56 protein-coding genes and 1 pseudogene (1 of these 57 cut by a window edge) are annotated in these 57,671 nt (G+C 37.3%); 7 read left to right on the top strand and 50 right to left on the bottom strand.

The features are described from left to right. Positions 1–49: 49 nt before the first annotated feature. The 4 genes from BKP57_RS17940 to ftsE all read right to left on the bottom strand — a co-directional run bounded on the left by BKP57_RS17940 (position 50) and on the right by ftsE (position 5,194). Entirely contained in the window at positions 50–1,501 is a 1,452-nt protein-coding gene (locus BKP57_RS17940; RefSeq protein ID WP_050352330.1) for a S41 family peptidase, read from the bottom strand. A 590-nt stretch (positions 1,502–2,091) separates the two neighbouring features. Next, positions 2,092–3,522 carry a murein hydrolase activator EnvC family protein gene (locus BKP57_RS17935; RefSeq protein ID WP_050352329.1) on the bottom strand — a complete coding sequence of 477 codons (1,431 nt, stop codon included), beginning with the start codon at positions 3,520–3,522 and terminating at the stop codon, positions 2,092–2,094. Positions 3,523–3,624: 102 nt separating this feature from the next. Then, positions 3,625–4,518, bottom strand: a complete 894-nt coding sequence (gene ftsX, locus BKP57_RS17930; protein WP_050352328.1) for a permease-like cell division protein FtsX — start codon at positions 4,516–4,518, stop codon at positions 3,625–3,627. Further along, a complete protein-coding gene (ftsE, locus tag BKP57_RS17925) occupies positions 4,508–5,194 on the bottom strand; it encodes a cell division ATP-binding protein FtsE (protein ID WP_050352327.1) in 687 nt (228 codons plus the stop codon). Before ftsE ends, ftsX begins: the two co-directional genes overlap by 11 nt. Before the next feature lie 493 nt (positions 5,195–5,687). Between ftsE and BKP57_RS22325 the strand changes: the two genes are divergently transcribed. Next, the gene (locus BKP57_RS22325; RefSeq protein ID WP_076361912.1) at positions 5,688–5,897 is read left to right on the top strand and encodes a hypothetical protein; all 210 of its coding nucleotides are present in this window, start codon (positions 5,688–5,690) and stop codon (positions 5,895–5,897) included. 190 nt (positions 5,898–6,087) lie between these two features. Here the strand turns inward: BKP57_RS22325 and cccB are convergent, their stop codons facing one another. The 19 genes from cccB to BKP57_RS17835 all read right to left on the bottom strand — a co-directional run bounded on the left by cccB (position 6,088) and on the right by BKP57_RS17835 (position 23,228). Next, the gene (gene cccB / locus BKP57_RS17920) at positions 6,088–6,444 is read right to left on the bottom strand and encodes a cytochrome c551 (protein WP_050353508.1); all 357 of its coding nucleotides are present in this window, start codon (positions 6,442–6,444) and stop codon (positions 6,088–6,090) included. 175 nt (positions 6,445–6,619) lie between these two features. Beyond that, a protein-coding gene (gene prfB, locus BKP57_RS17915; protein ID WP_128743556.1) for a peptide chain release factor 2 occupies positions 6,620–7,721 on the bottom strand; the annotation gives its coding sequence in 2 pieces (ribosomal slippage) (positions 6,620–7,648 and positions 7,650–7,721; 1,101 coding nt in all). A 74-nt stretch (positions 7,722–7,795) separates the two neighbouring features. Next, complete coding sequence (gene secA / locus BKP57_RS17910; RefSeq protein WP_050352326.1) at positions 7,796–10,306, bottom strand: preprotein translocase subunit SecA; 2,511 nt, start codon at positions 10,304–10,306, stop codon at positions 7,796–7,798. A 659-nt stretch (positions 10,307–10,965) separates the two neighbouring features. After that, the gene (locus tag BKP57_RS22320) at positions 10,966–11,115 is read right to left on the bottom strand and encodes a hypothetical protein (protein ID WP_156875375.1); all 150 of its coding nucleotides are present in this window, start codon (positions 11,113–11,115) and stop codon (positions 10,966–10,968) included. 655 nt (positions 11,116–11,770) lie between these two features. Further along, positions 11,771–12,328, bottom strand: a complete 558-nt coding sequence (gene hpf / locus BKP57_RS17905; protein ID WP_050352325.1) for a ribosome hibernation-promoting factor, HPF/YfiA family — start codon at positions 12,326–12,328, stop codon at positions 11,771–11,773. Between the two features lie 196 nt (positions 12,329–12,524). Continuing rightward, entirely contained in the window at positions 12,525–12,878 is a 354-nt protein-coding gene (locus BKP57_RS17900; RefSeq protein WP_050352324.1) for a flagellar protein FliT, read from the bottom strand. Continuing rightward, on the bottom strand, positions 12,878–13,279 hold the full coding sequence (gene fliS, locus BKP57_RS17895; RefSeq protein WP_050352323.1) for a flagellar export chaperone FliS: 402 nt from the start codon (positions 13,277–13,279) through the stop codon (positions 12,878–12,880). The genes BKP57_RS17900 and fliS overlap by 1 nt, the downstream gene beginning before the upstream one ends. Positions 13,280–13,299: 20 nt before the next feature. Further along, the gene (locus BKP57_RS17890) at positions 13,300–14,775 is read right to left on the bottom strand and encodes a flagellar hook-associated protein 2 (RefSeq protein ID WP_306423709.1); all 1,476 of its coding nucleotides are present in this window, start codon (positions 14,773–14,775) and stop codon (positions 13,300–13,302) included. 83 nt (positions 14,776–14,858) lie between these two features. Beyond that, positions 14,859–15,224, bottom strand: a complete 366-nt coding sequence (gene flaG / locus BKP57_RS17885; RefSeq protein WP_232231226.1) for a flagellar protein FlaG — start codon at positions 15,222–15,224, stop codon at positions 14,859–14,861. Positions 15,225–15,482: 258 nt separating this feature from the next. After that, entirely contained in the window at positions 15,483–15,701 is a 219-nt protein-coding gene (gene csrA / locus BKP57_RS17880; protein ID WP_050352322.1) for a carbon storage regulator CsrA, read from the bottom strand. A gap of 2 nt (positions 15,702–15,703) precedes the next feature. After that, positions 15,704–16,153 carry a flagellar assembly protein FliW gene (fliW, locus tag BKP57_RS17875; protein ID WP_072742095.1) on the bottom strand — a complete coding sequence of 150 codons (450 nt, stop codon included), beginning with the start codon at positions 16,151–16,153 and terminating at the stop codon, positions 15,704–15,706. A 109-nt stretch (positions 16,154–16,262) separates the two neighbouring features. Then, on the bottom strand, positions 16,263–16,820 hold the full coding sequence (locus tag BKP57_RS17870; protein ID WP_072742094.1) for a DUF6470 family protein: 558 nt from the start codon (positions 16,818–16,820) through the stop codon (positions 16,263–16,265). Positions 16,821–16,884: 64 nt separating this feature from the next. Continuing rightward, the gene (gene flgL / locus BKP57_RS17865; RefSeq protein WP_050352319.1) at positions 16,885–17,766 is read right to left on the bottom strand and encodes a flagellar hook-associated protein FlgL; all 882 of its coding nucleotides are present in this window, start codon (positions 17,764–17,766) and stop codon (positions 16,885–16,887) included. Between the two features lie 8 nt (positions 17,767–17,774). Next, the gene (gene flgK, locus BKP57_RS17860) at positions 17,775–19,301 is read right to left on the bottom strand and encodes a flagellar hook-associated protein FlgK (protein WP_050352318.1); all 1,527 of its coding nucleotides are present in this window, start codon (positions 19,299–19,301) and stop codon (positions 17,775–17,777) included. Positions 19,302–19,315: 14 nt separating this feature from the next. After that, on the bottom strand, positions 19,316–19,807 hold the full coding sequence (locus tag BKP57_RS17855) for a flagellar protein FlgN (RefSeq protein ID WP_050352317.1): 492 nt from the start codon (positions 19,805–19,807) through the stop codon (positions 19,316–19,318). A 26-nt stretch (positions 19,808–19,833) separates the two neighbouring features. Further along, positions 19,834–20,097, bottom strand: a complete 264-nt coding sequence (flgM, locus tag BKP57_RS17850) for a flagellar biosynthesis anti-sigma factor FlgM (RefSeq protein ID WP_050352316.1) — start codon at positions 20,095–20,097, stop codon at positions 19,834–19,836. Between the two features lie 562 nt (positions 20,098–20,659). Continuing rightward, complete coding sequence (locus BKP57_RS17845) at positions 20,660–21,064, bottom strand: TIGR03826 family flagellar region protein (protein WP_050352315.1); 405 nt, start codon at positions 21,062–21,064, stop codon at positions 20,660–20,662. A 75-nt stretch (positions 21,065–21,139) separates the two neighbouring features. Beyond that, on the bottom strand, positions 21,140–21,571 hold the full coding sequence (locus BKP57_RS22985; protein WP_232231223.1) for a ComF family protein: 432 nt from the start codon (positions 21,569–21,571) through the stop codon (positions 21,140–21,142). Between the two features lie 247 nt (positions 21,572–21,818). After that, positions 21,819–23,228 (bottom strand): ATP-dependent helicase ComFA, encoded by a 1,410-nt coding sequence (locus BKP57_RS17835; RefSeq protein WP_050352313.1) that lies wholly within the window; start codon positions 23,226–23,228, stop codon positions 21,819–21,821. Positions 23,229–23,437: 209 nt separating this feature from the next. Between BKP57_RS17835 and BKP57_RS17830 the strand changes: the two are divergent. Continuing rightward, positions 23,438–23,775 (top strand): annotated as a pseudogene (locus tag BKP57_RS17830) (SCP2 sterol-binding domain-containing protein). A 301-nt stretch (positions 23,776–24,076) separates the two neighbouring features. Here BKP57_RS17830 and BKP57_RS17825 read toward each other — a convergent pair. Continuing rightward, the gene (locus BKP57_RS17825) at positions 24,077–25,162 is read right to left on the bottom strand and encodes a response regulator transcription factor (protein WP_072742092.1); all 1,086 of its coding nucleotides are present in this window, start codon (positions 25,160–25,162) and stop codon (positions 24,077–24,079) included. Between the two features lie 122 nt (positions 25,163–25,284). Here BKP57_RS17825 and BKP57_RS22315 point away from each other — a divergent pair, with 122 nt between their 5' ends. Beyond that, complete coding sequence (locus tag BKP57_RS22315) at positions 25,285–25,560, top strand: ABC-2 transporter permease (protein WP_156875373.1); 276 nt, start codon at positions 25,285–25,287, stop codon at positions 25,558–25,560. Between the two features lie 163 nt (positions 25,561–25,723). Here the strand turns inward: BKP57_RS22315 and BKP57_RS17820 are convergent, their stop codons facing one another. The 3 genes from BKP57_RS17820 to BKP57_RS17810 all read right to left on the bottom strand — a co-directional run bounded on the left by BKP57_RS17820 (position 25,724) and on the right by BKP57_RS17810 (position 29,212). Continuing rightward, entirely contained in the window at positions 25,724–26,566 is an 843-nt protein-coding gene (locus tag BKP57_RS17820) for a DegV family protein (RefSeq protein ID WP_072742091.1), read from the bottom strand. 582 nt (positions 26,567–27,148) lie between these two features. Continuing rightward, positions 27,149–27,841 (bottom strand): response regulator, encoded by a 693-nt coding sequence (locus tag BKP57_RS17815; RefSeq protein WP_050352309.1) that lies wholly within the window; start codon positions 27,839–27,841, stop codon positions 27,149–27,151. 231 nt (positions 27,842–28,072) lie between these two features. Further along, positions 28,073–29,212, bottom strand: coding sequence for a sensor histidine kinase (locus tag BKP57_RS17810; RefSeq protein ID WP_050352308.1), 1,140 nt, complete (start codon positions 29,210–29,212; stop codon positions 28,073–28,075). Between the two features lie 471 nt (positions 29,213–29,683). Between BKP57_RS17810 and BKP57_RS17805 the strand changes: the two genes are divergently transcribed. After that, positions 29,684–30,316 carry a YigZ family protein gene (locus BKP57_RS17805; RefSeq protein ID WP_072742090.1) on the top strand — a complete coding sequence of 211 codons (633 nt, stop codon included), beginning with the start codon at positions 29,684–29,686 and terminating at the stop codon, positions 30,314–30,316. 218 nt (positions 30,317–30,534) lie between these two features. Here BKP57_RS17805 and nagB read toward each other — a convergent pair whose 3' ends face one another. The 10 genes from nagB to BKP57_RS17760 all read right to left on the bottom strand — a co-directional run bounded on the left by nagB (position 30,535) and on the right by BKP57_RS17760 (position 38,470). Continuing rightward, positions 30,535–31,260, bottom strand: a complete 726-nt coding sequence (gene nagB / locus BKP57_RS17800; protein ID WP_050352306.1) for a glucosamine-6-phosphate deaminase — start codon at positions 31,258–31,260, stop codon at positions 30,535–30,537. Next, entirely contained in the window at positions 31,247–32,443 is a 1,197-nt protein-coding gene (gene nagA, locus BKP57_RS17795) for an N-acetylglucosamine-6-phosphate deacetylase (RefSeq protein ID WP_050352305.1), read from the bottom strand. The genes nagB and nagA overlap by 14 nt, the downstream gene beginning before the upstream one ends. A 423-nt stretch (positions 32,444–32,866) precedes the next feature. Further along, positions 32,867–33,019 carry a hypothetical protein gene (locus BKP57_RS22560; RefSeq protein WP_166554445.1) on the bottom strand — a complete coding sequence of 51 codons (153 nt, stop codon included), beginning with the start codon at positions 33,017–33,019 and terminating at the stop codon, positions 32,867–32,869. 739 nt (positions 33,020–33,758) lie between these two features. After that, positions 33,759–34,085, bottom strand: a complete 327-nt coding sequence (locus BKP57_RS17790; RefSeq protein WP_050352304.1) for a helix-turn-helix domain-containing protein — start codon at positions 34,083–34,085, stop codon at positions 33,759–33,761. Between the two features lie 56 nt (positions 34,086–34,141). Next, positions 34,142–34,285: a DNA-binding anti-repressor SinI gene (sinI, locus tag BKP57_RS22310; protein WP_232231220.1), complete on the bottom strand. Its 144-nt coding sequence runs from the start codon at positions 34,283–34,285 to the stop codon at positions 34,142–34,144. Between the two features lie 550 nt (positions 34,286–34,835). Continuing rightward, entirely contained in the window at positions 34,836–35,498 is a 663-nt protein-coding gene (locus tag BKP57_RS17780; protein ID WP_050352303.1) for an LPXTG cell wall anchor domain-containing protein, read from the bottom strand. Positions 35,499–35,522: 24 nt separating this feature from the next. Beyond that, positions 35,523–36,104, bottom strand: coding sequence for a signal peptidase I SipW (gene sipW / locus BKP57_RS17775; protein WP_050352302.1), 582 nt, complete (start codon positions 36,102–36,104; stop codon positions 35,523–35,525). Then, the gene (gene tapA / locus BKP57_RS17770) at positions 36,097–36,912 is read right to left on the bottom strand and encodes an amyloid fiber anchoring/assembly protein TapA (protein ID WP_050352301.1); all 816 of its coding nucleotides are present in this window, start codon (positions 36,910–36,912) and stop codon (positions 36,097–36,099) included. The genes sipW and tapA overlap by 8 nt, the downstream gene beginning before the upstream one ends. 233 nt (positions 36,913–37,145) lie before the next feature. After that, positions 37,146–37,712, bottom strand: coding sequence for a TasA family protein (locus BKP57_RS17765; RefSeq protein WP_050352300.1), 567 nt, complete (start codon positions 37,710–37,712; stop codon positions 37,146–37,148). 182 nt (positions 37,713–37,894) lie between these two features. After that, the gene (locus BKP57_RS17760) at positions 37,895–38,470 is read right to left on the bottom strand and encodes a TasA family protein (RefSeq protein ID WP_050352299.1); all 576 of its coding nucleotides are present in this window, start codon (positions 38,468–38,470) and stop codon (positions 37,895–37,897) included. A gap of 1,103 nt (positions 38,471–39,573) precedes the next feature. Between BKP57_RS17760 and BKP57_RS17755 the strand changes: the two genes are divergently transcribed. Both BKP57_RS17755 and BKP57_RS17750 read left to right on the top strand, forming a co-directional pair. After that, entirely contained in the window at positions 39,574–40,500 is a 927-nt protein-coding gene (locus BKP57_RS17755) for an LCP family glycopolymer transferase (RefSeq protein WP_050353504.1), read from the top strand. Between the two features lie 75 nt (positions 40,501–40,575). After that, entirely contained in the window at positions 40,576–42,588 is a 2,013-nt protein-coding gene (locus BKP57_RS17750; protein WP_050352298.1) for a penicillin-binding transpeptidase domain-containing protein, read from the top strand. A gap of 344 nt (positions 42,589–42,932) precedes the next feature. Here BKP57_RS17750 and BKP57_RS17745 read toward each other — a convergent pair whose 3' ends face one another. The 6 genes from BKP57_RS17745 to BKP57_RS17720 all read right to left on the bottom strand — a co-directional run bounded on the left by BKP57_RS17745 (position 42,933) and on the right by BKP57_RS17720 (position 48,937). Next, entirely contained in the window at positions 42,933–43,289 is a 357-nt protein-coding gene (locus BKP57_RS17745; protein WP_072742089.1) for a DUF779 domain-containing protein, read from the bottom strand. A gap of 24 nt (positions 43,290–43,313) precedes the next feature. After that, a complete protein-coding gene (exaC, locus tag BKP57_RS17740) occupies positions 43,314–44,837 on the bottom strand; it encodes an acetaldehyde dehydrogenase ExaC (RefSeq protein WP_050352296.1) in 1,524 nt (507 codons plus the stop codon). A gap of 348 nt (positions 44,838–45,185) precedes the next feature. After that, positions 45,186–45,368, bottom strand: coding sequence for a cold-shock protein (locus BKP57_RS17735; protein WP_050352295.1), 183 nt, complete (start codon positions 45,366–45,368; stop codon positions 45,186–45,188). Between the two features lie 800 nt (positions 45,369–46,168). Then, the gene (locus BKP57_RS17730; RefSeq protein ID WP_050352294.1) at positions 46,169–46,909 is read right to left on the bottom strand and encodes a Cof-type HAD-IIB family hydrolase; all 741 of its coding nucleotides are present in this window, start codon (positions 46,907–46,909) and stop codon (positions 46,169–46,171) included. Between the two features lie 14 nt (positions 46,910–46,923). Beyond that, a complete protein-coding gene (locus BKP57_RS17725; RefSeq protein WP_050352293.1) occupies positions 46,924–48,105 on the bottom strand; it encodes an MDR family MFS transporter in 1,182 nt (393 codons plus the stop codon). A gap of 235 nt (positions 48,106–48,340) precedes the next feature. Then, positions 48,341–48,937 carry a pyroglutamyl-peptidase I gene (locus BKP57_RS17720; RefSeq protein ID WP_050352292.1) on the bottom strand — a complete coding sequence of 199 codons (597 nt, stop codon included), beginning with the start codon at positions 48,935–48,937 and terminating at the stop codon, positions 48,341–48,343. A gap of 232 nt (positions 48,938–49,169) precedes the next feature. On the opposite strand from BKP57_RS17720, the gene BKP57_RS17715 reads away from it, so the two are divergent. Next, positions 49,170–50,819: an SLC13 family permease gene (locus BKP57_RS17715; RefSeq protein ID WP_050352291.1), complete on the top strand. Its 1,650-nt coding sequence runs from the start codon at positions 49,170–49,172 to the stop codon at positions 50,817–50,819. A 249-nt stretch (positions 50,820–51,068) separates the two neighbouring features. On the opposite strand, the gene BKP57_RS17710 is transcribed toward BKP57_RS17715, so the two are convergent. The 7 genes from BKP57_RS17710 to BKP57_RS17685 all read right to left on the bottom strand — a co-directional run. Further along, the gene (locus tag BKP57_RS17710; RefSeq protein WP_072742088.1) at positions 51,069–52,247 is read right to left on the bottom strand and encodes an anhydro-N-acetylmuramic acid kinase; all 1,179 of its coding nucleotides are present in this window, start codon (positions 52,245–52,247) and stop codon (positions 51,069–51,071) included. Positions 52,248–52,433: 186 nt separating this feature from the next. After that, positions 52,434–52,598, bottom strand: a complete 165-nt coding sequence (locus BKP57_RS22305; RefSeq protein WP_156875372.1) for a hypothetical protein — start codon at positions 52,596–52,598, stop codon at positions 52,434–52,436. A gap of 5 nt (positions 52,599–52,603) precedes the next feature. Next, positions 52,604–53,872, bottom strand: coding sequence for an MFS transporter (locus tag BKP57_RS17705; protein ID WP_232231218.1), 1,269 nt, complete (start codon positions 53,870–53,872; stop codon positions 52,604–52,606). Continuing rightward, positions 53,859–55,058, bottom strand: coding sequence for a CynX/NimT family MFS transporter (locus tag BKP57_RS17700; protein ID WP_050352289.1), 1,200 nt, complete (start codon positions 55,056–55,058; stop codon positions 53,859–53,861). The genes BKP57_RS17705 and BKP57_RS17700 overlap by 14 nt, the downstream gene beginning before the upstream one ends. Positions 55,059–55,390: 332 nt before the next feature. Beyond that, entirely contained in the window at positions 55,391–55,585 is a 195-nt protein-coding gene (locus BKP57_RS17695; protein WP_050352288.1) for a hypothetical protein, read from the bottom strand. 519 nt (positions 55,586–56,104) lie between these two features. Then, positions 56,105–56,200 carry a putative holin-like toxin gene (locus BKP57_RS17690; RefSeq protein WP_072742087.1) on the bottom strand — a complete coding sequence of 32 codons (96 nt, stop codon included), beginning with the start codon at positions 56,198–56,200 and terminating at the stop codon, positions 56,105–56,107. A gap of 537 nt (positions 56,201–56,737) precedes the next feature. Beyond that, a protein-coding gene (locus tag BKP57_RS17685; protein ID WP_050352287.1) for a lipoteichoic acid synthase crosses the window boundary here: on the bottom strand, positions 56,738–57,671 show its final stretch. The gene runs 1,028 nt beyond the window's last position; 934 of the gene's 1,962 nt are visible here — the last part of the coding sequence; the start codon falls outside the window, past its right edge; its stop codon occupies positions 56,738–56,740.

The following is a 57,671-nucleotide window of genomic DNA, read 5'->3' as shown; positions in this document are numbered from 1 at the left end:
CTGGGAAAAATCCGCGAGGGGTACTCGCGGATTGATTATTGAACATAAATTACTGATACACTTCTTTCAATGCTGTTTCCAGCTGTTGATCATCTTTTCCTTCACGGATGTTATTAATCACTTTCGTTTCAATCAATTTGGCTGTTTTTTCGTCTATATTACCAGATGAGGATAAATCATTATCTTGCTGAAAAGCTTCTACTGCTTTTGCTGTTTTTGCACTAAAATAACCATCTGTACGTCCTGGATCATAACCTAACCCTTTTAGCATCACTTGTATATTTTTAATTTTATCCCCAGTTTGGTCTTGCGTCAATGGATCCTTAATTTGTACAGGGCTTGTATAATAATATGCGGGCTGTTTTTGTTTTACAGTTGGTTCAACACCTTTTTCATGAATCCAATTGCCTTTCGGTGACAACCATTTGGAGAAGGTGAGTTTAATTGTACTTTCATCTCCTAGCGGGACCGCCTGTTGAATGGTTCCTTTACCAAAGCTTGGTTGGCCCACTACATCATAGCCCATTTCTTTCATTGCCACAGCTAATATTTCAGAAGCAGAAGCACTTCCTTCATCAATAAGCACACTAATTGGGTATTCTTTCTTTTGTTTTAAATCAGAGTAATATGGTGTCTTTTTCCCATTTTGATCCTCTACTTGTAAATAAGGCATATCTTCTGGGACAAATTGCTTTAACATATCTTCAACGACATTTAACAGCCCACCAGGATTTCCTCGAACATCAATAACTAAACCTTCAATACCGTCATCTTCCATTTTCTTCAACTGTTCATTAAACTCTTGAGCTGTGCGCTCGGAAAAATTGGTTACTTCCAAAATGCCTGTTTTTTTGCCGTCTACTTTTGTTATCTTACTGTATACCGTTTCTTGTGGAATGGTATCTCTGACTATCGCTACTTTAAATGGGTCAGAAACACCTGATCTGCGAATGGTTAATTCCACCTCGGTTCCTTTTTCTCCCCGTATTTTCGCAACCGATTCGTTTTGGCTAAGCCCTTCTAGGCTTTCGCCATCTACTCTAAGCACTTGATCATTCGGTCTTAATCCTGCCTTTTCCGCCGGAGAATCCTTAACAGGTGCTACAATGGTTAAAACATCTCCCACCTTATTCACTTCTGCTCCAATTCCTTCAAAGGAAGACTCAATCTGTTCATTGAATTTCTTCATTGTTTCTGCATCAAGATAAGAACTGTATGGGTCCTCCAGCGTTGAAAGCATCCCTTGAATAGCACCTTCTGTCAACTGCTTGTCATCAACATCTTCCAAGTAGTTTTCTTTGATTAATTGAAAGGCTTGATCTATTTTTTCTATATTTTCAGGTACGGATTCATTGGATTCTGAATCGCCACTTAAATCAATGGACTGCTGAGCAGCCGGTACTGTCTTCTGGGCTAGTTTCACACCTGCAAAACCACCAACTAGACCAACAGCCAACGCTAGTATAAAAAGCAGTACAATATGTAACTTCCTTAATTTCATTCTTCCACCTCAACTCGTTTAACATTTGAAACTATCTTCCTGCAGCACACACAAATTTCAGCTAAGATTCATTGGCATACTTATAAATTTACCCCTCACTAGCTTAACATATGTTGTAAAAAAATAAGTAATATACCTGTATTCAAATAAAATAGTACATTATTTGCTGTTAGCATTCATTGTAAAAAGATGCATTTCCAATTTAACTCCTTATCCTTTAATACAACGCATAGTAAGCTGATTCAACAAGTGAATCTTTAGTTGCATGAAATAAATGAGATACTTTTCATTTCTACCCATGTTTATGATGTTATTATACATGTTATCAGAACAAAGGCGCAAGCGCCCGTTTAGCAACGAGCGAATGGAACGAATCAACTAAAGAAAAAGGAATCACGGTGAGGCGACGAACCGATGATGACTTATCGTAGGGCGCATTTCTAAAGTCGCATCGTTGCTGGGCTCATGCGCCGGACGTGACTAGTCGGTTATTTCGTTATCTCCAAGCACCTCATTTTATAGGCTATACAATCAAAAAAGACATCAATCGAATCGCATATTGATTGATGTCTTTTCCATATTCTACACAGTTAATTTAATACACTCATTGGGTCAATGGAATTGCTTTTAGCACCATTCCAGCCGCCACGGTGCACTTCAAAATGTAAGTGTGGACCAGTGGATTGTCCCGTGTTGCCACTAGCACCGATCACTTGACCAGCACTTACAGTTTGTCCTTGGCTCACTCCAATACTATTCAAGTGTGCATATAGAGTCGTATAAGATTGTCCATTAATATTGTGCGATACTAAGATAACATTTCCATACCCGGACATACCTGCTTGTGCTTCCGTATTTGTCATAATAACTACCCCAGATGCTGCAGAGCGAACTGGCGTACCTATTGGGGCTCCAAAATCCGTTCCGTGGTGCATTGTTCCCCACCTCGCACCATAATGGGAAGTAATCGGAGCCGAAATAGGATAATTCAACACTCCTCCGTTATTTTGTGGTGCTGGAGTTGAACCCGTATTTGATCCTGATCCTGATCCCGATTCGGATCCTGATTCTTGATTAGGACTTGGAGTATTATTAGCAGCTGGAGAATTACTTGGCTTGGAAGGAGAAGCTTTTTGTTCTGCTTGTTGCTTTTCTCTCTCTCTAGCTAACTGCTCTAGTTCACTTTTCTCTGACTGAGCAAGCTGTTTTGCTTTTTCAGCTGCTTCCGCTTGCCGCGCTAATATTTCCTGCTCTTCTTCCACACTTACTTTATATGCTTCCAATTCTTCATGTTCATCTTTCAAACTAGCCATTAATGTTTCTTTTTTCGATAGCTGATTATCCAACTGCCCTTTTAATGCAACTAAATCTTGTTTTTGATTTTGTAAAGACTGCTTCTTCTGTTCAACTTCAGTCTTTTTATTTTCTACATCGATTTTGTTTTTTTCCACCGCTACTTTATCAGCTTGGTGCTGTTCCATAATCGATTTATCTTGATCCATAATCGTATTTACAGCGGAAGAGCGACTAATAAAATCGCCGAAGCTTTTAGATCCTAAAATTACTTCTATGTATTTCATTCCGCCACCGTTTTGCTGGATGTTGCGAAGGCGATCCTTTAATAACGCTTCACGCTTTTTAATACGTTCTTTTAATAAAGCAATTTCCTTCTTTAATTGTTCAATTTGTGTTGTCAACTCTTCTACTTGTTGGTTCGTCTTGGTTATCTCCGTTTCCTTTGTACTGATTTGTTTTAAAGTTGCTTGCAAGTCAGTGTCAATAGAGTTGATTTCTTTTTCTACGGAATCTTGTTTATCTAGGTTTTTATTAATCTTTTTATCTGTTTGTTGAGAGTCACTCTGTAAATTATTTCGTTTTTGTTCAAGCTCTTTTTGTTGCTGTTGTAACTCATCAATTTTTTTATTTAAATCATCTGTCGATTGTGCGGAAATTGAAGTTGTTGATAATGTGATAGTTGAAGCTGCAACAATGGTTGACAATAGGACTGGAAACTTTCTCATTGTTTGTTCACCTTTCCCTCCGTAGTTTTGTATGTTACACACCGTAGAGATGTCAGAGACACCTCTACCAACTGTGTTCTCTATGCTGTTGATTGATTTAACTTACACTTTAAGGAACTTCCTTACGCTCATCACACTGCCCCATACACCTATGACTGCTCCAATAGCTAGTACAATTCCCGAAAGCTGAAAGGCGAATGGAGAGTATGGTAAAATCTTAATAAATTTATAGGTCGTTTGCTGGCTAACAATGTCTTGCAAGTAATAATACCCAGTTAGCACAATAACAATTGGAAGGATAGATCCTAATACACCTAGTAATAACCCTTCCACGAAAAATGGCCATCTAATAAACCCATTCGTTGCACCTACTAGTTTCATAATCCCAATTTCCTTGCTTCTAGCCATAATTGTAATTTTAATAGTATTTGAGATTAAGAAAATCGCAGTAAATACCAAGCCGATAATCAATACTAAGCCAATGGTTCTTGCGTACTTATTAAATTCAAATAATCTTTTGACAACGTCTTGTCCGTACACCACTTCCTGTACAGCGTCCATCTGTTCAATTTTTTCTGCCACAGCCGCTGTATCTTCAGGGTCTTTGGTTTTTACAATATATACATGATTCAATGGGTTGTCCTGTTCAAACATTTCCCATGCTTGTCCCTCTTCTCCCATGCTGTCAATCAATTTCTTCAGTTCATCATCTTTAGAAGAAAAGACAGCTGAATCAACACCGTCAATTTTTTTAATTGCTTCTCCTAAAGCTTGAATATCTTCTTGGTTTGCAGTTTGGGTAATCATGGCATCAATTTGCACATCTCTTTCAATGTTATCTGCCATTTGATTTAAATTAAGCATTAATGCCAAAAAGGCAGCAACTAAAATTAATGTCGTTGTCACTGCACCAATTGAAGCCATTGTCATCCAGCCATTACGACTAATATTTTTAAACCCTTCTCGTATATGTCGCATAAATGTTCTAAACTTCATAGCCGTATTCACCTCGATGTTCGTCTCTTACAATAACTCCATTTTCAATTGCAATAACACGATTTTTAAAGGTATTGACAATTTCCTTACTATGGGTCGCCATAATAACCGTTGTTCCTCTATCATTGATTTCCTGTAATACTTTCATAATTCCCCATGATGTATCAGGGTCTAAGTTACCTGTGGGTTCGTCAGCAATGACAATTTTAGGGTTGTTAACAATAGCACGTGCAATGGAAACGCGCTGCTGTTCACCGCCAGATAACTCTTGTGGTAGTGATCTAGCTTTATGTTTTAAACCAACTAAATCAAGTACTTCCATTACTCTTGTTCGAATAAGTGCTGGAGGTGATTCAATCACTTCCATTGCAAAAGCAACGTTTTCATAGACTGTTAGTTTGGAAAGCAATTTGAAATCCTGATAAACGACACCAATATCTCTCCGAAGTAGCGGCACTTTCTTTTCTTTTAATTCATTTACATTAACATCATTGACATAAATCGTTCCTTTGGTTGGTTTTACTTCACGGACTACAAGCCGAATAAATGTAGACTTTCCTGCGCCGCTAGGGCCAACTATGTAGACAAATTCTCCACGATCAATTTCTATATTTATTTCATTCAGGGCTGAAACTCCATTATCATATGTTTTACATACATCTTTCATTTTTATCATTAAAAAATCACCTTTATTTTTTATTGTAGCGTGCCAAGTTTATTCATCAAATAATCACTCCGTGAAAAGTAGTAAGGAGTGATTCCATATTATTATAACATCTTTCTGCACGATTTTTAGACATAAAATTATTACATTTATATTTCAAGGGTAGGAGTTTATGAAATATATTGTCATTTTATAGAAAATCAAGGGTACTTAGCACTATTCTTGCTGATGGATATATTTAACTATTGCTGGATAAGTGGTTTATTTATTAGAGGAGAGACATCGAATGTGGACAAAGAAAGTGGGAACCGTTCTTTCGTTACATTTCCAGATGAACAAAGACTCAAGCGCCCGTTTAGCAACGTAGCGAATGGAACGAATCAACTAAAGATTTAGGAATCATGCCAATAAAACTGGGGTATGCCGACGTCTGGGCGGCAAGCCCTTCTTTAGTCGGCCCTCCTCTTCGTAACGAACCGATGAGGCCTTATCGTAGGGCGGCTTCGTGAAGTCGCCTAGTTGGGCGATGGAGCCGGACGTGGCTATTCGGTTATTTCGTTATCCACAAGCACCTCATATTATAGGTTCCTATACAAGAACAAAGGCGCAAGCGCCCGTTCAGCAACGTAGCGAATGGAACGAATCAACTAAAGATTTAGGAATCATGCCACTAAAACTGGGGTATGCCGACGTCGGGCGGCAAGCCCGTTTTTAGTCGGCCTTCCTCTTAGCCCGATGATGACTTATCGAGGGCGATTTCGTGAAGTGGCCTAGTTGCTGGGCGCTAAAGCCGGACGTGGCTATTCAGTTATTCCCTTATCCCAAAGCAACAAACTTTATACTTTCTTATTATTTAAAAAAAGCTTACTTGGCATAAAACAAGTAAGCTTTGTTTCTTATATCTACTATTTCTTTTCAGCCAACCAATCAGCGAGCACTTGAACGTCATCGCCAGTTGCCATCCCTGCTGGCATGCTTCCTTTACCATTGTTAATAATGTCTGCAATTTCTTCAGCAGAGTAATCAGATCCCACTTTCGTTAAGTCAGGTCCGTTACCACCACTTAGATCTGCACCGTGACAACTTGCGCAATTGCTTTCATATATTTTTTCAGCGCCTGCGGTATCTACGGAGCCACCTTCTTCTGTTTGCGTTTCTCCCTTATCTGCTGACTTTTCGGATGCATTATCATCATCGTTGCCCCCACATGCACCTAGTACCAACACTGTGCCAAACAGCATTGCTAACAACCACTTTTTCATCATGCAAATCCCCCTAACAAAATATTGATTAATGATTCATTAACTCTATTATAACCAATTTTTGCTGTTTTAAAACACTTCCCAATGCCAAATATTGCTATCTGCAAATGTTAAAGGCTGCTATAGCAACACGTAAAGCCATTTATGACTAATTTATGAAAAATCAATTCAGACTTTAATTTACTTGTTGCCGAAGATATGCATCGATAAATGGATCAATTTCCCCATCCATTACAGCTTGTGTATTACCGATTTCCACGTTGGTGCGATGGTCTTTCACCATAGAATATGGATGAAAAACATAAGAACGAATTTGACTTCCCCAGCCAATCTCCATCTGCTCTCCACGAATTTCTGCTAACTCTTGTTGTTGTTTTTCAATCTCCAGCTGATATAATTTTGATTTGAGCATTTTCATGGCTGCTTCACGATTTTTTATTTGTGAACGTTCATTTTGACAAGTAACAATCGTATTCGTCGGTACGTGTGTAATACGGACAGCAGAATCTGTCGTATTTACGTGCTGCCCACCTGCACCACTAGCACGGTACGTATCAATTTTTAGATCTTCAGATTTGACTTCAATATCGACATCATCTGTCATTTCCGGAGTTACTTCACATGAAACAAATGAAGTGTGTCTGCGCCCTGACGAGTCAAATGGAGAAATTCGTACTAAGCGATGGACGCCTTTCTCTGCTTTTAAATAACCATAAGCATTATGCCCTTTAATAAGCAATGTTACACTTTTAATTCCGGCCTCATCACCTGCTAAGTAATTTAGTGTCTCCACTTGAAAATTCTTTTTTTCAGCCCAGCGTTGATACATCCGTAACAACATGCTGCCCCAGTCTTGTGATTCCGTACCACCTGCTCCAGGATGTAATTCTAAAATGGCATTATTTGCGTCATAAGGTTCACTTAATAAAATTTGTAACTCAAAGTCATTTAGCTGGTTACGTAAAGATTGGAGTTCTTCAATTAATTCCTCCAATAATTCCTGATCATTCTCTTCCTTAACAAGTTCATAAGAAACCTCTAAGTTATCATGTTGCTGTTCAAGGTTAGAAAAATTATTGACATACGTTTTTAGGTGGTTCATTTCACTTATTACATGTTGCGCTTTATCTTGTTCATCCCAAAATTCAGGCGCAGTCATCTGTAATTCTAAAGTCTGAATACGTCCTGTTTTTGCTTCTAGGTCAAAGAGACCCCCTAAAGTCATTGATTCGGTTACTCATTTTATCTAATTCATTTCTAATATCTGTAAGTTCCAATGCAATCACCTCTATCATTTGATTATTGTCTAAGCGGTAGGAAAGCACCCCGTATTCGGAGTGCTTTGACATACTTATTTTCCGTGACAATTTTTATATTTTTTGCCACTACCACAAGGGCAAGGATCGTTTCTTCCTACATTCTGCTGCTTCACAAATGGTTTACGTGTTTTTTTTCTCTCTTCTTGTCCTCCAGAAACAGCTTGTGTATTTTTCACTACTTCCTGACGCTGAAGGTTATCACGAATTTCTGCTTTCATAATATACTTGGCAACTTCTTCTTCGATACTTTCAATCATGGACTCGAACATCGCAAATCCTTCTAGTTGATACTCCCTTAGCGGATCATTTTGTCCATATGCACGTAAATGTATACCTTGGCGAAGCTGATCCATTTGATCAATATGATCCATCCATTTCGTATCAACTGTACGGAGCAGGATCACTTTTTCAAACTCACGCATTTGCTCCTCGGTCAACTCTTGTTCTTTTTCATCGTAACGTACTTTTACTTTTTCCATAATCCATTCCGTTATTTCTTCTTGATCTTTCCCTTTGAGATCGTCTTCCGTTATTTGCTCAGGATCAAGTAGGTTTCCTGTAACATAATCAACAATCGCTTTGTAATCCCAATTATCTTCATCATCATCTTGGGTATGTGTTGCGACAACACGTTCTAATGCGGATGCGATCATATTTTCAATAATCTCGCGAAGATTACTTTCGGCATCAATAACTTCAAAGCGTTGTTTATAAATTATTTCACGTTGCTCTCGCAATACATCGTCATAAGATAAGACCGTTTTACGAGCGTCGAAGTTATTTCCTTCCACTCGTTTTTGCGCTGACTCCACAGCACGGGAAACCATTTTACTTTCAATTGGCTGGGAGTCTTCCATTCCTAATCGATCCATCATCGAACGTAAGTTATCGGAGCCAAATCGACGCATAAGTTCATCTTCCATAGACAGATAGAACTGAGAAACACCAGGGTCTCCTTGCCGGCCAGAACGTCCGCGTAGCTGGTTATCAATACGCCTTGATTCGTGACGTTCCGTTCCGATAACAGCAAGCCCACCTAATTCAACAACGCCTTCGCCTAATTTAATATCTGTACCACGCCCGGCCATATTAGTAGCAATTGTAACCGACCCGCGTTGACCCGCATTTTCAATAATTTCAGCTTCACGAAAATGATTCTTGGCATTTAATACTTCATGTTTAATGCCAGCCTTTTTCAGCATTTTTGAGATAAGCTCGGAGGTTTCAACAGCAACGGTACCTACAAGAATCGGCTGGCCTTTTTTATGGCGTTCTTTGATTTCTTCAATTACCGCACGAAACTTCCCTTCCATCGTCTTATAAATTAAATCTGGTTTATCGTCACGGATAATTGGTTTATTTGTTGGAATGGCGATAACATCCATATTATAAATATTCCTAAATTCTTCTTCTTCCGTCTTTGCTGTACCCGTCATACCAGCAAGTTTATTGTACATGCGGAAAAAGTTTTGAAACGTAATAGAAGCTAACGTCATGCTTTCATTTTGAATTTGCAGACCTTCTTTTGCTTCAATCGCCTGATGAAGTCCATCACTATAGCGACGTCCTTTCATGAGACGCCCAGTAAATTGGTCGACGATAACCACTTCGCCTTCCTCCACCACATAATCATCATCACGATGCATCGAAACATGTGCTTTCAAAGCTTGATTAATGTGGTGCGTTAAAGAAACGTGATTTAAGTCGAACAAATTCTCGATAGAAAAATAGCGTTCTGCTTTATTAATTCCTTCTTCTGTAAGCTGAACACCTTTTGTTTTCTCATCGTAAGAATAATCATCTTTCGTCAATGTGTTAACAAAAGCATTTGCCTGCTGATATAAGCTTGCCGATTTTTTCGCAGATCCCGAAATAATTAATGGTGTTCTCGCTTCATCAATTAAAATAGAGTCAACCTCGTCAATAATTGCATAATTCAATGGGCGTTGGACCATCTGTTCTTTGTACAAGACCATATTATCACGTAAATAGTCAAATCCATATTCATTGTTTGTACCATAAGTAATATCCTGATAATAAGCTTCCCGTTTTTGTTCTTTTGTAAGACCATTGCCATTTAATCCAACTGTTAAACCGAGGAATTCGTAAAGTACGCCCATTTCCTTTGCATCACGACTTGCCAAATAATCGTTTACCGTAATAATATGCACGCCTTTACCAGCTATTGCATTTAAATACGCAGGCATCGTCGAAGCTAATGTTTTCCCTTCCCCTGTTTTCATTTCAGCAATGTTGCCTTCATGTAAAGCGATAGCTCCCATTAACTGTGTTTGGAACGGACGCATACCTAATACACGTCTTGCCGCCTCTCGAACAACAGCATATGCTTCCACAAGCATATCGTCGAGGGACTCACCATTTTGATATCTAGTTTTAAATTCTTTCGTTTTCTGTTGTAATTGGTTATCGGAAAACTTTTCCATTTCCGGTTCTAACGCCTCAATTTGGTCGACAATTTTCTGTAGTCGTTTTAATTGTCGTTGCGTTCCATCACCAAAAATTTTCTGTAATATTCCAGCCATTTATGCAGCACCTCAATATTTATCAAAAATAAGGAATTTCAATTCATTTAGATACCATATTGCCTATACATTTTTTATTTAAAATCAAATGGACAGAGCATATATGGATATTGCTAGTTTAAATATTTTCATCCAACATTTATCATAACACTTTCTAAAGATAGATGACAACTTGGAACACAAAAACAAGTCAGTCATGTATTTTCTTGCTTTTATACAATTTAATGAATTTTCTTGAAAAATGATTACTCCTAAAGCCGAAGTGTATCGCCTTCACTTTTCGCAGCGAGAGCCTCCACTTCCTAAGAAGCAAAGAACAGCTTCCTAAGGAAGTTTCGACTGCTAGATTTCCATAGAACAAGGAAAGCTACGGCAGCGCAACAGTCCATATTCTAGCATTAGAATAACTTGGCGGTCGCCTAGTTGCTGGGCGATGGAGCCGAACGTGGCTATCCGGTTATTTCGTTATCCACAAGCACCTCATTTTATAGTTTCCTGGTGTATGAAATAATGTAATTACCAAAAAACATAAAAAACCCCCAGCGACTTCCTACAAATATAAAAGAGTGGTCCGGGGATGAACCACTCTTTTTAGAGAGGATAACAGAGGATATATGGAGGTTCTTGCTTTAGTACGGGGAGATGTGACAGGGAGACTTTTATCGCTCTAGTTTTATTGTTCCCTCCTTTAGTACTGCTATTTGTCGATTTAACACAGCTATAATCTCCACAAGTTGGCTGATTGTTCTCTCATGCTGTTCCACTTTTTGATAAAGTTGCTGTAAGCGAATAGTTTCACCTTGTTCCAATTACCCACCTCCTGCTCTTATATAATTTATATCACATACGAACTTGATTAAGCTAATCGTCGATTTTTAATTTTAGGTATAAAGTCGACATTATTCTTCAATAGACAGGATAAAACACCTAGCCAAAAGGTCCTTTTTGGTTTTTTTGTCCATTATTATGAAAGCGTTTTTTGAATTTAGTATTTTCGACACCAATTTTCGACATTTTTTACTGAGATTAGTAATCTCTGATTGATTCAATTCCTAATTTGATTTCTTATTGCATAGTTCTAATCGGTCGTACTCTCTTATTTCACTAACTTCAACTTTCTAAAAGAAACATAGAATGATGATTAACTTTTTAGTATTAGACATCAGTCTATATGTTAATTCCTCTCCTTGTCTATTTTACTTAGTAATCACTTTTTTGGAATACCAAAAACCAGCTGTAAAAACAGCTGGTCTTCTTCTTTTTTGAATTTCACCCCGCATATAAGGTGCTGTAAGACTCCCACTTGAAGGGGTGGATAAACAAGTCTAAGTGGGAGATAGCAGCACCTAAATGCCCTATTTCGTACGAGGGTCATGCCTTTGGACTACTAACAATTAGTGGGGGATGAATGAAAATCCCCCATTAATTGAAGATTCACTTTATTTTCAAACCTATTTTTATCATTTAAGCGTTCGGTTCAATCAATCCGTATTTTCCGTCTTTTCGGCGATAAACAACGTTAGTATCACCGTTCACAGCGTTTTCAAAAACATAAAACGAATGACCCAACATATCCATTTGTAGCACCGCTTCTTCTGAATCCATTGGTTTTAAGTCAAACCGTTTGGTTCTAACAATTTCTATTTCAGAAGATTCCTCTTCCTGCTCCCCATTCAAAGCATCTTTTTCCAATTCTGCAAAAACATGCTTTGGAGATCCTTTTTGTCTGAATTTTCTATTCACTTTAGTTTTATGTTTTCTTATTTGTCTTTCCAGTTTATCGACAACTAAATCAATAGCTGCGTAGAGGTCGACATGCTGTACCTCGCCGCGTAGTAGCAAATTAGTCATCGGGATCGTAACTTCAATCCTTTGCTCATCATTGTAGACACTTAAATTCACATGTACTTCGGAAGTTGGTGGAGTATCAAAATACCTTTCTAGTTTGCCTATTTTTTTCTCCACATAATCACGTATAGCTTCCGTAACCTCAAGATTTTCACCACGTATGTTAAAGTTCATATCAGTGTCCTCCTTTCTCCTGATACTCTCATTATACAACGTTTTCCATCAAATTTCCTGTTAAAACTATTAAAATGTTAATGAACCGTTAATTTAAATCGTAAAACCCTTGCTACATACATATCTAACCTATTTACAGTAGGTTTACAAATGGATTATGTGTGACCTTTAGACGTTTTAGTTCATTGCAATGGTTTTATTTTTTTCGATCTAAAAACATTCCATCTCGAGCTTGTATCGTTTCATAAGGATTAGCATACTTACGATTCGACTGTTTTTGTTTTTTCATCTGTTTCATTTCTAGTTTTAATGCATCAAATAACGAAAGCATGCATTGTTCAATCAATTGGTTTAATCGAATCACTTCTTGAGCTGTTGCTTTTTCTGCTTCTGAATACGGGGGTGACAGTAAATCCATTTGCTCGCCTCGCTCCTCCATTAAATTATTCACTTTCGCAATTAGGGCTTCTCGTTCCTTAGAATCCGTTTCTTGTTGCAGGAGGTCATATAATTCTTCGGTTATGTTGTATAGGGATATTAAACGGTTCATTATACATGAGCACCTTTAGTATATTGATTTTTTCTTGTTTGCAAGATAACTTGCTTCCATGTGTCGCGAAACTCGATAGCAAATTCCAGCACTTCTTCCAAAGCGGTTTTATCATTGTGCATATTCGCTTCCGTTAATCGGTGGAACATATATTCATAAAGTGACATAAACTGGTGTGAAATATCCACTTCCACATCTAAAGTAATCATCAACTCACGAATAATATTTTGCGCCTTTTGGATATTGGTATTTTTAGCTTCGAACTGATTGCCTTCTATATCTCTCATTGCCTGTTTGATAAACTTAATACAACCGTTGTACAGCATTAAGGTTAATTCTGAACTCGATGCTGTATTAACCGCGTTGTTTTGGTAAGCTTGATGTTGTTTATTGAAGGACATACTGTTCACTCCCATCTTAATTACATGCCACCACCGAATTGGGACAATAGCTGTGCTGACTGTTGGTTCATACGAGATATTGCTTTTTCCATCGCAGTAAATTGTTTCCAGTAGCGGGTTTCCACTTGTGTAAGCCGAGTTTCAAAAGCCTCTATGCGTTCATCTAGCTCCTTCATTTGTTTCCCTAACGTATAGCTTTCCAATGAAGGTGTTAGCACACTGCCAGCTTTTTTACCAATTTGTTTCTTTGTAACTTCTAAGGCATCATCTAAACGTTGAATGAGTCCACGTGATTCTCCTTCATCGCTATTAGTAAATAGCTTTTGAACGTCTGCAGGATTCTCACGAAGCGCTGATTTTAACTTTCCTTCATTAACGATTAGCTTCCCACCATCTAAGTAGTCTTTAGATGTTTGAATCCCAACCTGAGTTAATGAAGTATACTCACCACCAGTTTCCACCTTAGCATACCAACTGGAACGCAAGTTAGACAATCCACCAGATATTGTAGTATCACCACGTAACAGTCCACTTTTAGCCCGTTCTTCCCACAGCTCAATTTCACTCTCAGACATATCTTTCTTCTGTTCTTCGGTTAATGGTAGAAAATCGCGATAGCGTTCCTCAAGCTGCGAACTATTTAACGCTTCAACAACTTCGTTATATTTATCAACAAACTTCATGATCTTTTCGTACGAAGCTTCTACATCATTTGTAACCGTAAGGCTTGCATTTTTACCATCTGTCGTTTGCTTAAATTCAAATGTCAATTTATCGCCTAACTTATAGGAATTTGTTTTGGACTCCATCTCTAACCCGCTATTATTGTACTCAAATTTCGCGTTCGTTCCGCCTTTTTCCTTACTCATATCCATTTGAAGAACTTCAGCTAAAAATGAATCTTCGGCAAATTGAATTTCAGCGCCATCTCGATAATTACCCGTTCTTGTTGTTTCCATCATTACTTTATTACTAGATTCATCATAAAACATGCGAACATTATTATCGTCACGCGATATTTTCTTTAACACATCTGATAATGTATCACCTGCTTTAATTTCATATGTATACTCTTGCGTCTCCCCCTTTTCATTCACTGTATTAAATGTAACTTTTTCTCCTGCTGTTAGTTTATCTGTCGGTTTGATAGTCAATTCGTTTTTACTCACATTAATAGCCGTACTTGCTAATTGATTGACCTTAATTTGATATGTACCATTAGCAGTATCTGCGTTCGCTGTTGCAGTTACGGCATCTTGCAGTGAGGAACTAACACTCTTTGCGTTATATGCTATGCTTTTTTTCATTTCAATCATTAAATTATCTAGCTCAGTTAGTTTACTATTAATTTCTCGAAATGCATCCCTTTTCCACTCGAGTTTCGTACGGTCCTGCTCCAATTTATTTAATGGGATTCGTTCCGCATTCATTAACTTATCTACGATTGCTTCAATATCCATTCCACTTGCCAAGCCACCAACACGCATAACCATCATACTTCTCCACCTTTTACGCATTAATTATGTTAGGTTGTTCAAAACCCGCTCTAAACGTTACTTGTACACATGTTAAACATGTCCTAAATTTTTTCGTCAATTAATATTCCCATAAACTCTGCCATATCCGCATACATATCTAACATTTTTTTAGGCGGAATTTCTTTAATAATTTCGTCTGTCAACGGATTAACGACTGCCACGTAATATTCGTTCAGCTTTTCATGATATTTGAATCGTAAATCTGTCCGTAACGGTTCAATAAATTTGTTCAATCTTTCTACAGCTGTTTTTAACTTATCTTTCGTTACAACAATAGAGGGTCCTTGGTCACCGTTACTCTGCTTGTCACTGATTTTCATTGCTTCTTTCATAACCACTAGCCGGTCGTTCTGACTTTGTAACTTAGGATGTGATCCGGCAACAACGCGTTCTAATCGCATATCCATCTGCTTCACAACCTTTTTATTTTTATATCGGAACAGCAGGGAACTTATTAAAGCGATTATTTAACAGAGTTACTGAAAAATTGCTGTAAAATGGAACTTTGATCTAATTTGCTTCCTTTTTTATCTGTCTGTCATGACTTAGAAACTACCGAAATGATGAACATTGGAAAGCAACGTCACACCGGTTTTTTTAAAAGCTTCAGCTTAATTTAACTCGGCTCTATTTACCGTTTATCCAACATGCCACATGAACAAGTTCTATGTTTTCTTTAATAAATTTACTAATTCATTTGGTATGTTTGCAGCTTGATTGTTTTCATGCATAATATCCAAATAAATCTCCTTCCGATAAATATCTACAGATGAAGGAGCACTTATTCCTATCTTCACTTGATCCCCTTCAATCCCAAGCACTTTCACTTCAATGTCTTCACCAATTTGAATGGCTTCACTACGTTTACGAGTTAATACAAGCATGCTTATTCTCCTTTCGCCATTAAAGGATCGCTAATGGTAATGGGCGCTCTTGTCATATATTCATTCGTATTAATTACAAACTGTTTCCCAGATAATTTGCTTGCATTAATAATAATGGGCGCTTGTAAATTCATCGTGCTATCCTTAAAAGGCTCCTTCAGAGTTACAATCGATAGAACCATAATGTCGGATTCATCAATCAATTGTAATGCTTGTACAGTGCTTTCATCCAGTTTAAATGTATAATCTGGATACATATGATATGGATTTATTACAATAAAGGCAGTTTCTTTGGATTTCGTAGATTGTAATATTTGAAATATAGATGGATTAGGAAAATCAAGTAAAACAAATTCTGTTTCCTGCTGAAAACCTAATACACCTGTAGGGAAATGAATAATGCTCGTAGATAAAATGTCCACTTCCCCAAAATATTTTGTATCCATACGCATGTCGTGTCTCCCCTTTCCATCTGTTTCGTTGAATCGCATACTTTAGTACAGAAATGAAAACCCCGTCATTTTTCAGTCGTCCCGCTTTTTCATCCAGTTAAAAATAACTTTAATTGTTTACCACTTCTATTTTTAAATCCTGATATTGCTTCATCTTTGTGGTCACATCGCCCGGCTCATAATCATGTTGTGCAGCGTTTGGTTTTATATTTATAACCGGTGATTTAGTATGTACTTCTATCTTAAGCTGGGACGGTTGATAGCTCGTTTTTACAGAAAAAACAGATGGTATGAAAGTGATCCCTAATCTTTTCATAGGTGGCTGTGCATTTGCCTTTGCCTGCGAAATAAGCGGATTCCCTTTCTGTTCAATCTTCATAAGCTCTGATCCTTGCCGTGCGCGTCTCTCTATTCCTTCTAGTACAGCCTGCTTTCCATCGCTTGCAAATTGGTAATTGCGTTGAAAAATAGACATCAGATTCATATCAGCAAATGCCTTTGTTTGATCAATTGTCAATTTAGCAGGCGTTGTGCGCATCTTTATTTCTGCCTTTGGCTGTTGAATCGACATTTCTGCTTTCGGCTGACGGATCGTTTGTTTCGCTGCTGTTTGTTGAATTTCAATTTGTGCCATTTGCGATGTCATTTTCAGTTTCGGTATCTTCATAACTAACCGTTTCCTTTCTACATAACGGAAACCCTGTGACCCAAACTGGGACAGGGTTTTATTGTTATCTCAAGAAATCAACAAGGGAAGGCTGGATAATTCGAGAACCTGCTGATAATGCAGCTCGGTGCAGACTTTCCTGCTTGATTAAATTTGTTATCGCTTCAGCAAAATTAACATCTTCGTTATCTGACATCATTTTTGTTGCCATTATTTTCTGATCGCCCAGCCTGTTTTCCACCAGTTCCAACCGATTCATTCTTGCCCCTAGCCCTGCTCTTGCATCAATAATTTGGTTGACTCCAGAATCGAGCTCTGAAATACTTTCACCAATCGTCTCTTCTATATTTTCCATATCGCTATTTTCAAGCTTTTGAATAAATGAATCAACTTTATCAAATAACCCATTTCCAAATACTGCTTCTCCATCCATGTTAACTTGTAACTCCGAGCCAGCGGAAATTGGGATATTTACTGGATCGGTATTAGGAGAGAAGACACCATTTTTATCAAAAGGTGAATTCGTCGTGTCCGTTCCATTAAAGATATATTTGCCATTTACTTGCGTATCCGCCAAACTAATTAAATGTTCTTTTAATTGTTTGGCCTCTTCTTTCATGCTCGCATATTCTTCTTTGTCGTTCGTTCCATTACTTGCTTTCACAGCCAATTCACGCAGCTTTTGCATCGCTTTCGTCGCCTTATCAAGCGCAGCATCAGAATTATCCATCCAATTACGCGCTTCACCTGTATTTCGTAAATACTGTTCTGCTTCATTTTCCTGTCTACGATAATTGATCCCTTTCATTGCAACAACCGGATTATCTGAAGGGCGATTAATTTTTTTGCCTGTACTTAATTGCTCCATATACGTATCTAGCTTCGTATAACTATTGGACAAATTTCGTAACATATTATTTGAAAGCATACTCTGGGTAATTCGCATACTATCATCTACCTCCCAACAATTCCCATATTATTGATGATACGATCGAGCATTTCATCGATGGTCGTCATGCTTCTAGCAGCAGCATTGTATGCATGCTGAAATTTAATCATATTCGACATTTCTTCATCTAAGGATACACTGCTTATAGACATCCGCTCATTCTCTACTTGCGCTCGAAGAATGGCAGTATTTTCGTTCATACGATTAGCTTCTTCTGCTTGTACCCCCATCTCCCCAATTAGGGAGTCATAAAAACTGTTAATAGAAGTATTTTCGCCCAGAGGGTCCCCCTCTAGTGATCTATCATTAAACACTTTGGAAAGAGCTAGTGCATTAGCCCCTTCTCCATTCGTTTCATTCGTACTTGCAGCAATCAAATCGGGTTCTTCCATTATATCTGGGTTAACGGTAATTCCAGCAGCTCCGCTTTCACTGTCTTTAAAAACGAAAAAGTCAACTCCATCCGTACCGTCCAACGCTTTTCCATTTCTATGTACACTATTAAACGCTTTAGCCATCGTAGTTGCCATTTTATCTAAATTAGTCAACATATCCGTATACGTACCTTGAATCGTACCGTCTCCATCTATATCATGGCCATAAGAAGCAATTAAACCCCCTAAAGAACCATTAGATTCAAGGATATTTAGTTGTTCGCCATTTACATTAAAACTAGTAACCGGAGCATATGGATCATTTCCATACTCCACTGTCAATTCATTTATCTGTTCTTGACCAGGATTTCCATTTACTAAAATGACGTTTGGCTGAAAAGAGTTGCCATCATTGTCTACAACCTCAATAGTAGCAATGCCATCGGCAATATGAGGTGAACTTTCACTGCTCTTTGAGTATGTAACTTTTATATTCATTATATTTGACAATTCATCGATAAGCTTGTCACGACGGTCGTATAAATCATTTGGTAAATAACCGTGCGGCTCTAGCTCACTAATTTGCTCGTTAAGACTGCCAATTTGCCGTAACAAAGAATTTGCATTTTCCACAGACGTACCGATTTGATTTTTAAGATCTGATCGATGCGACGTTAAAGATTTTGATAGATACTGAAACGTTTCTGCAACCGCCAATCCGCGATTAGCAACAACTGATCGTGCTCCTGTATTACCAGGATTCACTGCCAAATCCTGTAACGAATTCCAGAATTTATCAATCGTTTTTGCTAGCCCATTTTTAGACGGCTCATTTAAAAGTGCTTCCATCTTGCTTAGCGCTTCTGATTTCGTTGTCCAATACCCTAATCTTCCGTTTTCAGAACGAAATTGATAGTCTAAAAACTTATTGCGTACACGTTGAACAGAGCCTGCCTCAACTCCTGTTCCCATTTGACCAGGAATTTCCGGGCGATTTCTAGACGCTGCAGGATAAGGACTCAGCGTTTCAAAATTCACTCGCTGCCTCGTATAACCTTCTGTATTGGCATTTGAAATATTATGTCCAGTTGTATATAGCGCTGACTGCTGAGCAAATAGCGCCTGTTTTGCCATTTCTAATCCATGAAAACTACTCATCTCTCGACCTCCTATTAAACCTTTGAGTCAAATAATGACTGTTTTACAGATCTCGTCTGATTTTCAGTCGTTCCATAATTCACTGATTGAATCGATGGATTCATCACATTAAGAGAAAATTGAACAAACTGTAAAGATTGCTGAATTAACATATAATTTAACTGTTCTTGCTGTTTCAACTCTGTCATAGACTTTGTTAATAGAGTGGTTAACTCCACTAGCTTCTCTTTTTCTTCTCCGGATTTCACAAGCGACAAAAGCGTCGTAACAGTGTGATCCTGATCTTGGCACTGATTTGCTGCAAACCAAGCTGCCATTTCGTGTTGCCTTTCCTTCTCGGCTTTTTCAATTTTTCTGATCTGCTTCCGCTCCGCTGCTAAAATAGATGATAATGTATCTACGTCACCGGTCTTTACAACCTCTGTTTTTTTCTTTGCGAGCTCTATTAGTTCCATATGCAGATGCAACAGTCGTTCCAATAGGTCCAAAATGGATTGTAGGCTCAAGCAAATCCCTCCTTTATACGACTCATTTACTTACCAGAGAAGAAATCAATCATCTTCTGTGCTGTCTGATCATAAGAAATCTTGTAATCACCAGATTCGATCATTGCTTTTAACCGCTCTACATGAGCAGTTCTCGCTTCGTTTTCCTTATGTCCCTTGTGCAATTGCTTTGCTTTACTTGATATTTCCAATTGATCCTTTTTCATTTCTCGTTTAACTTCCAATTGTTTAGGGATTTGCTGCTTATGGTACGGGTTAAAGTCGGATTGATTAGGTCCATTTATTTTCACTTCCACTTCACCTCTTTAAAGACAGTTTCCGTTGGCAATATGCTACTCTACTTTTATTATCGGGTAAAATAAATAATTATTAAATCGATTATTCAAAAGCTGAGGTAAAAAAACGTGCTAACTTTTCTAAAAAGTCAACTTTCAATCCGTGAGGTTTTTCTTTTATCCCACCATTGTTTGTTAGTGCTGCAAGGGTATGACCAAAAGAAGGCACTTGAATGAATCGAAAATTTAGGTACCGTTATAACCCAATTACACTCTCGGATTCCCCAAAGCAGGGTCTTATGGGATCTTATATTCCGATAAAGCGAATCTTCAATCAGTAGGAGCTTTCATTCATCCCCCACGGCTTGTTAATACTGTAATGGTATGACCTAAATGCTTTTTACGAAATCGGGCATTTAGGTGCTGTTATCTCCCACTTAGACTTGTTGCAGTACAGATTATCCAACTCCTGAAGTAGGAGTCTTACAGCACCTTAGATATGGGATAAAAGTTCTGAAATACCCATTTTTAGTCTCACATCTTTTAACATATCATACCGGCATGCTTCTTTGCCCATTTAATCATCAAACATGTAATACGTTCTTTGTTTTTCTCTTTCCTCTTCCATCTTTCTTTCTTTTTGTTCATACTGTTGTAAATCTTTTTTTAGATTTTCCCGACATGAAACACATAAATTACCTGCAGTGATCCGGGTACCGCAATGACTGCATGGGTAGCCTATATTAGGAAATTCTGATGGTAATAATCGCTTCTCTTTAATAAATTTAATAATTAACTCCTCATCTACTCCTGTGTTTTCAATAATCTCTGGCATCGTCGCTTGTCTATTTTTTCGCTGACGCATAAATTGATAAACCGTTTGAAACGCTTTTTCTTCTTCTTGATAGCAATCTTGGCAAATAGAACGTGTTCCTTTCAAAAATAAACGATCACAACGAGAACAGTTTGCTAACTCTGCCATAAATCATTCCCTCACTTTCAAAATCAAATACTGAAACGCTTCAAGCATTATTTTTTAGTATAACATGTCTACATGTTAACTTCGAATAAGCGTAAAGGAGATTACCTCAGGGCAACCATGCTCTATCAACACCTTTGCAGCATGTCTTAAAGTCGTACCTGTTGTATATATATCATCGACTAAAATAACAGGTTTGTTAATAGGTTTTTTTAATCGAAACGGATTCGCTGATTCCATCCTTTCACTTCTCGTTTTCTTTGCTTGCTTTTCACTGGTCACCCGTTGTAAGTAAGCAGCTTTTGGAATAGGCAAAAATTGTGCAAGCATTTCGGCTTGATTAAATCCGCGTTCCACTTGTCTTTCTACACTTAAAGGAATGGGAATAGCCAGATGCGTTTTAGCAGTCGTTTGCATCATTTTCCGGAAATGCGTACGACATGCGTTTTTAAATATATATCCTAGCTCATAATCCCCTCGATATTTCCATTTCGTTATGATATCTTGCATAAATTCATTGTATTGATAAATTGAATAATTACATTTTAAAGTATCCTTCCCGGGAAATTTCCCCCACTGTAAACAGTCTATACACTTTGGCACATCACTTCTTCGACTACATCTTAAACAACGCGACCCGCTTATCACAGGGAGTAAATGATTGCATAATTTACATATTTTCATAGATGTTGGATAGAAAAACGTTCTCCAGGTTACTTCAGTTGTAATATTGCTGTGACAGGATAAACATTTCAAGTTATAACCATCCCCCTATCCGGTTCATTTTTTTAATCGAACGAACCGCTCGGATCATTGCATTTGTTTTTCCATCGTGAAAAAAGACCACCTCGCCAGTCGGATCGTCTACGCTCCTTCCAGCCCTTCCTGCAATTTGAACAAGCGCAGCTTCATCAAATACGGAATGACCTGCATGGATAATTGCCACATCAACAGATGGAAAAGTAACACCTCTTTCTAAAATCGTCGTCGTTACTAATACAGAAAGATTTTTCTCACGAAACAGGGAAATTTTTTGCTCTCTATCTGGATCAGAAGCATGCACAGAAGAAATTTCTGCTGGACGCTTGATAACATCTTCATGAATAAGCAGTTCACTTAAATTACTAGCTATTTTTTCCGTGAGAGCAATAGTCGGAAGGAAAATCAGCAGCTGCCGTTGCTGATTTTGTCTCAGACGGAGCCATTGGATAAAGGCACGAGGTGGATTTCCTTTGTGCAAATTTTTCTGAAGAGCAAAGCACATGCACGTTACGGGGACAGGGAGTGGATATCCATGATAACGAGTTGGTACAAAAACATGCGCTAATTGCTTCAACTGCATTTTCTTTCGCTGCTTTTGCCTAGGTGTTGCGGTTAAATATATCATTGTACCAGAAGGCTTTAATGCCCTTTCTGTCGCAAAAGCTAACGAAGCATCTTTGTGATAAGGGAAAGCGTCTATTTCATCAATGATGACGACATCAAACGCATGTTCAAACCGTAATAGCTGATGATTTGATGCGATGATGATTTGTGACGTACCTTGCTTTTCACCGCTATCCCCATATAATGCCTGAATGGCTACTGCTGAAAAAGCCTGTTGTATTCGGGGGAGTAATTCCCTTACCACGTCTATTCTTGGCGTAGCTATACAAATTCGCATTCCTTGTCGCAATGCTTCTTCGATTCCAGAAAATAACATCTCTGTTTTTCCAGATCCGCAAACAGCCCAAATCAACAGTGACGATTCTTGCTGTAAAATAAAACGTCGTACCATTTCCGAAGCCTTCGCTTGTGCTTTCGTAAGCTGACCTTCCCAAGTACAAGCAGCTTCATGTTTTTGCCAAGGAAAAGGTTGTCCATTCCAGCGGTATAGCGGCTCCGTTTCAATTATTCGACCCATTATAAGGCAATTTCGGCAGTACCAGATGACTTGTTTCCTATTGACATCATGTATCTTTGCAAATTGGGATTTTGTGCGATTTCCACAGCGTTGACAAATTTTGGTGAATAGTGTTGTAATGATGGAGGGTACTGGAGTAAGTATGTTCTTTTCAAGTAAAAAATCGAATAGCGAGTCTTCCAAAGGGATTTCTTCGCGCAGTAAAAGCTTTCCCTCTAATTGCTGGGCAAGTTTTGGATATAACAAACTTGTTTTTTTATCCATATTTTCACCATCCTCTGTTATTTAGTTCTCTTACTTCTCTTTCCAGGGAGCAATACTTCTAATGTGTCGTTATGTTGTATAAAGAAAAGCATACAAATCTAGGGGGGGTTTTTCAGATATATCTATATATCCTATATTTTTCGGGATAGTAAACAATGAAACAATCATATACGATAAGCTAAATACTATTTTAGAAAGGGGCAATGTAGATGTTAGAAGCTGGACGAATCCTCCAACAAATGAATGAAGCGATAAATGAGAAGTCATCCATTATAAAGGACATGGATGCCGTATACCAATTTAACTTCAAAAACAGTGATTCAACTACTTATCAATTGGTAATACGAGAGGAAAACAGTTTTGTCATAGAAGGAATTGCAGAAAAAGCAGATTGTACCCTTCATATGAAGACAGAGCACTTCACCTATCTTGCTACCGGAAAATTAAGCGGAAGAAAGCTTTTTTAAGTGGTAAGCTCAAAGTAGAAGGAGATATGAGGTTAGCAATACGTTTACAAGATCTTATATCTCTATATAACAAGCAATAATGCCAAAGAAAAAATAAAACTACTATCATCTTCAGCGGTGTACTGTAAAAAATATACACTTATTTTATTTCTAAATTTAGGACAACCTTACTGGAACACAACTATGCAATGGCGCATGGTCGGATTTATAATTAAGAGCCCGGTATTTCCTATGTTATATTTTACAGAAAAAATAGAATAATAACAATGATTTAAGATAAAAAATAAGCCAGCCATGGTTGGATAATCTTTCTTAAATGCCCCTATTATTTTCTTTGCATCAGCTTTTCTTCCTTATTTGGAAAAAGATTCTTTTTTCAAACTATATGATTCCACTTCTTATTGCATATGCTACAGCTTGCGTCCGGTTTTTCACCTTCATTTTCCGCATAATTGTTGTAATATAATCACGTACTGTGTATTCACTTAGTTGCAATTTATCAGCAGCGCTGCTTGTTGATTCTCCTTCAGCCATCAATGTTAAAACTTCAATCTCTCTTATTGATAAATGGAATGGTTGACTTAATAATGGTGATTTATTTTTAAATTCTCCGATAATTTCTCCAGAACTTTGTCCAAATTTAATCAGTGCAGAATACATATCTTCTGAAATAGTAAATTTACTGTTAGCTCCTTGATCAAGAGTAGCTGCTCCTATAAGTCTATTATTTGAAGCTTTAAAAATTGGCACAACGACAACTGATTTTAATTGAAATTTCTGAACATAATTAGCTGGGAAGCTGTCTTTGGCATCAGAAATATAAAGAGGTTGCAGAAATTTCATCCCCTTCCCAAACAATCGCAGTAATTCAAGTCCATTATTGATTAAAGGCAGATTCCGTACATCTTCTGTAATCCCTTGAATTGCCTTAATGTCAAAACGATGACCGGATAAGCCAATTCCTACCTCATCGTTCGGAGAGTAAGAAAAAATTCCGCACCGTTCAAATGGTAAGTAATTGATAAACCCTTTCGTCACTAGTTCTAAAGCTTCATCAAATGTTTTAGCTTGTAAAATAGATTCATAAAACATGATAACAGCATCTTTCCATTGCTGTTCTTGGCGAGATATGTTTACCATTGCCTTACTACTTTCGAAGAGTTGTAGCGTATAGTTTATAAAAGGCGTAATGTATTTGTTTTCCCTATCCATACATAATAGTAGCGTACTGTTTTCAAAAGGAATCGTAATCGTATTGGTTTTATCAGAACTTGGAATATACTTCAATAATTTTTCCGTTAAGTCAAAAATATGACTTGCTTTAAGATCGTAGGTTGTGCTAACCAATTGCTGGCTTTTATGAAATGATTTGTTTACATAAAATACCTTTTCATTTCTTTCGATAACAGCAATCCATTCAATAGGCAATTGTTCGGAAGTTACAAGATGTTTTAAAAAATGGTCCATTGTAAACAAATATTCTCTTTTTTCCGTAAGCAAATGTTCACTAATTTTAGTAAACACATATTGTATAGCTTGGAGGTCGCTATAGTAATATTGGTAGATTTATTGCTTTAGTATTTGTTGTCTTGCAGTTATCAACTACTGGATCCTCATTACCTATTGATATGCTTCCAGAAGGATTACGTCAGTTAAGTGCCTTTTTACCATTTACGTATTCTATAGAAAGTTATCGAAGTATTATTACTTTGGGGATTACGTCAAATATGTGGGAAAATATTAGCGTTTTATTCCTTTATTTCATTATCTTTTCCGTCTTTGCCTTGATCGTCTTTTTTGTAAGATATCGTTTCGATAAAAAGCAAATAGAACACCAAGCTAATATAAATGAATCTGTTAGTTAACCATGGAAACAAGGCCCTCCCTATTATAGGGCCTTGTACCATTCTCCAGCAATGGTGATAAAAAAACAATTGGTCTATAAACCATCATTTTTAGTTATTTAATGCGAGTAGTAAGCAAATTACAAATGAGCCAATTATATTTCCAGTAGTAAGTTGTAGCGCTCTATTTTTTATACCATGTCACACCCAATGCGCCTTCTCCAAGATGTGTGCCAATAACAGGTCCAAAATAACTAATGCTCGTATCAGCGTCAGGATATTTTTCTAAAAAACGTTGTTGCAAATCCCTTGCAGCAGTTTCATTATTCGCATGAATAAATGCCACTTTCAACGGATGATCTTCAGAAGCATCGGTTTCCAATAAATCAAGTATCCGTTGAAGAGCTCTTTTCTTTGTGCGAATTTTTTCAAATGGAACGATCACCTTATCTACAAAATGAAGAATTGGTTTCACTTGCAACATGCTGCCTACTATTGCTTGAGCCCCGTTTAGGCGTCCTCCTCGGTGCAAATTACTTAAATCATCAACCATAAAATAACCACGCATCGTTTGCTTCATTTCATCGAAGCGCTGGATAATTTCGTCAGGTAGATTTCCATTTTTTACCATATCTACCGCTTCTAATACATAAAAACCTTGCGCCATACAGCTTATTTCAGAATCATAAGCATAGACATCAATTCCATCTACCATTTCACCAGCACTTACTACAGCTTGATACGTACCACTGATTCCACTGGAAAGATGAACAGAGACAACCGCATCATATTCTTTAGCCAAACCCTCTAGTAAACTAGTAATATAACCGATCGACGGCTGCGAGGTTTTTGGTAACTCTTTTGTATCAGTTAATTTTTGATAAAATTCATTCGTTGTAATATCAATTTCTTCCTGGTAAGAAGCATCAGCAAATTGGACACTTAAAGGCACCATATATATATCATATTTATCACGTATTTCTTTCGGTATATAAGCGGTGCTGTCTGTCATTACAGCAACTTTCATGCAAACCTTCTCCTCTTTCCATATTCTTTGCTTTTGATATTTTCATATAACAATCCTACTATATTTTACATGAAAATAATAAAAAATGCATGTTTTATATGAAGTAATGAGTCTTTCAAGTATTTACGGGATTACCCTTACCTTACGATCTTCCATTAAGCTACATTGATATTGAAAAACCTTTAAGAATGATCGCTCATGAACTGCTTTGCTCCACTCTAATTAAAGTGAATCTTCAACCAGCGGGGGTTTCATTCATGTTCGTACCGTAATAGTATGACTTAAGGCCGCTTACGAAATCGGACATTTAGGTGCTGTTATCTCCCGTTTAGATTTGTTGCAGTACAATTATCCAACTCCTCAGTGGGAGCCAGCACCTTATATACGGGATAAATCATAAAATAAGATCCCTTTATCTCTCCCCGCCCTCTTTTTCCTGCTTTGTGTAACACTGAGTAGTAATCTCCATTTTATAAAAAGATGTAGCATGAAAAAAATGCCACCCCCATATAGAAGCAGCATTTTTCGTAATCTATATAATACTATACTTGTAGCAAACGTCACCATCCCAATCAGACTAATTTAAATTACTTCTACCCAACCTTTACGGATAGCGGCAACCACAGCCTGAGTTCTATCATTAACATTCATTTTTTGCAAAATATTACTAACATGGTTTTTCACTGTTTTTTCACTAATGTATAAAGTTTCTGCTACGGCACGATTACTCTTGCCATCTGCCAATAATTGGAGCACCTGACATTCTCTTTTGGTCAATAAATGAAGCGGTTGTCGATATTCAATTCCATTTTCCGAAAGAGAGGAGATATTATCCTTTGCTAGTCTGCGATACTCCATCACTAAGTTATGTGTCACTTTAGGGTGGAGATAAGACCCGCCGTCACTTACCACTTTAATCGCTTCAATAAGTGCATCCGAATCCATTTCTTTTAACAAATATCCCTGTGCTCCCGTTTTAAGCGCATGTGTAACATAGCTCTCATCATCATGGATGGAAAGGATAATGACGCTTGTATTTGGAAAATAACGTACAAGGTCTTTAGTTGCTTGAACACCATTCATATTTGGCATATTAATATCCATTAATACTACATCAGGATTGTTCTCCTTTACGAGTTTGGCAGCCATCGAACCATCATCACCCTCTGCCACTACTTCAAATGAAGGCTCAAAATCTAAGATTCTTTTAACTCCCTCACGAAATAATTTATGGTCGTCTATTAACACAATGCGTAATTTTCTTTCCTCATTCATTATATTTGTTCCTCCTGCATCAAAAATGTATTTCATTACCCCAGAAATTACTTATGATAGAATCCAATTCTTCTTATTCTATAAACTTAACCATACGTTGGAACAAGCTTCTTTGAGGTTAAAAGATTACTAGTCTCTTATAATCAGACTTGAGGTATCTTATTATAAAAGGTGAAGTATCATTCATACAAACATAAACTCACATAAAAACACTTCTACTTCATTATACCGTTATACAGACGTATAAGGAACCTTTATAAAAATGGTTGTTCCTTTTCCTATACTGGACGAAATATTCATTTCCCCTTCAAGCATCTCCACTCTTTCTCTCATACCAATTAATCCAAACGACTTATCTCTTTTCATCAAAGGATCGAAGCCTATTCCATTATCTTTGATCACCATGGTTAAATTACTTTTGCCAATCTCCAATTTTACTTGAATCAAAGACGCTTCAGCATGCTTTACTGCATTTTGCAAAGCTTCTTGAACTAAACGAAAAACAGCAATTTCATATTTTTGATGCAATCGCTTTTTTTCTCCAAATGAATGGAATTCAATTTTCACATCATTATAGTCAGCTACAGTAGCAACATATTTTTTCATGGTGGGGATTAACCCTAAATCGTCCAAAGCCATTGGTCGAAGGTCATAAATAATCCTTCTCACTTCATATAAAGAGGAGCGGATCATTTCCCGAACGCTTTTCATTTCTGCAATAGCCTGTTCAACATCTTGATTAAGAAAAGTACGTTCTACGAGCTCAGAACGCAGTAAAATATTCGCAAGCATTTGTGCGGGTCCATCATGAATTTCCCTGGAAATCTTTCGCCTTTCTTCTTCCTGAGCTTCAATAATTTTTAATCCAAACTCCTGCTTTTCTTTTGCTTCTTCTAGCATTTCGTTCACTTGCTGGAAATCATCGTGTAAATAATTAAGTACTACAGATATTTTACCCGCTAAGCCCTCAGCACGTTCAATGGTTTGTCCGAGAGAGATTAATCTTCTCTCTAAATCATCTCTTTTTTCTCGCAATACACTCTCTTCCTGACGCAGCATAGCTAGTTTCGTTTGCATAGAATGTGTCATCTCGTAAACTTCTCGTATTTCGACCTCTGAGTATCTATCAAAATACCTGCTTACTTCAGCCAGACGTCTGCGAGAAAAGCGAACTTTTTGCTCTAATTCGTCTCCGTCATTGATATGCTGTGCCACTTTGATTTTCGTATCCTGTAATTCTTTTACGAGATGCTCATGCTCATTTCTAGCTTCTTCACTGATGTTAAAGATCTCATCTTTACTATTTTGCACTACTTCAATCATTTCATGAATAACATAATCTAAAGCTCTATCACTAATTCTCTGCGCCATCATTTCCCACCAACCTATGTTATAATTATACGCATACTTTCATCTTTTTTATAGGGTCTTTTAGCATACATAAAAAGGACAGAAAATGCATCTTTTTACTCAATTTTACTAAAATGACTAAGCTCTCTACTACCTATATGCTTATGTAGTTTATCCATTATTTGTAATTCGGAGCCTATTTCTTGTTGTTACCAAAACAGCTTGCAACTCAAACTAGATACTTTATATCCTGTTTTCCCGCTATCTAAACCGTTTTAAAGGAAATTCTTTTTAAAGTGAAACTTTAAATGGAGAATAACTTTCCGCTTCTAAGAATGCTAATTGAATATCCCATTACTTTATGTCATCATTTTATATAAGAATGAAATATATATAAACACAAATACACTGTTTGTTAATACGTAGAACAAAACAGTTTACAATCGTTTATTTATTATTTTACCATGCAAAATACCAAGGAGGAAATGCAAGTTGCTAGATCGTTATTATACCGTAAAACACGAGGGTCAAGATGAAATAATCATACAAAAGTCCCGGTTTATTGGCTATGTTAAAAGAGTAGAGACAGAAGCTGCTGCACAAGAATTTATACACGCAATAAAGAAAAAACATCATGATGCAACACACAATTGCTCCGCTTATTTAATTGGTGAACACGACCAAATTCAAAAAGCAAATGATGATGGAGAGCCTAGTGGAACAGCAGGAGTTCCGATTCTAGAAGTATTAAAGAAGCAAAAACTGAAAGACACAGCTGTTGTTGTAACTCGATATTTTGGGGGCATAAAGCTTGGTGCAGGCGGATTGATTCGTGCATATGGAAGTACAACTTCGCAAGCAATCAAAACGACTGGCGTTGTGAAGCGGCAGCGAATGCAAGGATTCACTGTTACAGCAGATTACGGGCTATCAGGAAAAATAGAACATGCTCTACGACAGTCAGAATATATCCTTCAAGCAATTGACTATACGGATCAAGCCACTTATCACGTCTATGTAGAAGTTGGGTTTGAATCCGAATTCAAGGCATTTATTGTTGAACTATCGAATGCGCAAGCAGAAATAAATGAAACAGACACAACCTATATAGAAATTGATGTATGAACAAAGTAAATGAAACCTTGGATTATGATTTTAGACTTGACTTATGTAGGAAACGAGGCAGCGACATAACTAAAACAGCTGATTAAAAAACGAACAATAAAGCGATGATAGGATTTTTTAATACAAGCAAGCCGAACAATTATAAATCATTAATTGTTCGGCTTTTGCTATATATTAATTACTGATGTCCCAGCTTTTTTCATATTACCTCATTTCACTTAAAGTAACTTACATGCCGCTTCATCCGCTACGATGATTACATGAGGATGTTTTTGTAAAATCGATGCAGGAAATTCCTCACTCACTTCGCCGTTGATAACACGGTGCAGTGCCTCCGCTTTTCCTTCCCCTGAAACAAGCAATACAATTTGTTTGCTTTCCATAATTGTTTCAATGCCCATTGTAATAGCTTGAGAAGGAACCTCGTCTATTGATATGAAAAAGCGTGCATTAGCTTGACGCGTAGATTCATCCAACTGAACAATATGTGTCCTGCTTGTAAAAGGTGTACCTGGTTCATTAAACCCAATATGACCGTTTAGACCGAGCCCGAGTATTTGTAAATCAATATTTCCTGCCTGTTTGATACGATTTTCATAATTTGTAGCTTCTTCGTTTAAATCAATTGCGTTTCCATCTGGTAAATATGTTTGATTACGTGGAATACCAATATGTTTAAACAGTTTTTCATTCATGTAGTAATTATAGCTATTAATATCATCTTTTTCCAAGCCTACATATTCATCGAGATTAAAGGTAACGACATGCTCAAAAGAGACCTTACCCTCTTTATACTGATTTATTAAATACTGATAAAGTCCTTCTGGAGTAGAACCTGTTGCCAAACCAAGCACTGGATTTTCAAGCGTATTTACTTTTTCAAGAACCAACTTCCCTGCATACTCACTTAATTCCTCATAATTACGAACCTTAATCAATTCCATTTTGCTTATCTCCTTTAAAAGCTATTATTCCACGACAGAATGTATATTTAATATCGAGATGTTCATCTACTAAAAGAACATCTGCGTCTTTTCCTGGAGTAATACTCCCTTTTCGATCGTATATGTTAATTTGTTTAGCAGGGTTAACAGCTGTCATTTCAACTATATTTTTCATCGACACATCTGTTAAGCGCAACATATTTTGCGCACCTTCCTGCATTTTCAAAATACTTCCCGCTAACGTGCCATTATCCAATAATGCTCGATCAGATGATACATGCACCGGTTGTCCACCTAGTTCATATTCGCCAGCAGGCAAACATTTTGCTCGCATCGCATCGGTGATTAGTAACAGTCGTTCACTACCGATATTGCGATAAATCAGCTGCAGCATTTCCGGAACAACATGAATGCCATCTGCAATGAGTTCTGCACGTAATTCCTCTAATTCCATGGCCGCACCAACCGCGCCAATATCACGATGATGGATGCCGTTCATGGCATTGCATAAATGAGTAACTTGTCTAACTCCATGTTTGACAGCTTGTTGCATCAAAGAATAATTAGCATCTGTGTGACCTGCCGAGACATTAATCCCCTCTGCGGCCAGTTTTTTAATAAACGATCCATCTGGATCAAGCTCAGGCGCCATTGTAATCGTTTTTATTTTCTCCCCGGATAACTCCTGCCAACGATCAAATAGAGCTTCATCCGGGTCCTTAATATGTTGTAAAGGTTGGGCACCAGCTTTCTTTTTTTCAATGAATGGGCCTTCTAAATGAACACCAATTACCTCTGCTTGTCCTCCTTTATTCATATAGTCCCGTACATTGATTAACGCAGCCTCAATCTGCTCTGGAGCCTGCGTAATTGTCGTTGCTAAAAAGCTAGTTGTACCTTCTTTAGGCAATACAGAAGCCATCGTATCTAGAGCAGCTTCAGTAGCATCCATCACATCTGCGCCATTTGCTCCATGAATATGCCCATCAATGAACCCAGGGATAGCGGCTAAACCTTTCGCATCAATAATTTGTGTTCCTTCAGGCAAATTGGAAGGCATTTCATCAGATGGATGAACGGAAACAATTTTCCCTTCATCCATAAGTACATTACCAGACTCTATAACTGTTGTTTCCGTGTACACTTTTGCATTTTTAATTAACACTGGAGAAGTTTCTTTCATCTTACGTCGCTTCCTTCCTTACGAATCATGTAATATGTTTCCTTGCTTTCCTTACAGAGTTTCTAAAATTTAACTCTCTAGGACGATGGTAACATAACTTGTGTTTTTTTTCACATTACTCCTAGTTGTCAATCTATCCCTGTTACATCGCAGATCGATAAAAATTATACGTTTGCATTTTAGTTTAAGCAAGTACATCGATTAAATCATTTTAGCACCTACAACTAGCTGAGCTACCTATCACAATGCCACGTCACTTCTCCCGATTTCCATTTCTTCATTTGAATTCATAAAAAAACAAACATTGTTTAAAATAAGTCACATTCATCAATATGACAATGGTTATAGCCTCATATTTAAACTACTCACAGATGACAACATATCAAGAAGCAGCATCTCTAGAAGAAATACTACTTCTTGATCTTAGGATTTATGCGCTACTGAACTTGTTATTGTGCTACTTCGTAATTCTTTAATAAGCATATTCACCATTTCTTGAGAAGATTTTATATTTTGATTTTCTGTTTCTCGGATAACTTTTTTTAATAATTTTTTATACCTTTCTTGTTCACCCATCAAATCCCCACCTTTACACCTTCATTTTGTGCAAATAAATGTTTGACTACTTAACTTCATTCATTCGATAATCTTTTTTCTAAATTACTATAAATTCTACTAAAAGTTACAGCGTTATACAATCATTTCGACTATTTTTTTAGAAATAAGAATATATGCAATTGTAGAAACGATTCAATTAAATTGGGTCACTATATCATATGCTATTACCATCAAATAGGGAAAATTTCTTTTTTGATTTTATAGGAACCTATAAAATGAGGTGCTTGTGGATAACGAAATAACCGACTAGTCACGTCCGGCGCACGAGCCCGGCAACGATGCGACTTTAGAAATGCACCCTACGCTACGATAAGGTCTCATCGGTTCGTCACAAAGAGGAAGGCCGACTAAAAACGGGCTTGCCGCTCAGGCGTCGGCATACCCCTGTTTTTAGTGGCATGATTCCTAAATCTTTAGTTGATTCGTTCCATTCGCTACGTTGCTAAACGGGCGCCCCAAGCCTTTGTTCACTAGGTGAACTCACGCTTACGGAGTAATTATTATATAAAAGCAAGTGCCTTGATTAGCCGTGATAAGCAATTGAACTCCTTTACAAAAAGACCCGTCTAGATGTTGAACACCTCGTGGTTTTAGTCAACTGTTAAAAAAACGGAAACAGCAAAATATCATATCGCAACCAAAGTATTTAAGCTTGCTTACAAAGTAAAATAACCGCAAGCATCTTATCGCTCCACGGTTATTGTTTATTAATTCGCCATTTATTAAATTCCAAATATTCTTTAAACTGTTCTTTAGTCACTCCAGACTCCATTGCCTCTTTAACAATTTCCAGCCACTCCTCATCTAACTGTTCCGCAGGCATACTTGGGTCTTTTCTTAGCAGTTCATTAATGGAGACACCAAGTACGTGACTAATTTTTTCCATAAATTGAATAGAAGGATTCTTTTGTATTCCACGTTCAATTGAACTTAAATACGATTTCGCTACACCAGCCTTTTCAGCTAGTTCTGAAATTGACATGTTTTTATCTTTTCGTAATTTTTTTATTTTTTCTCCGATCAATTCCTCACCTTCTTTCAAATGGCATTATACCATAACCTAGGTGAGTTATACTATTTCTAAAAATAGTTATCATAGACATTATTTTCTTCCCGTACAGTACGTATAAACAAACGGACATCTTCGATTGGAATACCTAATGTTTTAGCTTGCTTTACCAACTCTACCCATTCGCCATCCAGTGACAGTTGCTTCACCTTCATTAAGATCATCATCCTCCATTATATCATATGCAGCACCAGCATTTTGCTGCCCATCTCCCAAGACTATTATACTACACTCTTCCTACTTGTTCCCTAGCTTGTTTTGTCGTATAGTAACTAGTTTTGTATTGCTTTTCGAAAAAAATGTCTGATACTCTTGAAAGTAATTTGCTTTAAGCTACTGTTTTTTATTGAAAGTTGATTCCCTCCATAAAGTGAAAATTTCAATCAGCCGGAGTTCCTTTCATTCTCCGATAATTGAAAAGTAGAGCAAAGGCTAAAACTAAAGCTCCCTTGAAAAAGAAAAAACGCTTTTTTTACAAGCCGCGCCTTGCATGCGACAGCTTACAGGCCCAACGAATCGGGAATTTAAGTGCCGTTACCCCTATTTAGCTTTCGTTATATTTACTCAGGCTCCCCGTAGCGGGTGGGGGTAGCGGCACCTTACATTTGGGATAAGATGAAGTTTAATTCAGATAACAGGTAAAGGTTTAAGCGAATCAATTTAAAAGCCATGAAACCATTAGCTTTGAAACTACAATTTCTACAGTCATTGGTCTTTCCAACTTAACTCTCGACGTTTTGTGTTTTTCACTTTATAAGAAATAAGAATAAAAAAGCCACCTATTCCAACTAATATCAAACCAAGTAATATATATATAAACATACCTGTTGCTGTATTAGGCAGCTTTGGGCCAACATCATTTAGATCCGTGCCCACCTTTCCGATTATGGTTTGCTCGTCATTCGTGTTTCCATCTCCTTCGACAGTAAAAACGATGGAGAAATTCGTTTCCATTCCTTGATATTCGTTTCCTAGTTCCTTTGGAAAACGTACTGTCATGGTAATCTCATCTTTACACTTGGGTGCTAGCCTTCTCGCTTCCATACTAGTAAAGTCTTTCAGCTTTCCGTCATACAATGAACGATCTTCTTCTGTTACTTCCAGATATAGTTCATTATAAAGCTTTATCCCGCCTTGACTCTCTACCTTCATGTTATATTGAAAAGGGTCGGTACCTTGATTTTTTATAGTTACGGTTCGCGGAGCCCAATCTCCAGGTTTCATATGATGAACATCAAACAAAACATCGTCCGGGGTCACATCAAAAGCTATTTCCTCTTCTGCATAAATCTTTGTAAACAGTCCACTTAGGGTTAAAAATAATGCAGCGAGTAGACTAACAGTGATATAAAAACTTCTCCTCATCATCCATCAACTTCCCTACCTCAAAGCCTAATGTCCACTAACATTGGCTTGATTCGTTTTTTTAGCATCTTCCAATTGCGCTAAGGTTCGCCAAATTGAAATTCCTGCATATCCTAACAAGAGCACCCCGGGCAAGATTAATAAGAAAATACTTCCATTAGGTGATTGAGCAAAATGTATAAAGTAACCGAGGTAAGGAATGGTAAATCCTTTATATTCACCAACTACATTTTCAGCAAGAACAGGGCTAGAATCTTCCGCATTATTGTTGTCACCCTTTGTTGTATATACAACCCCATTTTTGGTGCTCGTCGTGTCTACAATCCGATGGGTTACGAGCTTATTTTCGTCTGCTTTAAATGTAATGACGTCTCCTTTTTTGAACTCATTTGTCTCTGAAATCATCTTTATCGCTATGATCGAACCAGTCTGGATCTCAGGTTCCATGGATCCCGAAAGAACAGTTTTAAGCTGATAACCAAATAATTCCGGTTCCCCACCAGAAACCTTGGTCATTAAAACAACACTAGCCACGACAAGTAACGTTATAAATAACACATAAGATACAATACGATTTGCCCACTTAAATATTTTTCTTTTTTTATTCATTTCTTTCCCCTTCCTTTTGCTTATTTAAATCAGGTTGGTCCTTTTGCGAGGACTGCTTTTTCTCTTCAGCTATTACTTCTTGCTTTTCATTTATCTTAGTTTGCTGTGTTTGTGCTTCGCTTGTTTCATCCACTTGCTGCTTCGTTTTCTCGTTTTTTTCTTGATTAGCATCTTTTACTTCCTCGTTCTTTTCATTTTTTGTTTTTGGAGTAGACTGTACTTGATTTGTCGCTTGGTTTTCTGAAGGCTTACCTACACCATTAGATTTTGGCTTCTCTTTGCATTGCACGTTTATTTCCTTGCTCCATAGTAAATCGTCATCAGCTTGTTTAACAAGAAACACGTAAACTCCTGGCTGTTCTACTGTAGCTGTTAATGTGGCTGTCTCTTTTTTTGCTAACGGATTAATTTCTCCTTCCCCTTTTTCAAGGTCCAATGATTTGCCATATTTCATTGGATTTCCTTTTTCTGTATAAAACACGTCATACGTAAGCGACTTGGTCATATCCACAGAACCGATATTTTTGATTTTAGCTTTTAAAGTCACTCGTTCACATGTAGTTATCTTTTGTACTTGCTTACGGATAAATTCCAGCTCGTAAGTTTCCTCTATAACTGGCGGTTGTTCCTGCCACTCACCGATAGTAACTTCCCCATCTAATTGAACATTTTCATGAAAATAAGCTGTGGTTGAAGATGCCATGTAACCTAGCAAATAAACTGCCGCATAAACAATTACGAACACCTTTAAGCTAAAATACCAATAACGATATTTATTCTGATACCGACTGATACGGGTTCTTCTCACATCTAGCCCACCTTATTCTATATAGATTTACAGTGCAATTCTCACATATCCGTAAAAGGAATTCATTTTCACTGCGATAAACTCATGGTTGATTTCTACCTCTATTGACACTATCTTTTTTATACCATTTTTAGCAGGTATATATTTAAAAACGTAAAACAATTGTTTTATGTTTTTAAATATATACGATACTTGGGAAGGAGTTTTCCTCCCCTTCCTTTATATCATCATGGTTATTGAAAGTTCGGTTTCCCATCTCGCTGCATAGCCTCGAAGCTCCATTGCAAGCGAATATAATCACCTTGAAAATGATTTTGACTCTTTTTATTATCAATAAACGAAAATCTCACCGAAAATTTTTCTGCATCACTATCGATTGGAAACTGTTCCAATACTGGAATAGATTCATTTTTCATTTCAGACAATTTCTTTTTAAATATCACGACTTCCTTCCCGTTTACACGATGCAGATATTCGACAGTAATATAATCAGCAAGATCTTCTCCTTTATTGTTTTCGCCTTTATCGACAACTTCATAATCCGAATGAAGTATAACTTCCTTCATATCAATTGTTCCATCATTTGTTAACCTGAAATGACCATTGATCGTGTCACCTGGTACTAGATTTTCGATTTCTATAATGGACGTTTTATTAATTCCTAAATCTAGTAAACCTGTTGCAAATGTATTCATCGATTCTTCAGTATCATTAAAATAAGAATACGTACCACTACTAATTAAACTTATCCCTAACATTGCCGTAACGATACTCATCCAAAGCTTTTGTTTTATATTCATGCTACTGCCCACCTTTGTTAAAATTATCAAAAGATAATGTGAACCATCATGCTGTGGAGGTTGAGCTATTATTTGTCATCTTCTCTCTTCTTTTCACATATATTTGTTAGTGAAGTAAGAATCTGTAACAGCAAAAGTAGAGGGATAAGCATATATCTCCACTTTTGCTGTCAGTCCCCTGGTTACTTCTCTTCTCCTTCTGTTTGATGTGCTTCTAAAGCAAAATCCACATCTAAATTAGCCCCTTGAAGGAAATTTTGATCTTCTCCATTATCTACAAATGTGATTTTAATTCGGATTGTATCTTCTGTTCCAATTGGAATCCCTTTCCCTTCTTGAACCAAAGGCCACCAAACCCAAAACCCAGGCGTAATATCCTGATTTTTTATTTGACTTAATTCACGAATTGTCTTTCCACTTAAGCTTTCAATTACTTTTCCATCACTCTTTAAGAAATCTACTCGTAAATGATCTTCAAATCCTTCTGTTCCAGAAAAACTTGTATTCATTAGTACTTTGCTTATATCTAATGTCCCTTCGTTTGTCATCTTAAATGAACGTGTCATGTAATCACCGGGCTTTAAGTTATTTATATCAAAGGCGATAGTAGGGTCCACCCCAATATCCAACGTTCCAGCAGCAAATGAATTCTCTACGACCTCTTGATCACTAAAGTATGCAAATGTTCCTCCACCAATTAACCCAACTCCTAAAACTGCTGTTGCAATGCCCATTCCTAGTTTCTTCTTAAAACTCATGTTTTTTTCCTCCCTATACTTTTAGAAAAAATCTTATGCTTTCCTATAGTGTAAAATAAAACGATCTTTCAATAAAAAAATTGTCTATCCCCCTTTCCCGTATGTATAACCCCACATGTTCTCTCTTGAGATTGTTTTGTTTCTTATAAAGAACAACATCTAGAGTATAATATATGTTTTCGCAATTTTAAAACTTGAAAATAAGCCTTATATTCGTTATAAAGAACACTTTTCTTCGATTTACTTCATTTTACTTTTAAATACTTAAATTTATTTATTTTATCCATTAAAAAGAACAAACTGAAGACACAATTATATTTTATGAACAAACGTTGAATAATTGACATGGACTTGATTCCTCACATCACTTTCAAACAACTAAAATTAAATTCTATTTGCTGCGTGAGAAAAAATAGTGAATCAATTGTAGGTATTTATTCATATGTACAGGTAAATATCGCTCCTTATAAAGTGCGTCTTCGTTAGTAGGGGTTTTCATTCATCCCCTACTGATTGTAGTGGAAAGAATTGGTCATTTATGTGCTGTTACCTCCCACTTAAACTTGTTGCTGTACAATTTTATCCAACTCCTAAATCGGGAAGTCTTAGAGCATCTTAGTATATGTGACAAAATTGAAAGGATAGGAAAAATAGACGAAAACGACTAATTTCGATATAATCAAACCGTAATTGTTTTTATTTTACAATCTATCAGATAATGAATGCAGACAATTTCAACTTATTGATTAGCTGTGGTCATGAAGTATAGAATATAGTTTATTCCTTCAGGGTCTTGTAATACAAAAATAAAACGTATTTAGCATGGGATAAAAGCTCAAGACGGGAAACATAGTGATTAGTAGCAAAATATACGGAATCGAACATCGCTACGAACTTCCGTTTACAGTTTTGCTGCGTTACTATCCGTTTACGGATAGAATGCGTTTTCAAATCTCTTCATTATTTGCTTAAAAGTATAGTGACGATAAACAAGAGAAAATCTATTGCACCAATCAAACTATTTTATTTTCTGGCCACAATGAATCTAGCTTCACTAGACTGAATAAAGATGGTATATAGGAGTGAATGAATTGAATACCCGTATGAAAAAAAATAAAAAAAAGCGTAAATGGCCATTGTGGCTAGGGGGAATTATTTTAGCTATTCTACTCATTGTTGGTGGAGCTATAATTTACGTTTGGAATCAAATCGATAATACGATCGAAACAATGCATACCCCATTGTCACGTGATAATGATCCAGAAAGACAAAAGGAGTTAGAAGCTATTTTCAAAGACACAAAGGCTGTCAATCTACTATTACTCGGTGTCGATGAACGGAGTGGCGACAAAGGCAGATCGGATACAATGATTGTTTTGTCACTTAACCCAAAAACCAATGCAATGAAAATGGTTAGTATCCCAAGAGATACTTATGTTAACATCCCAGGAAAAGGTCAAGATAAAATTAATCACGCTTACGCTTTTGGAGATGTAGAACTTTCCCTCCAAACAGTGGAAGAAAACTTTCATATTCCGATACATTATTACGCTAGCGTAAACATGGAGGGATTCAAACAAGGAATTGACGCATTAGGTGGGGTTACTGTTTCTAACGATAGAGCTTTTTCACAAGGAGGTTCTGAATTCCCTCAAGGAGAAGTTCAGTTAAATGGTGAACAAGCATTAGACTACATCCGTATGCGGAAAAATGATCCAAGAGGAGATTTAGGTCGTAATGAACGTCAACGTGAAGTAATTATGGCTGCTATTAATAAAGGCGCCAGTTTTTCAAGTATTACTAAGTTTGGTAATATTCTTTCCATACTCGGGGATAATGTAAAAACAAATCTGGACATGGATGATATGCAAACGTTATTTAGTAATTATCGAAACACCAGAAACAACATATCAAACGTCGAAATTAACGGAAACGGTCAAAAGATTGGCGGGATTTGGTACTATGTTTTACCAGATTCAGAATTCAGCCGAGTACAGTCAGAAATTGAAACACATATGAATGCAAAGTAAACTAAAAAAAGTCAAGTAACATGGATGAAACAGCCCTTCCATGCTACTTGACGTATACTATTTTGGGGTGTGATTATGAGAAAACGAATTTTGATTGCAATTATAATGCTAATTGTATTCGTAACTGCCTGTTCCGATAACAACGCTACACCAAATGATCGATTCTCAAACTATATCAATCATTGGAATAAGCAGGAATTTGGCAAAATGTACAAGATGGTAAGTAAATCGACTGCGGAAAGCTATCCCACAGAACAGTTTGTTGATCGCTATAAAAAGATTTATCAAGATTTACATGTTTCCGATTTAAAAATTGAAGCTAAAGAATTGAGCAAAGATGAATCCGATAAAGCCGCAGAGTCTGGTAAAGCAACTATCCCTTTCACCGTTAGCATGAAAACGATGGCTGGACCTATCTCTTTTGACTACGAGGCTAATTTAATAAAGCAGGGAGAAGATGATGAAGAGAACTGGTATATCGAATGGGATCCAGGTTTCATTTTTCCAGAAATGAAAGATGGAGGAGAGCTGCGTATCGAATCTACCCCTCCTGTTCGTGGAGAAATTCGTGACCGCAATGAGATGCCTCTAGCCATGAACGATATCATCTACGAAGTTGGGATTGTTCCTGAAAAACTTGGTTCAAGCCCCGACCAAAATAAAAAGAAAATTGCCCAACTGCTAGGATTATCTGTTGAGGCGATTGATGAAAAACTAAATGCTGATTGGGTTCAACCTAACTTATTTGTACCTCTAGCAAAGATTACGAAAGAAGAGGAAGCGCTTTGGAAACAGCTCGTCGCAATTGATGGTATCACAAGACAGGAAACAACAGGGCGCATTTATCCAGGAGGAGAAGCGACTGGAGCTTTAGTAGGTTATATCGGATCAGTGACGGCAGAGGATTTAAAAGAACAAAAAGAAGGTAATTACTCTGACCAAGATGTTATCGGGAAAAGAGGACTTGAAAAACTATATGAAAAACAGCTACGCGGAGAAAAAGGCAGCCAAATTAAAATCGTGAAAGACGGAGAAGAGACCGTCCTTGCTGAAAAAGAAGCAAAAGATGGAGAAAATATAAAATTGACTATTGATATTAATGTACAGGAAAAGATTTATCAAACATTAGATGGTAATATGGCTACTGTATCAGCAATAAATGCTAAAACAGGAGAAACATTAGGTTTAGTATCTAGTCCTTCTTTTAATCCGAATAATATTTTATATGGAACCACACCAAATCTTTGGAAACAATTAGAAGAGGACAGCAAAAATCCACTATTAAATCGTTTTTCATCCACATATGCTCCTGGTTCAGTTATGAAGCCGATTACTGCTGCAATTGGATTGAGTAATGGCAAGATTGATCCAAAAAAAGGATTAGAAATAAATGGACTTACTTGGAGCAACGGAGAAGGCTGGGGAGATTATGAAGTAACCCGTGTATCCGAATCCAACGGTCCGGTAGATTTACATGACGCACTTGTCCGTTCAGATAACATCTATTTTGCTATGCAAGCTGTAAACATGGGAGAGAAAGCTTATGTTGAAGGTCTTAAAGCATTCGGCTTAGGCACACACTTCCCATTTGAGTATCCGATAACAGCATCTTCTATTTCCGCTTCAGGAAAGTTAGATGATGAAGTTCTGCTTGCAAACACGAGCTACGGTCAAGGAGAATTAGAAATGAGTTCCCTTCACCTAGCTACTGCCTATACAGCATTTTTAAATAACGGAAATATGTTGAAACCAACTTTGCTTGCAAATGAAGATAAAAAACAAATTTGGAAAGAAAAATTAATTACACCAGAGCAAGCAGACATTATAAAGGAAGCCTTACGCGATGTAGTTGTAAGCGGAACAGCTAAGCAGTCTGCAAAAAATGCTGATTTCCCTGTCTCAGGTAAAACGGGAACAGCAGAGTTAAAATTAACGAGTGATGATTCAGGTCAAGAAAACGGTTGGTTCGTTGGTTATCCTACAGACGATGAGGATATTATTGTTTCTGTTATGATCGAAGAAATCAAAGGAAAAAGTGGCTACCCTACAGAAAAAGCAGTAGAAATTCTCAATCAAATGAAGGAATAGCCCTTCACCTGCATCCATTTCACCAATGAACAAAGGCTCGGGGCGCCCGTTTAGTAACGTAGCGAATGGAACGAATCAACGGAGGAGATAAAGGAATCATGCCACTAAAACAGGGGTATGCTGACGTCTGGTCGGCAAGCCAGTTTTAGTCGGGCTTCCTCTTAGAGGCGAACCCCGCTGGAAAGCGGTTTTTGCTTTCCGAGGAAGCTGAGAAGACCTGCGGAAGCGAAGTATTTTGACATAGCGGTGATAGAAATTTTATTAATGCAAATAAGCCGAACAATGATAAATGGATTGTTCGGCTTTTGCTATATAGTATTTGCTTATTTCCTAGAATTTTATTATTATTTCTTTAATGACAATTGTTCGTTTTCTGTAAATACCCTGGACCTGGTTAAAAACCGTTTCCCTTCAGGCCCTTCTAAAGAAAACATACCACCTCTCCCGTCAACTACGTCAATAATGAGTTGTGTATGCTTCCAATAATCATATTGATCCTTTGACATGTAAAATGGTGCTCCACCAATACTGCCCAATAAAACATCAGCCTCACCTACACGGAATTCATGGAGAGGATAGCACATTGGGGAACTGCCATCACAGCAACCACCAGACTGATGAAACATTAAGTCACCGTGTTCCATCTTCAGTTTTTCTATCAGATGAAGCGCTTCTTTTGTTGCCGTTACCCGTTCAACCATATAATCCCCCATTTAATGAACGATTTAAAATAATCCTACTGGACCTTCACTATAGCTGACGAACAAATTTTTGGTTTGCTGATAATGACTAAGCATCATTTGATGATTTTCCCTGCCTATTCCTGACTTTTTGTAACCACCAAAGGCTGCATGAGCAGGATATTGATGGTAACAATTCGTCCATACACGACCAGCCTCAATATTACGCCCAAACCGATAAGCAGTATTAATATTTCTTGTCCAAACACCAGCACCTAAACCATACAATGTATCATTTGCAATAGTTAATGCTTCTTCTTTATCTTTAAATGTAGTTAATGAGAGGACTGGCCCAAATATCTCCTCTTGAAAAATTCGCATCTTATTATCGCCTTTAAAAATAGTTGGCTCTACATAATATCCATTTTTCAGATCAGGGTCAGCTATTTTTCGTATTTCACCACCAATTAAAACCTCTGCTCCCTCCTGTTTGCCAATATCTAGATAAGATTGGATTTTTTCCATTTGCTCCTGTGAAGCTTGAGCACCCATCATCGTAGCTGTATCTAGTGGATGCCCTAGTTTAATTTGTTTTACCCGCTCGATAGCTCGTTCGATAAATTCATCGTATATCGTTTCTTGAATCAAAGCCCGAGATGGACATGTACAAACTTCTCCCTGATTCAATGCAAACATTACAAAACCTTCAACCGCTTTGTCTAAAAATCCATCGTCTTCATCCATCACATCAGCAAAGAAAATATTCGGAGATTTCCCACCAAGCTCCAGTGTTACTGGAATAATATTTTCAGAAGCATACTGCATAATCAATCGCCCAGTAGTCGTTTCTCCAGTAAAGGCAACCTTTGAAATTCGGCTATTTGTAGCAAGAGGCTTACCTGCTTCTAAACCAAAGCCGTTAATTACATTAACAACACCAGCAGGAATTAAGTCTTTAACTATTTCTAACCAGATATGAATGGAGGCTGGTGTTTGTTCAGCTGGTTTCAAGACGACACAATTTCCTGCAGCCAGTGCAGGAGCAAGCTTCCAAGTCGCCATTAGCAACGGAAAATTCCAAGGAATAATCTGCCCTACTACCCCTAGTGGTTCATGAAAATGATAAGCTACCGTATCTTTATCAATTTGACTGACTCCACCTTCTTGCGCTCGTATAACCCCTGCGAAATAGCGAAAATGATCAATAGCAAGCGGTATATCTGCAGCCAAAGGTTCTCGAACAGCCTTTCCATTATCCCATGTTTCTGCAACAGCAAGCTTTTCGATATTTTCTTCCATGCGATCTGCTATTTTATTTAGCAACATAGAACGCTCCGTTACCGACGTTTGGCTCCACGTCTTTTTAGCTTCATGTGCTGCATCTAAAGCAGCTTCAACATCTTCTTTCGTGGACCTGGCAATTTGACAAAATACTTCTCCTGTTACTGGGCTAACATTTTCAAAATACTTTCCGTTTGCAGGCGGTTGATATTTACCACCTATAAAATTGCCATACCTATTCTTGAAATGAACAACTGCACCCTCTGTATTTGGATTGGCATACCTCACGGAACAATCTCCTCCCTTTTTTGAAAGCGTTTGCAAGTGGTTCGAAAACAACAGTTGGTTATAGGTCCAGTATAACAAACGATTCCGAATTATTGCAAGATTATACTTTTAAAGTAGCACATAGCGTGGGTTACTGCAAAAGCTTAGCTGTAAACATATAGGTTATTCATAAGATAACAATATTGGCAGGTTAAATGAAATTTCACATGTTCACGCGGTATTTGGATAACTTCCATAGTTGTAAAGGATTTCTGAATGCACCGATCTAAATCTTCCATATGCAAAAACCCTTGATGGGACATCAAGGGTTAGCAGCAATAAATAAGAGATACTTCTTACTGGTTCATGCTACTTAAGTTCAGGAAGAATCCTTACTTCCTTTTGCATCGTGGACTTACATAACGGACATGTTGGTTCCTCCTCAAAACTATACGATTCCCTCATCCAACCTTGGCAATCGTCACTGGTGCATGACCAAATGTTCGTTTCCACTTCTGGAACCGGTTCTTTTGGTCCACGTGAAAAAGACATATGAGCATCTCCTTTCTTATACTAACTTCTATTATACGCCTATTGTTACTAGAAAGAAAGCTACTGAAAAAACGGAGCCTGTCAAATATTTACAAGGCTACTCTCATCTTGAAACCTTTCAACTAATGCAGCATATTCACCCGCAATTTCAAGCATGTTGTGACGATCTCTCTATTCATACTTTACGACACAAAAAAGAACCATCCTTCGTGTATCTGTTTCTAAGTTTGACAGCTCTATTCTACTTGTATTATATGATAGTTAGATCACCTTTATGTACATAATTAAACTTATAGGCAGTTCAAGTAAATAACAGGTATTCAGAACAAAGGCGCAGGGCGCCCGTTTAGCAACGTAGCGAATGGAACGAATCAACTGAGATAAAGGAATCACGGTGAGGTAACGAACCGATGAGGCCTTATCGTAGGGCGCATTTCTAAAGTCGCCTAGTTGCTGGGCTCATGCGCCGGACGTGGCTATTCAGTTATTTCGTTATCTCCAAGCACCTCATTTTATACTTTCTTATTCTGTTAGAAAAACTTGGCTTGTCGCCAATTCTTATGGCGGATAGCCTTTGTTTTTCTTATACTATAAACCAAAAAAATCTTATACTTTCCTATAGTGCAAATAAGCCGAACAATTATAAATGGATTGTTCGACTTTTGCTATATAGTATTTGCTTATGTCCCAGCCTCATTGTAGAACAAATGATTCTTCGGTTATATATTTTTACAAACTTTAAAAGATAGCAATCCTATATCTTTCACAACAAATACACAAAGCCAATGTATTTAATAAGTTTACAAAGCAAACCGCTGGATTGCTTTTCCTACCCCATCCTCATTATTAAAATCCGTGATATAATCTGCAGCTTTTTTCACAGCTTCTTGCGCATTCCCCATGGCAACACCAATACCTGCCTGTTGGATCATTTTGATATCATTTAAGCTATCACCAACCGCCATTACTTCATCCATCGTTATTCCTAGTTTTTTACATACTTTTTCTAACGCACGAGCTTTATTTACCCCTTCAGGATTCACTTCCATATTCGTTGGTAATGAGTTCGTCATTTCCAAACCCTCAATATAAGAGAGCTCTTTAATCATTTTTTCTAAAATCACTGGATCATGTGACTCACATCCGAATTTCAACCAGTCTAGTTCATGAACATTATCCGGTAATTCATTACGATATACTTGTTCTGTTGTAATCATCCATGTTGTAAGCCCAAGCTCAGTTGCAATATGATACATCTGTTCAATTTTTTTAGAATCGAATAGATGTTGCTCTACAAGTTCTTTGTCTTTCGTCCAAATCTGTCCCCCATTCACTGTAACGAGGTAAGATTGTAAGCCTAGCGATTCTGCATACGGATAGCATGATTTTAACCAGCGCCCCGTACTCAATACAACATGTATCCCCTTATCCATTGCGTCAGAAATTGCTTGGCGAGTCAGTGGTGTTACTTCATGATCCATTGTTAGTAACGTGCCATCCATGTCTAAAGCGATTAGTTTAATACTTTTTGCTTGTTCCATGTTATTGCCTCCATTTATTCCATTTTTCTTTTCAAAGCAATACCCCGATCATATATACTTGTCGTTATATAAGGAATAATAAGTAACGCAAATAAGATAAAGAATAACAGTTCAATGTTAAACATATCTACAACAATCCCACCTAGTACTGGTCCAACCATTCTTCCAGCCGCACCAACACTATTTACTATTCCTTGATAAAAGCCTGTTCTTCCATGTGGTGCTAAATCATTTGCCAACGTAGGAACTGCGGGCCAAACAAGCATTTCTCCCACTGTTAAGATTACCATAGCTATAGCAAACATGCTAAAGGTTTCCGATAATAATGCAATAAGAAAGGAAATAAGGAAAATTGTATTTCCAACATATATCTGCATTTTTTGGGAAGTTACCTTTTTCGTAATCCATTTTATCAAAGGCTGTCCTAAAACAATAAGAAAGCCATTAATGGCCCACAAACTACTATATAACTCTAATGGTATTTGTAAATCTTGCGTATAGGAAGCGATGGTCGATTGCCATTGACTATAAGCAATCCATGTCACTAAGAATCCACCACATAAAATAAGTAACGCAACAAATGCCGTTTTATCTTTCATAGTTCCATGTTGCTTTAAAACAGTCGTATGCATCTGCCTGTCTATAGAAGAATCCATTGGTTTAAATGTAAACAAAACAATAAGGAAAAAGCTAAAAAACAAGACTGCATTGCTAATAAAAATATAATTAAATGAAATGCTTGCCACATAGCCACCTAAAGTAGCCCCTAAAGCAACACCAAAGTTCTGGGCAACATAAATGGCATTAAACGCCCGTCTTCCCCCTTCTTTCCAAATTGAACCAGCCATTGCAAACATAACCGGCCAAGTTATGCCAGAACCAAAACCGATGAAAACAAGGGAAATAGAATAGACAACAATGTCTTGGTGAAATAAAACCATAACAGCTGAGGCAATAATTGCTAGACCTGTTCCATAGAGAATCGTTCTATAAGGGCTAAACTTATCAAACAATATTCCTCCTAATAAGTTACCTGCAATTGAAGCACCCTGGTTAAGCATTAAAATAAACCCTGCAAAAGCAAGGCTTTTTCCAAGTTCATTATGCATATATATGGTGTTTAATGGCCATAAGAAAGAAGCTCCAGTGACATTTACAGTTGTTGCTATTACTAGTAGCCAGATTTGTTTTGGCATACTTATCACCTGCTATCTTATGATCGTATCTATGTTATTTTAAACCATTTCGTATACCGAATCAATAACGTTGCTCTACGTCTTTTGTAAAGTTTTATTAATTGATTGAGCTGCAAATAAGCTTTAAGCAGAACGATAGTATGCGCTTGTTAAAAGACTTGCGTAATCGGCTTTTAGATTATGTGAGCTTAACCTTTTAAGAACTTTTTCCTTTAAAATTTCTATTCTAGCTATGTTATAAACTAGCAATGATTATTTTTACAGCATTCATTAAATCAAATTGCGACCAGCTGGGAAGTTCTTTTTTCAAAGCAAGTTCATGAGAGGCCGGGAGGTGTATAAAACCAGCAGGAGTCGGTAAATTTTGCTTTTTCACGAAGTGTAGGGCATGATACATCACATTGTTACATACATATGTCCCAGCAGTATTAGATACTTTAGCAGGCAGCTTTTCTGCATGTAATGTAGCGATGATTTCCTGTAATGGCAGGGTAGAAAAATAACCGTCGGCACCGTCATCAACAATTACTTCTCCATTCGGTTGATAACCACTATTATCTTTTGGACCATCATTACAATTAATCGCAATTCGTTCAGGTGTAATAGCGGTTCTTCCGGCAGCTAAGCCTAATGAAATGATAGCATCTGGTTCAATTTCTTCTATGTAAGAAATCAATTGTTTGCCAGCTTGCATAAAAGCAACAGGCAGTTTTCTTCCAACAACTTCATGGTCTCGAATCTTTTCTCCGTCTAGCTTTTCAGCGATTTCTTCGGTTGGGTTTATAGGATTATCTAAAAAAGCTGAAAAACCGGTTAACAATACTTTTTTCATATTTTCAGTATCCCTTTCCTAAAGTTAATGTGTTTAAAATCTTCTTACCCAAATTCCATCATATCATATTCTAAAAATGAAAGTATCTTCGCTTTATCAATTTAGAATATCAAAAATGTAACAATTTAACTTTAAAATTTCTATTGACAATGAAAGCGAAATCATCTTATCTTGCTGATTGTTTCATCTATGCATATAATGTTAACTATGGGAAAATAAAGGGGGAATATGTATGTTTTCGTCAACGTGGAATTGGATGTGGGAGAAACATGACGAAATAAAATCTATGTTTACGTTTTTTGTTAGGGCTAATACCTCTAGATTATCGACAAGTAGGTCCATAGACCCTTCTGATACTCTAGCAGGAAAAAATCATGATTATCGAGGCAACCGCAATTATAAACCAGGGCAGATCATCGGTTTAATTGCTGGACCATTACTTTTTGCCATCACTTTATTATTTTTTTCACCTGAAGGTTTGTCTCAGGAAGGCTTAGCAGTCTTAGCGAGTACCATTTGGATTGCCATTTGGTGGATGACAGAGGCCATACCAATACCTGCAACTTCCTTATTACCGATAATCCTATTTCCGTTAACTGGTGGATTAGATATAGGTACAACGACGTCTTCCTATGGAAGCGATACCATTTTTCTATTTATGGGTGGATTTATGATAGCGCTAGCAATGGAAAAATGGAATTTACACCGCAGAATTGCCTTATCGATTATTTCTGTAATTGGAACAAATACGAATCGAATTATTCTAGGATTCATGGTTTCTACTGGTTTTTTATCCATGTGGATTTCCAATACAGCTACAGCGATGATGATGGTTCCGATTGGATTAGCGATCATTTATCAAATTTCCGAGGCGTTAAAAGGGAACCCTTCCATAGACACATCAAAAGAAAACTTTGCTTTCGGAAAAGCTTTAATGCTAGGTATCGCTTATTCTGCTTCTGTTGGCGGAATTGCAACATTAATTGGCACTCCACCTAATGCCGCTCTAGCTGGAGTAATTAATAAAATGTATGGGATAGAGCTTTCCTTTGCCAAATGGATGCTATTTGGAGTACCAATTGCATGGGTCTTTATTTTAATCATCTGGTTTTACCTTATTAAAGTAGCCTACCCATTAAAATTAAAGGAATTACCAGGCGGAAAAGCGGTAATTCATCAGGAAATACAGAAGCTTGGCAAGTCTTCAGCAGAAGAAAAAGCTGTTTTCACAGTCTTTGTACTTACTGCTTGTGCCTGGATCTCACGTTCGTTTTTCCTTGTCCATATCAATCCAAACATTAATGATGCGATTATTGCAATGTGCGCTGCCGTCATTTTATTTTTACTGCCATCCAAAAATCATAAAGACACATTTTTACTAGATTGGAATACAGCAGTTAAACTTCCATGGGGCATTTTGTTATTATTCGGAGGCGGTTTAGCGATAGCAGCAGGATTTACACAGTCTGGCCTGTCTGAATGGATTGGAAATCAATTAACAGCATTGCAAGGCATTCATATTTTCATTGTATTGTTAGCCGTTACCGGACTAGTTATTTTCTTAACGGAAATCACTTCAAATACGGCAACAGCAAATATGATGTACCCGATTATGGCAGCGCTTGCTATAGCATTAGGAGTACACCCGTTTGTAGTTATGATCGCTGCTGGAGTGGCATCATCCTGTGCATTTATGCTGCCAGTTGCAACACCACCAAACGCCGTCGTCTTTGGCTCGGGTTACTTGCGAATACAGGATATGGCTAAATCCGGCTTTGCTTTAAATATTATTGGCACCATTCTTGTTACATTAGCAATCTATTTCTTACTCCCTATTTTCTGGGGCATAAACATTAATGAAGTGCCTAACTTTGTAAAGTAGAAGATTTTAGCGTGGTGGAGGATAACATAAGTAAAATGTCATGAAGACGGTTCGAAATAAAATAACAGTCAATTAAAATGAGGTGTTTGAATTCGATTGAACTATAACCTATTTTTAAAGTCTAACATGTGGGAGCTATAGTTGATAACAAGCTCCCACATGTTTTTTCCATTGTTTAATGCTAGAAATGGAAGTTATAGAATAAATAGCATATGTTGAAATGTTAACGGCACTTCAAGCCCAAATAGGTCACCACGCTATTTTCCCCATAATAACTTCATTGTTTGCGCCAGTTGCTGCAGGAAGATTATTCGTTCTTTGCTTATAGCATTGATACCCTAATATAGCAAAGGAGATAGCCTCTTTGGCATCTGCGGACATCCCAATCTCTTCTATCCCGTACACGCTTACATCTAGAGACAAATAATTGGCAATAAATCGCATTAACGTTTTATTATATCTCCCTCCTCCACTAATGAATACTTCCTTTAAATTAGCAGACTTTATAAACTTATTTATTTCCATAGCGATTGTTTTTGCAGTTAGAGCTGTTATCGTAGTAATCTTATCTGTATGATTCATCTGATAACGCTCTCCTTCTTGCCATAATCTTTTTGCAAACGCTTCGCCAAATAACTCTCTTCCTGTACTTTTTGGGGCCGCTAGCTGAAAGTAAGGATGGTCCAAGAGCTGTGACAACCAATCTTCATTAACCTTCCCCTTCGCTGCTATATCGCCATTTTTGTCATAATTCTGTGTATGATTAGTAGCCCAGCTTGTAAAAGCATCTATAATCATATTCCCCGGACCTGTATCATATGCTAAAACATTCGCTTCTGTACACCCCTTTGGAAGAATGGTAACATTTGAAATTCCTCCAATATTGACGAGTACTCTCCCATGTTCTTCTTTTCGAAACAATTTATAATCCGTATAAGGAACTAGTGGGGCTCCTTGTCCTCCAGCAGCCATATCCCTTGTTCTAAAATCACCAATTGTCATAATTCCCGTTTTTTCTGCAATCATTCCAATATCCCCAATCTGTAAAGTTGAGGTTACTTCGCTTCCTGCAATCATCTTTGGTTCTGGTTGATGAAAAATAGTTTGACCATGTGAACTAATTAATGATATTTGTTTGGATGATAGCCCCGCTTCTTGTATTGCTTTAAGCGAGGCATCCGCAAATAGTTTTCCAAGGTACATGTTCATACTTGATATTTCCTCAATGCTTGCTGTTTTAGGATTACATATGGTTGAAATTTTATCTCTAATTGTTTGCGAGTATGACAAACTAGTAAAATGCAACAGTTTAAAATCTAACGTATCCATTTGGTCTTTTATTTCAACAACAGCTACATCAACTCCATCTAAGGATGTACCAGACATTAAACCAACAACAAGATTGCTTGACTGTCTTGAACCTAGCATATTTCATTATCCTTTCTTTTTAAATATAACAAGTACATAAGCATTTTAGATTGTTCTCCTGTTAACTATAGCACAACACACAACTTTATTGAAATTATATTTCAAAATATAAAAGATATAGATGTATTTATGTTTCAATTGATTCAAATACTCAACTTGTTATTTAAAAATGAAAGAACTTAGAAGTTATTGTTTTCGACGTAAGCTTTTTGGTAAATGGAAAATGATTAACGCTAATCCAATTCCTAAACTAATATAGGGCAGAACAAGAGTTGGATCTTCATAAATAAAATATGCCCCTACGCCGGTAAAAAGCCATCCCATTAATTCGTAAAGTAGATGTTTGAACATCTAGTCTATTCCCCTCCTCTCAGATGCTTATTTTTTTGAAATTTAGTGGCAAAATGAACAAAGAATAAGTACGCAATTGGTAACAAACCAAGTAATATAATTAAACCATTCCAATGAAAATAATGCCATATAGGAGCTAAAGCTGAACTTCCTAAGGAAACCCCAATATAATAAGCTACTAAATATAAACTGGAAGCACTTCCTTTGTGATGCGTTGCTGTTTCACTTACAGAAGATGCTGTAAGTGAATGGGCTGTGAAAAAGCCAAGACACGCAATACAAAGTCCTACCATGATGATGATTAACGAATTGCTTAGCGTAATGAATACCCCTAGCGAGAGCGTTAGAATTCCAGCTACACGTACCTTTTTCAATCCAATAAATCCTGAAAGCCATCCAGCTAATGGCGAACCAACTACACCGAGTCCGTATGCAAAGAAGAAATAAGATATGGTTTGCAATGGCAATAAAAATGGCTCTTCCTGCATGTGAAATGGAAAATATGTCCAAACTCCTGTAAACGACATTTGCAAAATAATCCCTAACCCAAATACGAGCAGAAGCGCAGGGTTTTTAAGATGAAATACGAACCCTTCGATATCTTTTTTAAATCGTAAATTACTGGGCTGGAAGAAGCTTGAACGAGGTAGCATCAAATGGACAAGTAACCATATAATGGTTCCACTAATTGCTAAACCATAGAATGCAGTCTGCCACGATACAACGTCTGCAATGACCCCCGTTATTACTCTTCCAACCATGCCACCAAGCGCATTACTAGAAATGTATAGCGCCGTTGCAAAAGCCGCACTTTTAGGTTCAATCTCCTCATGAATATATGCAAGAGCCGCTGCTGGCAGCCCAGCAAGCGCAAACCCCTGGATAAGTCGAAGCACAATCAATACGATAAAACCGTCTGTCAAAGGCATCAGTAAAAAAGGGATGATAGATCCTAATAGGGACAGTTTAATAAATTTCGTCCTGCCCATCCGATCAGATAAAAATCCTAACATAATCAGACCAACAATTAACCCAATAATGGTAAACGACATAGACAAACTGGATACAGATACACTAACTTCAAATTCCTCCACAAATACAGGGAGCAGTGGCTGGACAGCATACATACTAGCAAAAATAAAAAAAGAAGCTAACGCTAGACTAGCTGTAATTTTCCAAAAGTAAATATCTTTTAAACTATATGGTGACGAGTCGCTCCATTTGTCATTCATCGCTTCTTTCTTCGTCATTCTCTGTTCATCAGTCGAATACATACTTATCTCTCCCGGCTCCGAAACCAAATATGACCACAATCATGGCTACTATAATTAACGTTACTAATGGAATATCCCAAGTTTGTGTTGCGTCAAACAAAAAGCCTATGGCAATCGGACCAAAAGCTGCGAGAATATACCCAAAAGACTGCGCCATTCCAGACAACTGAGCAGCTTGCTTTGCATCTCGAGCACGCATTCCAAGTAATGTTAATGCTAAAGCGAACATTCCACTTAATGAAAAACCAATCAAAACAATACTAATGATCATGGTCCCAAACGTTTGCCCCCATAAAAGACCTCCATAACCACTAATGGCGAATAATCCCATTACGAGCACGACACCTTGCTGTGAACGAAATTTACCAGCAATGACAGGGACAATAAAACTTGCCGGCAAACCAATAAATTGCATGAAAGATAACAACCACCCAGCAGCTGAAGCAGTTATTCCATTCGCCTGCAGAATTTCCGGCATCCAGGAGATGGTGACGTAAAATAAAGAAGATTGAAATCCCATAAACCCAGCAACTTGCCATGCTAATGGGGAGCACCATATTTGATTTTTAGTACTATTTCCATAATACACCACATGTCGTTCTCCTTTTTTCCGTTTCATTAAGAGAAACCAAACTACAATCCCCGCAAACGCAGGAACCGCCCATACCCATAAGGCAATTTGCCATCCCATGCCTAGTCCTTCAGCAATTGGAACACTTACCCCTGAAGCTAATGCCGCAAAAACCCCCATTGCTGTAGAATAAATACTCGTCATAAGTGCTACCTTAAATGGGAAGTTTTCTTTTATGATGCTCGGTAATAACACATTACAAACTGCTATCCCTAACCCAACGAATAATGTTCCTGCAAAAAGAAGACCAATAATTGCAAAACTGCGCAGGCTAATACCGATAAACAGAATAAGCAGACCTGCCACCATCACAGATTCATTTGAATATCGATGACTTAATCTGGCTACTAACGGAGACGTGATTGCAAATGCTAATAGTGGAAGACTTGTAAGTAATCCTGCACTCCAGTTAGCTAGTTCAAGGCGATCACGTATCACACCAATAAGAGGACCCACAGATGTGATTGCTGGACGTAAGTTAAAAGCAGCGACTATGATTCCCGTTATTAATAAATATTTGTACAATATGGCTTTCTTTTCGTTTGTTTGCTCCACTTCGTCGCTACTCTCCTTTGTAAAGAATTCCTCTCTAATATAGCATAACTTGCTCATTCCTATAAGAGGCTTCTGTAAAAGGAACGTTAAAATTGAATCTTCAGTCAATAGAATTTTATTTATCCCACTAATTGTTAGTTCGTAGGTGTAACCTGATGGTCTCTGATTAGAACCGGGCATTTGATTTGCAGTTGAACCTTTCGTTACCTTTCATTTCACCCCCAATTTTGAAACAAAGGTCCTACTACCAGCCAGTTACATGCGTGACAAAGCATTGTTTAACGGTTGTACCTTAAAAATATCCTTCCTCAAAGAAATAGACATGTGAATTTTTAATAAGAACACCTTTCCGTTTTTGATTTTTCTGATATTTCTCGTTGCGCTTGATTGCTATTAGATAAGTCATTTAAATAGTTAAATATAAAAGACAGTTGCTTTTTTCTATAGGAAAATTCCAAATGTCTCATGGTTACACATTTTAATAGTAAATGCTTGTTCAATTTTATCCCTTCCGTTTGCCAATCCAATTTTTCAACATCTCCTTTGCTATTTTAGCTTATATTCACGATTTATTAGGACTAAGTGCCTGTTTAATCCAGCATTACCAAGACTATATACCCACCTAGCAAATGAAGTCAAGTTCGCATTAAAACAGTTGTATGTCGAAAGGAAGTTAGTATTTCAGAAAATTGCCGAAACAACTACATTGTTGTCTAATGATGACAATGTAGCACACTTTATTTAAAATATATTGTATGAAAAAGACGAAAGTTTTTTAACTTTAACTTTAACTTTCCGATTTCACACTCTATCTATGTATTTACACAACGATGAACATATGCGTACACGGAGGGCGAATACAACTAGCAATGATAAAGCAATTCGCTTATTGGCTCGCTTTAGCTTTTATGGTATACTATTGGCACAATAATACATATACTAAAAAGACCACAGAGAAAGCTGTGGTCTAAGGATAAGCGGTCCTTAAAACGAGGATCAGCTGTATAGAAATAGGCCTCTACGATTAGTTACTCGATACTGGAGGTCTATTTTTTATTAATTATTCGCACGATCAGTGTCAACAGCGTCACCAGAAAGGTGCCAAACGCAAAAATCACAACAAAAACTTCATAAACATTCACCTGGCTCCCCCCTTTCTTTTAGGGCTAGCCGGCCGATCCTACAAGAACATTATCTATACCTAGTATGCCATACATATAGAAATAAATACCCGAAAACAGAACATTTGTTCCGTTTTTTTCTACATGTATGTTACAAGCAATCATAAGCTTGTATACTTCATTGTATGCTCTCACTCTCTTAAGATGTAATGCATTTAAAAGGTATTGTTACTAAATAGTCGTTTTAATGAACATAAAAAAAGGTACAACGGTCTGAAAGATAACAGTAGTTGTTAGATGTACATAAAAGGAAGCTTGTAACATACATGGGAGCTTAGTGCCTTCAGGTAAGACTTATCAGACAAGTCATTATTTGAAAGGTCGAATATTGTTCTATAAGCATAAAGTGAATCTTCAACAGTGGGGGTTTTCATTCATCCCCCACTTAGACTTGTTGCAGTACAGAATATTCAACTCCTCAAGTAGGAGTCTTACAGCACCTTATATACGGGATAAAAAATCGGTTGGCAGCACATGGCTGTCAACCGATCTTTATCATTACTCTTCTTCAGCTTTGGTGTCCGTTTTAGGGTCATTTTTAGGACCACCATAGAAGTATTTACTTTCATCAATTGGCTCCCAATCTTCGTTTGGCGTATAAAAACGAAGTAGATCGCCATATAGCACTTCATCAGAGAGTTCTAATTCTTTCATAACTGTATCATGCATTTCCTTCATCTCATCCGTAGGCTCTTCAATGACTTCTTTTGTTTCACTATCATAATATTTTCCGTCTACATAGCTAAATTCTGGTGCCATGAAATTCCCATTACGGAATGGAACAAACTCTTTATGATCTTTAGAAAACATGTCTGTACCAAACTGAATATAATCTTTAGCATCAATCCCCAAAATGTGAAGCAATGTCGGCATAACATCGATTTGACCAGCATACGTTTCTTTTGTTCCTTCACTCTCAACACCTGGAATGCGAATCATAAACGGAACACGCTGTAAATCTGCGTTTTTCATTGGAGTAATTTCTTCACCAGTGATTTCTTCCATTGCTCGATTATGATTGTCTGAAATACCATAGTGATCTCCGTAAATCATAATAATCGAGTCTTCATAAAGCCCTTTTTCTTTCAGATCTTCGAAGAACTCTTCTAGTGACTCATCCAAATAACGCGCTGTTTGGAAATATCGGTCTACAGAGCCGTCTCCAGTTTCAGCAGGGTCAATCGTTGCGTCTTCCTCATCAATCAAATATGGGTGATGATGAGTCAAAGTCATCATATGTGCATAGAATGGTTGTTCCATATCTTCTAAATAAGGCATGGATTGTTCAAAGAAAGGTTTATCCTTTAACCCATAATTAATAACATTTTCTTCACTCATATCATAGAAATCTTCATGATAGAATTCGTTAATACCTAGATGCTTATACACTTCATCACGATTCCAAAACGACTTTCCATCACCGTGAAATACA

The organism is Virgibacillus sp. 6R, assembly GCF_001895305.1.
GTDB classification, from domain to species: Bacteria; Bacillota; Bacilli; order Bacillales; family Amphibacillaceae; genus Virgibacillus; species Virgibacillus pantothenticus.
Note: the sequence above shows the minus strand (reverse complement) of the source record. Positions and strands in the feature narration are given on the sequence as shown.

Coding starts and splice junctions, on each gene's coding strand:
- flaG (WP_232231226.1), bottom strand. CDS start 15,224: ATGGATATGCGATTAGAACGCGTTGTTGCCGGATCACATCCTAAGTTA.
- BKP57_RS17730 (WP_050352294.1), bottom strand. CDS start 46,909: ATGGAACAAGCAAAAAGTATTAAACTAATCGCTTTAGACATGGATGGC.
- BKP57_RS17890 (WP_306423709.1), bottom strand. CDS start 14,775: ATGATGGTTATGCGTGTTGGTGGCTTGGCAAGTGGAATGGATATTGAA.
- cccB (WP_050353508.1), bottom strand. CDS start 6,444: ATGAAAAAGTGGTTGTTAGCAATGCTGTTTGGCACAGTGTTGGTACTA.
- ftsX (WP_050352328.1), bottom strand. CDS start 4,518: ATGAAGTTTAGAACATTTATGCGACATATACGAGAAGGGTTTAAAAAT.
- BKP57_RS17725 (WP_050352293.1), bottom strand. CDS start 48,105: ATGCCAAAACAAATCTGGCTACTAGTAATAGCAACAACTGTAAATGTC.
- fliW (WP_072742095.1), bottom strand. CDS start 16,153: ATGCGTATGGATACAAAATATTTTGGGGAAGTGGACATTTTATCTACG.
- BKP57_RS17835 (WP_050352313.1), bottom strand. CDS start 23,228: ATGGATAAAAAAACAAGTTTGTTATATCCAAAACTTGCCCAGCAATTA.
- BKP57_RS17760 (WP_050352299.1), bottom strand. CDS start 38,470: ATGAGTTTTAAGAAGAAACTAGGAATGGGCATTGCAACAGCAGTTTTA.
- BKP57_RS17710 (WP_072742088.1), bottom strand. CDS start 52,247: ATGCTAGGTTCAAGACAGTCAAGCAATCTTGTTGTTGGTTTAATGTCT.
- BKP57_RS17705 (WP_232231218.1), bottom strand. CDS start 53,872: ATGTATTCGACTGATGAACAGAGAATGACGAAGAAAGAAGCGATGAAT.
- nagB (WP_050352306.1), bottom strand. CDS start 31,260: ATGGAATTGATTAAGGTTCGTAATTATGAGGAATTAAGTGAGTATGCA.
- nagA (WP_050352305.1), bottom strand. CDS start 32,443: ATGAAAGAAACTTCTCCAGTGTTAATTAAAAATGCAAAAGTGTACACG.
- BKP57_RS17720 (WP_050352292.1), bottom strand. CDS start 48,937: ATGAAAAAAGTATTGTTAACCGGTTTTTCAGCTTTTTTAGATAATCCT.
- BKP57_RS17825 (WP_072742092.1), bottom strand. CDS start 25,162: ATGGACCATTTTTTAAAACATCTTGTAACTTCCGAACAATTGCCTATT.
- BKP57_RS22985 (WP_232231223.1), bottom strand. CDS start 21,571: ATGCAAGATATCATAACGAAATGGAAATATCGAGGGGATTATGAGCTA.
- BKP57_RS17735 (WP_050352295.1), bottom strand. CDS start 45,368: ATGTCTTTTTCACGTGGACCAAAAGAACCGGTTCCAGAAGTGGAAACG.
- BKP57_RS17870 (WP_072742094.1), bottom strand. CDS start 16,820: ATGAAGATACCGAAACTGAAAATGACATCGCAAATGGCACAAATTGAA.
- BKP57_RS17765 (WP_050352300.1), bottom strand. CDS start 37,712: ATGAATATAAAACAAAAGCTTTGGATGAGTATCGTTACGGCAATGTTA.
- BKP57_RS17810 (WP_050352308.1), bottom strand. CDS start 29,212: ATGGCGCAGAGAATTAGTGATAGAGCTTTAGATTATGTTATTCATGAA.
- sipW (WP_050352302.1), bottom strand. CDS start 36,104: ATGAATAAAAAAAGAAAAATATTTAAGTGGGCAAATCGTATTGTATCT.
- sinI (WP_232231220.1), bottom strand. CDS start 34,285: ATGAAGGTGAAGCAACTGTCACTGGATGGCGAATGGGTAGAGTTGGTA.
- BKP57_RS17715 (WP_050352291.1), top strand. CDS start 49,170: ATGTTTTCGTCAACGTGGAATTGGATGTGGGAGAAACATGACGAAATA.
- secA (WP_050352326.1), bottom strand. CDS start 10,306: ATGGCTGGAATATTACAGAAAATTTTTGGTGATGGAACGCAACGACAA.
- BKP57_RS17815 (WP_050352309.1), bottom strand. CDS start 27,841: ATGAATGAGGAAAGAAAATTACGCATTGTGTTAATAGACGACCATAAA.
- BKP57_RS17900 (WP_050352324.1), bottom strand. CDS start 12,878: ATGAACCGTTTAATATCCCTATACAACATAACCGAAGAATTATATGAC.
- BKP57_RS17940 (WP_050352330.1), bottom strand. CDS start 1,501: ATGAAATTAAGGAAGTTACATATTGTACTGCTTTTTATACTAGCGTTG.
- BKP57_RS17845 (WP_050352315.1), bottom strand. CDS start 21,064: ATGGCAGAGTTAGCAAACTGTTCTCGTTGTGATCGTTTATTTTTGAAA.
- flgK (WP_050352318.1), bottom strand. CDS start 19,301: ATGAGTAGTTTTCATGGATTAGAAATGGCAAAACAGGCGCTATTTGCT.
- BKP57_RS17820 (WP_072742091.1), bottom strand. CDS start 26,566: ATGAAAGTTGCTGTAATGACAGACAGCACCGCTTATATACCGAAAGAA.
- fliS (WP_050352323.1), bottom strand. CDS start 13,279: ATGTCCTTCAATAAACAACATCAAGCTTACCAAAACAACGCGGTTAAT.
- BKP57_RS22305 (WP_156875372.1), bottom strand. CDS start 52,598: ATGTTCAAACATCTACTTTACGAATTAATGGGATGGCTTTTTACCGGC.
- BKP57_RS17935 (WP_050352329.1), bottom strand. CDS start 3,522: ATGAGAAAGTTTCCAGTCCTATTGTCAACCATTGTTGCAGCTTCAACT.
- BKP57_RS22560 (WP_166554445.1), bottom strand. CDS start 33,019: ATGGGTGAACAAGAAAGGTATAAAAAATTATTAAAAAAAGTTATCCGA.
- BKP57_RS17780 (WP_050352303.1), bottom strand. CDS start 35,498: ATGATGAGGAGAAGTTTTTATATCACTGTTAGTCTACTCGCTGCATTA.
- hpf (WP_050352325.1), bottom strand. CDS start 12,328: ATGAACTTTAACATACGTGGTGAAAATCTTGAGGTTACGGAAGCTATA.
- BKP57_RS17750 (WP_050352298.1), top strand. CDS start 40,576: ATGAGAAAACGAATTTTGATTGCAATTATAATGCTAATTGTATTCGTA.
- ftsE (WP_050352327.1), bottom strand. CDS start 5,194: ATGATAAAAATGAAAGATGTATGTAAAACATATGATAATGGAGTTTCA.
- BKP57_RS17755 (WP_050353504.1), top strand. CDS start 39,574: ATGAAAAAAAATAAAAAAAAGCGTAAATGGCCATTGTGGCTAGGGGGA.
- flgL (WP_050352319.1), bottom strand. CDS start 17,766: ATGCGAATTACCCAGAGTATGCTTTCAAATAATATGTTACGAAATTTG.
- csrA (WP_050352322.1), bottom strand. CDS start 15,701: ATGCTTGTATTAACTCGTAAACGTAGTGAAGCCATTCAAATTGGTGAA.
- BKP57_RS17745 (WP_072742089.1), bottom strand. CDS start 43,289: ATGGTTGAACGGGTAACGGCAACAAAAGAAGCGCTTCATCTGATAGAA.